We start from the raw sequence: 57,671 nt of genomic DNA, 5'->3' as shown, positions 1-57,671 counted from the left end.
CGTGCATCTTGCGGTACGTCTTGGCGCGGTTGTTGTTCCAGCTCCGGAAGACCGCGACGATCGCGCCTTCGAGTTGCGCCCACGGATCGTCGGGGAACGGCGATCCCGTCTCCTCCTTCACGATGCGGCGCTGCTCTTTCACGAGGGAGCGCAGCGTCTCCTCGTCGAACATCGAGTCGGGCAGCTTTCGCTGGAGCTCGGCCACCGTGAGCCTTTGGGCCTCGACCATCCCGCGCGCAGCGGCGGCCTTGCGCCGGGCGATCTCCAGCGCGTCGTCGAAGCGCTTCCGATGCAACCCGAGCACGACGTCCGCGTACGTCACGATGAACCGGCGGTAGGCGTCGAGGGCGAAGCGGGGATTTTGGGTGCGAGCGCCGAGCCCGGCCACGATCGCCTCGTTCAGGCCGAGGTTCAGGATGGTGTCCATCATGCCGGGCATCGAGGCGCGGGCGCCGGAGCGGACGCTCACGAGCAGCGGGTTTTCCGGGTCGCCGAAGCGGGTGCCGACGATCTCCTCCACCCGACGGATGGCCGCGCGAGCCTCGTCGAGGAGGCCTTCCGGGATCTGCTCCCCGGAGGCGAAGAAGGCCGTGCAGACCTCGGTGGTGATCGTGAAGCCAGGCGGCACGGGGATGCCGAGCCGGGTCATTTCGTGGAGACCTGCGCCCTTGCCGCCGAGGAGCGGCTTCTGGGTTCCGTCGCCGTCGGCCTGACCGCCGCCGAAGAAATAGATGCGCTTCGCCATGGCGGCTTCCTTCCATGTTTGGGGTGACGGGCGCAAGAAAAGTTTTCGAAACACGCAACCGCTGGCGGCTTCCGGAAGATGTACGTGCATGGAAAACCAGCCAGAGGTAGGCTCGGACGCTCCCATGTCCTCCACCTTCAAACGCCGCTAGCGTGCGACCGTCGCCGACCTGCTCGCGATCCCGCCTGAGGAGCGAGTTCACGAGATCATCGACGGCGAGCTCGTCCACAAGGCGGCTCCCACGGGCGAGCACGGCGACGCGCAATCTGCGGTCGTCGCGCGTCTCAAAGGACCGTTCCAGCGCCGTCCTTCCGGCGGCGCGTTTCCTGGCGGATGGTGATCTACACCGAAGTCGAGGTGGAGTTCGCCTAAACGCAGGTCTCCTCGTGATCGCGGCCGGCCGTGACGCGTGCGTGCGGGCCGAGCCTTTCGAGGCCGTCGAGCTCTCGGTCGGCGCGTTGTTCGGCGGCGACGACGACGACGCCGTGGAAGGGTTCCCCGGCGAGCGATAACGTCCCTCGAAATCGGGGCCGAAGACCCACCGTTTTCGCTCCGAGGGCTGGCCGACGCTCCGCCCTTGGGGCGAAAACGTGCGCTTTACATTATTTAACCCACTGTCCCTCGGGTCGTGAGATGTAGCGGACCGGCGATGAAACGCGCGTCCTTGAAGCCCCCCCTTATCTTCTCGGCCTTCCTTCTTCTTGCCGCCCCCCCTGCGCGCGCCGACGAACCCCCGAAGCCCGCGCCCGCTCCACCTGCCGCAGCTCCCCCTGCGGCGCCCGTCCTCGTCCCGCCTCGTCCGCTCGCTGCGCTCGAGGCCGCTTATCCGACGGAGCCGGGCCTCACGGGCGAGGCGGACGTCGTGCTCGACGTCACCGTCGCCGCGGATGGCAGCGTCAAGGAGGCGCGTATCGTCTCCGGGGACGCGCCTTTCACCGACGCCGCGTCCGGCGCCGCGCCCGACTGGCGTTTCGAGCCGGCCACGCGCAACGGCAAGCCCATCCCCGCGCGCATCCGCGTCCTCGTCCACTTCACGCCCCCGGCGCCGCCTGCCGAGGAGGAGACCCCTCCCGCGGCCGAGGAGGGCGCTCACCCGAAGGACGGCACCCCCGGCAAAAAGCCGACCGCGACGCCGAAGCCGGCGGGCCCTGCGCCCATCGAGGTCCTTGCTCTCGGCGAGCGCCGCGCCGCCGGGACCTCCTCGCTCGGCCGCGCCGAGGTCCGCGTCTTGCCGGGCGCGTTCGGCGATCCTTTCCGTGCGATTGAATCGCTCCCCGGCGTCACGCCCATTTTCTCGGGTTTGCCCTTCTTCTACATTCGCGGCGCACCTCCCGGCAACGTCGGGTATTTTCTCGACAACGTCCGCGTCCCTTATCTGTATCACCTCGCCCTCGGCCCTTCGGTCGTCAATCCGGCGATCGTGGACCGGGTCGACCTCTATCCCGGCGGTTACCCTGCGCAATTCGGTCGTTTTGCCGGCGGCATCGTCTCCGGCGAGACGACCAAGCCGAAGGGCGAGCTCCACGGCGAGGCGAACATTCGCGTGTTCGACGCCGGCGCCATGGTCGAGGCCCCGATCGGCGACCGCGCCACCGTCATGGCGGGTGGCCGATTCTCGTACACCGCGGCCGCGCTCTCCCTGCTCGCGCCCGACACCACGCTCAATTATTGGGACTATCAGGCCCGCGCGACCTTCGACGTCACGCCCACGGATCGGCTGACCCTCTTCGCCTTTGGCGCCCACGATTACCTCGGCGCCAAGGTCGACGACGTCGAGCAGGGCCTCTTCGACGTGCAGTTCCACCGGATTGACCTCCGTTACGACAAGGACGTCAGCTCGCGCACGCGCTTGCGCCAGGCCGTCTCGTTCGGCTACGACCGGACGGCCATCGGCGGGCAGGAGGGCATTTTCGCGCGTGATTTCCTCCTTTCAGCCCGGACCCAGATCCTCCACCGCCGGAACGAATCCATGCTCTTCCGGGCCGGCGTCGACGCGAATTTCGATTATTACGATCTCATCGTGGGGGGCGACGCGAACGAAGAAGAAGCCGAGACCCAGCAGTCGTTCCTCGACCAGTTTTTTCCGCCGCGCCAGGACATCGCGGTCGGATTTTACGCGGACGCCGTCCTCGACGCGGGCCGCGGCGTCGAATTCACCCCCGGCGCGCGCGTCGACTTATGGGGCTCGGGCGGCGTCACTGCGATCAGCGCCGACGTTCGGCTCGCCATGAAGGTCCCCATCGTGCCCCGGTTGAAGCTCGTCTCCGCCATGGGCCTCGCCCACCAGCCGCCCGGGTTCGTCTTGCCCGTCCCTGGCCTCTCCATTGGCAAGCTCGCCGGTGGCCTTCAGCGCAGCGTCCAGACGAGCACCGGCCTCGACGTCAAATTGCCGTTCGGCTTCGAGGCCACGGGTACGTTTTTCCTCAATGGATTCTTCAACATGTCCGACGCGCTCGATTCGGTCGGCCGCACGGTCAACGGAGGCGGTCCGGGGGGGCCGGGCGGAGGCCCCGGCGGCCCGGGGGGCCCGGGCGGCGCGCCGCCCCAGGACGACGACGACGGATCGAGTGTGATCAGCGATCGATCGCTCGGCACCGCGGTGGGGCTCGAGATCTACATCCGCCGCAAGCTCACCGAGCGGCTCGGCGGATATATTTCGTACACGCTCTCCCGATCGTCGAGGAGCATCGGTTTTTCCTCGGGCCCAGCGCAATTCGATCGAACCCACGTCCTGAATGGCGCGGTCTCCTGGGAAGCCGGCAAGGGATGGCGCCTCGGCTCGCGCGTCGTCTTCTACACGGGTTTGCCCATCGCGGCCGCGGATGCGGCGATATGGGGCAAGAGCCGCACCGATCCGTTCTTCCGCATCGACGCGCGCATCGAGAAGCGCTGGAACTTGAAGAAGCGTGGCTGGGTCTCGTTCGTGATCGAAATGCTCAATGCGACGCTCAGCACCGAGCAAACGGGCGTGAGCTGTGGCCCGACGGAATGCGAGCCCCAGGAAATCGGCCCCGTCACCGTGCCGAGCATCGGCGTCGAGGGCGGCCTCTAGTCACTTCACCTTGCAGCGCGCCCCCGCCCCCGCCGCGGGCCGACCATACGGGACCTTCGGCCCCTTCGGCTTGACATACACCGCGCCGCCCGGCCCGGGCCGCGGCACGACCGCCCCCGAGGCCTGCGGGCGGCCCGACGGCAGCTCCTCGATCGTCAGCACCACGTCGGCCCCGTCCTGCTCCACCGCCGCGATGCTGGGCCTTCGCGGCGCGTCCTCGGCCACCCCGGGGCAAGACACGCCCTTGCCGCTCACCGCGACCACGGCCACGTCCCCGCCGAGCTTCGGCACCTCGGCTTGCCACAGGAGGCGCGGATCCCCCGGCTCTCCGACCACGACGGCGAGGCACGAGCACGTCGCCTCGTGGGGCGAGTCCTTCGCGATCATCACGTCGTGACGCACCCGTTTTTCGGTGGGGGGCGTCGTGATCGCCCCGGTGAGCGGCGCGGGCGCCTGCTCGGGCTCGCTCAGCGTCTCCGTGCGGCGGAGCGGCTGGCCCGTGGGATCTCCGAGATCCTGGGACCAGCCGGAGTTCGCCGCCGACGTTTGTTCGCCGCCGCAGCCGATCGAAAGCGCGAGCACGACGATGGTCGAAAGGGAAAGGAGAGCCTTCCGCATACCCCTTCAGAATCGCACCCCCGACGGGGAGGCGACAAGAAAAGTTACGGCGGAGGCGACATTTCGCAGAGAAAGCCGCGTTTTTCGCCGCAGCCCCGGTCGTCGAAGAACGACGCGGTCCCGGGCGACGCCGAGAGCATCACGCAGTCCTGTTTGTTGCCCTGATCCCCGGGCAGCGCGTCCTTCCACGCCGTGAACCCCCACGGCTCCCCGTTCGACCACGAGAACGCGCCCTCTTGCTGCGCGTCCGTCCCGCCGATCCATACGTCGCCCGACACCACGCTCGCCACGTACCAGAACTCCTCGGCCGTGCTCAGCGCCGCCAGGTCGCCGCCGAGCTCCAGGCAATGCTCGCGCGCGGTGTTCCAGTCGCGCTCGTTGCCATGGTGCAGATAACACGAGCCCGTTGTCGGCGACTTCCATTGCCACGGCAGAGGACATGTGTCGTCGGGGTCGGGGCAGCTCTGGCAGGACGGCTCCCCGCCCGTCCCGCCGCTGCCGCCGTTGCCGCCGGCCGTGCCCTGGCAGCCGGTTTGATCGATACGCGTGCCGTCCTGGCAAAGCGCGAGCACCCCCTCCTCGATTCCGGCGAGTGCATTGCAGCCGAGGGTCTGGCCGAGCACGAAAAGCCCAAGCCACCAAAAGGGACGTCCGCGCGGGCGCCCCGTTTGTCGTCGAATCCTCAAAACACACCTCCGACCACGAGCCCCGCGCCTGATCCCACCGTTCCCACGCCGGCACGCGCGGGCGTGGCCTCCGGCGCCGTCAGGTACAGGACGAGCCCTCCCGCCGCTGCGAGCACGCCCGCGAGGATCGCCCCCGTCGCCGCGTCGCCGCGCGTGCGCGCCTCGCTGCGCAGGGCGACGCCGGTCGCGTCGCAGAGGTTGCCCTCGATGCAATGGGCGGCCGAGTCGCCGTTCCGCGCAATGGCCTGCATTCCGAGGACCGAGCCCGCGACGACGGACACGACGCCCGCGCCGCCCAGCGCGATCCCCGCGATCTTGTGCACCGAGGCCCTCGAATTCGAAAGGGGCTTCTCGGGCGGCGGCGGCGGCGCTTGCGGGGCGTCCATCAGCTCTGGAATGGCTGTCGTCACCCGCGTGGCTTCGCCCCCGGGCACCTCCAGCTCCACGCGGTAGGGGCGTTTGCCCTCGGCCTGGGCCTCGACCACGTGTTTTCCCGGGTCCACGGGCACGGCCGTCCCCCATAACGCGCGCCCGAGGACCTGACCGTCTTTGCGGATCTCCACGTTTTGCAATTTTTCGGCCCACGGCGCGGTGATCACGAGTCGTGTGAGCTTGGGCTCGAGGGCCGCGGCCCGCTCGCGCGCGACCGTCTCGCGCTCGACCTGCCCTTTTTCGCGCGCGGCATAGACGGCGGCCCGGAACTCGGCCCATGCGCTCGCGGTGCGCCCGATTTTTTCCAGACAATCGGCCAGGTTCAAGAGCGTCCCGACGCCCGCGTCGAGCCTCTGGCTCTCGGCGAACTTGGGGCATGCCTCTGGATAACGCCCCTCGACCATCAGCCATTTGCCCTCGTCGAACAGCGCCTCCGCCGCGGCCCTTCGGGCGGCGCGGTCCTCCATCGGGTCGAGCGGATTCGCGGCGGCTTGGCTGGAGAGCAGCACGACGGCGAGGGCGGCCGCAGGCGCGACGGCGCTCCTCCTCGGATCACGATGAGCGACGCGGAAGGTATTCGTCATGGGTGTCATTCGCGCCCGTCGAAAGGATTGGGGCGCTTCACGGACGACGGAGGTTTCTCCGGGGTCTTGTCCGTGATCGTGCTTTGCGGCCACGGCTTTGAAAAGCCCCCCTGCGGCGCCTTGTTCCTCGGCCGCGGCGCGGGACGCGCCTCTCCCATGACGGGCGGATGTGCTTTCGTCTCGGCGGCCTCGACCGACGCCGGCAGCGGTCTCACCTTCGTGAACGCCGGGCCGAGCGTCGCCTCGATTCCTCCACGCGCAAGTTCTGCGAGGACGCTCGGCGATCCGTACGCGCGCTGCAGCCGGATCCCGGCACCTCCCACAAAGACGAACGCCGCTACGATCGCGAGCAACGGCACGGGTCGCAGGATTCGTTGCCATTTCGCCCCCGCGGGATCCCGCTCGAGCAGCGAGGTCGCCGAGACCGGCGGCGTCGAATGCAACGGCGGGAGGAGCACGCGCGGATCGGTCAACGTCGGGCTCGTGCTCAGTGGCCCGCGCGTGCTCGGGGAGCGCTCCGCGGACGTACCACGCGCGAGCAGGCGCACCGCGCGCTCGCTCGACGCAATGGCCCCGGGCTTGCCGAACGGCGCGAGCGCGACCGCGAGCTCGGCGATATTCGTGTACCTATCGCCCGGGTTTTTCTGAAGGCAACGCAGGAGCGCCGCGTCGAGCTCCGGCGGCGCGTCGGGGAGACGTGCGCGGAGCGGCGTCGGCGGATCCTTCAGAATGGCCGCGCAGAGCTCGGGCAGGCTTTGCCAGGGGAAGGGGCCTTCCCCCGCGATCAGCTCGTAAAGCGTCACGCCGATGGACCAGATGTCCGAGCGGGGATCGGCGTCGCGCGTGGCACGGAGCTGCTCGGGCGACATGTACATCGGAGATCCGATGACGGCGGAGGTCGTCGTGAGCGGAGCGCCGCGCTCCGGCGAAGTATCATTGTCGACAGAGAGCTTGGAGATCCCAAAATCGAGCACCTTCACGGTGCGGGATCCGTCCGGGCGCCGGGCGAGGAAAAGGTTGTCGGGCTTGAGATCACGATGGACGATTCCGAGGGAATGGGCCTCGGCGATCGCCTCGCACGCCTCGAGCACGTACGTGACGGCGTCCTCGATGGGGAGGGGGCCGTTTCGGGCGACGTGCGCGCCGAGATCCGAGCCTTCGAGCAGCTCGAGCACCATGTAGGGCTGTCCACTCGGCAATCGCCCGATATCGAGCACGCGCGTCGCGTGCTCGTTCTGGATCATGGCTGCGGCCCTCGCTTCGCGGGCGAACCGGGCGACGACCTCCTCGTTCTGCATGGCTGATTTCAGCAGGAATTTGAGCGCGACCCGGTGCCCGAGTTCCACGTGCACCGCGGCCACGATCACGCCCATGCCGCCTTTGCCGAGGACGCGCAGGACGCGATACTTGCCATCGAGGACGTCGCCGATGGCCACGGGCAGACCCGAAGGCTCGTCCTCCCACGACGAATCCGACCTGCGCTCGACCTGCATTCGTCCCCCCCGCCCGACGATCACCCGTGCGACTGCGACCTCGCACACCATAGCGCAGCGCACTTCTCTCGCCCGTGCCTGAACGCTGGTATTCTCCCGTACGGTGCTTTTTAGAGCGGCTCGAATGTCCGCGGCGTCGCACGAGCGCGAAGGGTGTGCGGAGCGGAGGGGACGACGGTGGTTTTGGGATCAGGCCAAGACGCTCGGGCGCTGCTGGACGATCCCTTCGACCGGCGTCGGACGCAGGACATTGTCGAGCATGGGGCTCGTCCGTTCCACGGCGATTCGAATCTCTTCGAGCAACGCGGCGTCCGCGTCGGTGTCCACGTCCACGGTATAACGAAGCTGCCCGAACCCGGGCCGGACAGAAGGATCCAGCGCGAGATATCCGCGCAGGTCGAACGGCGCCTGCACCTTGATCACGAGCTTACGATACCCGATTCCGCGCAGCCGCGCCTGCGTGACCCATCCAATCGTGAGGCACGATCCGAGGGCCGCGAGCAAGAGCTCCATCGGATCGACGTGCTGGTCCTTTCCGCCGAGCGGCGTGGGCTCGTCGGTTTCGATTTGGAAGGACCTCGCCCGCGTCACGGCTTGCGCGCCTTCACGCCACTCGGTCACGGTCTCGAAGCTCCCTTTCCCTGCTTCGGGCGCCTTCTCCACTGCGTCGCGCGTGCTCCGGAACCTATCGATGTCGAGGGTGCAGCAACCACCAAGCGATTCCATGGTCATGACCTCCATCGCCGGCGCGTGCCCTCAGGAAAGGGCGCGCAAGAACGCGAGCAAGACGGCGTCGAATCGCGCCGACTCCTCGTAGTGTGGATTGTGGCCGCTGTGCTCGAAGATGTCGAGAACGCCCCGCGGCAGCGCGTCGATCGCCTCTGCCCATAACTCCACAGGGCAGACGTAATCGTACCGGCCGCAGAGGGCGAGGACGGGGCAAGTGATCTCGCCGAGGGACTCTACGAGGCTCCAGCGCTCCGCTTCGGGGCGGATGACCGATTGCATGTAAATGGCAAATCCCCTCGGAACACCGCCCCAAAGGGCGCCGGCGTCGAGCGTCGGATCGTTCCATACGAGAGGATGCAAGGCGAGGTATCGACGGAGGGTGAGCTCGTCGGGATCCATCGCGCTCGTATCGAGGGCGCCGAGCTCGGCTTGATGGCGTGCGAGGAGCTCCTTCCGTGACGCGCTCGCCTCCACCTCCCACCGCGCGATTCCCACGCTCATGGCGCGGCTGAAATCGGGCACGCTCGCCACGGAGACGACCGCGGCCGCGTGCTTCGGGTGACGGAGCCCGAATTCGAGCGCGATGCCTCCGTGGTTCGAATGACCCATGACGACGATGCGATCGAGCCCGAGCTTCTCGCGCACGGCATCCAGATCGTCGGCGAGCGTCGCATACGTCGCTCCCTCAGGGCTGCCGGTCGATGCTCCCGTGCCTCGCATCTCGACGTAGACGAACGTATGGGCATCGAGGAGCCGCCGTGAAAAGGTGCGCCGGTAGAACTCGATCCCGCCGCCCGTGGGGACGAGGATCGACGGGCCCGATCCCTCCGTGAGAACGTGGAGCTCGACGTCGTCCACGCGAATCCGCTTGCTCGTGGCTTCGATCATGATTGGGTTGTCCGGAAAGACGAATTTCAGAACGTGCCGACGCAGCCCACGCCGCCGCCTTTGCCGCCCACGTGGGGGCCACACTGGAGGGTCAAGGCCGGCGCGCGGCCCACCTTCGGGCATTCGAGATCGGGCGCCGATCGCGTCACGGCGAACACCACGATCCCCGTGGTGAGCGCAGCGGTTCCGAGGATGTACCCCACGACCTGGAGCCCGGTCGTCACCTTGATCCCGGATTCGATGGAGGGGCATTCCGGGCTCGCGCCCGAGCCGCCGCAGAGGTTCGCGTCGAAATTGTCGAGCCTGCCCGAATGCACGACAGAGGCCGCAATCGCGCCGCCCATCACCGCGAGCCCGCCGACGCCCACCACGATGGGCCAAACCGGCGCGGTCGCCGCGGCAACGGGCGCCGCGATCGTGCCGACGGGCGCCGTCACTGCGCCAACGGGCGCCGAGAGATTCGGCGCCCCGAGGTTGGGATTCGGCGCCTCGATTCCAGGATTCGGCGCCGTGAGTCCTCCCACCGGCGCGGTGAGTCCACCGACGGGCGCGGTGAGCCCACCGACCGCCCCCGTGAGTCCTCCCGTGGGTCTGCCGAGCCCACCCGTGAGCCCGCCCGCGAGCCCTCCGACCGTTCCGGTGAGACCTCCGGCCGCCACGCCAATGCCAGGTGTATCCAGGTTCGCGCTCGCGCGGGCGACCGCGCCCACGGCGACACGCGCGCGGACCGTCAGGTCGGGTTTTCCAGGCGGACGGACCACGACCGAGACGTCCCCCGGCGCGAGGTAAATCGGTGACGTCATTGGCAATTTTGCCGCGATTTGTCCCCGCACGAGCACGAGGGCGCCCGGCACCCCGCCTTCCACCACGAGTCCACCGAGCTTCGCCGAAAGCTCGCCGAGCGCCGCGTCGATTTTCGCGCGCATTGGCTCGTACGCCACGCGCGCCTCCGCGCGGAATCGATGCAACGCGAGCCACGCCTCGTCGAGCCGCCCGGCCGCTTGCAGCGCGAGGCCGAGGTCCCCGAGGATCGTCACATCCCCCGAGAGTTCGAAAGCGCGCTCCAGATCTGGCAAGGCTTCCCGCAAGCGACCCGCATCGATATTCACCTTGGCGCGAGCGCGCAGCTCGGCGGCCTCGCGGAGCTGCGCCTCGGTCCGCGGCGGCTCGACATTCGCGTTCGCGTTTGCCCTCGCGTCGGCCGCAGCATCCACGCGCGCGCCCGCCATTCCGCTGACACCCGCGTCCACGCGGGGCGCTTGTGCCGCGACATCTCCGGAGATCGCGGGGCGACAATTTTCCGTGGTCGATCCGCAGCCCAGCGAGCCGGCGGCGAAACACATCGTAAGGAGCAACGGGGCGACGGGAAAGGAGCGGCGCGTCGAGGCCATCATCCTTCGAGCTATTATCACAAGTGACGTTGCACCATCAATGCAAAGCAACGATACAGCGGCACGATGGAGCGGTACGACGCGATTGTGCGTTGCAGCAATGGCGCGGCATCTCGGCCGGCTTACTTGTTGACGCCAAACACGCCAAAGAGCCCGCCGATCGGCGCGGCCACATGGGACGGAACGAAGAGCGCGCGTGCGTCGATCCCTGCGTGAAGAGCCCCGAAATGAAAGAGGATATCGACGCCGGGACCGAACGTGAACCTTGGCTCGATCCCCTGGCGCATCGCCCCGCCGAGCTGCGCTTCGTCCACAATGAAGAAAGAACCGAGGATGAACCTCGGCCTTACGAGCAGTCGTCCGGCCAGCGTCGTTCGATCGTAACCGGCTGCGGCGTGCACGAACACGGACCGTCGGCGCGACCAGTAGACGAGCGTATCGTTCGCGGCCGATTCGATGCTGCCGACGTGATACGCCGCGCCGACCTCGACATGAATCGGCACGCGGAGCGTCAGGCCACCGATGAGCCCGGTCGCCGGCCCGAGGTACGACTGCCCGGTGGTCCACGCCGTGGCATATCCGAGGCGGGCATCGACGCTCCACCGAAGCCGCGCCGGCGGCGCCTCCCCGCGTGCGACCGGCGCGACCAGGGTGGTCACGAGCGAGACCAGGAAGGTGCACGTCAATCGTGACATGGCGCCTCGCCCTCGTCGGTGAACGAGCCGCCCGAGACCGGTACGAATCGCCAAGTGTATCCTTCGGATCGGAGCTCGAGCCGAAGCACGCCCAGCGTATCTATATTCCGTACCTCGCTCCCGTTGTGAACTTCGTCGACGGCGTGCAGCGGCACCTTGCCTCCGGTGCCGACGACGAACCCGCGCATTCCCCGCACGACGTCGATCTGGCCGTCGGCATTCATGGGCGCGAAACGCTCGTACAGGTGCGCGTGGCCGGCGAGGACGACGTCGACGCCGGCGTCCTGCAAAATCCGCCACGAATCCCGCATGGAATCGGCGCTCCCGTGCTCGCCGGAGGTGAACCGCGCGTGGTGCCACATCGCGAGCGTGCAGCGTGACGGGTGCGCCGCGAGATCTTCCTTGAGCCAGCGTGCCTGCGGGGAGTCCGGCCCGCAACCGCCGAAATCGTCGGGGACCGAGGAGGGGACGTCGAGGTCGCCGCCACAATTGGAGTTCAGCATCACGACGTGCCAAGCCCCGATGTCGAAGCTCGCGCGCCCCTCGAAGGACGCCCCTGCGCCGCCGCAGAAATAAGCGAAGAACGGCCCGGCGCGCAGGGCGTGATACTCGTGGTTGCCCACGACCGCGCGTGTGATCGATCGAAACTTGCCCCAGCTCGGGTGATAACAATCGAGGAATTCGTCGAGCTCGCCGTTGGGATACGTCGTGTCGCCGAGCGTGAACACCGCGTCCGGCCCGATTTGCTCGACGAGCGCCGCCGTCTCTTCCTGCCGACCTCCGGGACACTCGGCGATATCGCCCGCCGCGACGATCACGGCGGCGGCGGGATCCTTCGGCGCCACGGGGAGCGCGGGGGATTCGTCGCACGGCGGGAGCTCTCGGGGGCGCGTGCACGTGGAAAGGCAACCCGCCGCGAGGGCGAGCGCGCCGAGGGCACGAGCCGATGCGCTCCCGTTCATTCGATCACGTGCTCCCCCGGCTCCTCATTCCTTCCAGCGCTCGGCGAGCTCCGGCAGCACCGTCACGGACATTTGCACGAGGTGCGCCATGTGCTGATCGGGTGTTTGTCCCGAATAACCACGCACGTGCAAACCTCCTTTTCGCCCTTCCGTCGTCTGCTCGAGCCTCGTCTCCTGCGCCCCTTTGTTGAACGCGGCGAGCGCCGTTTTCGTGGTCACGCGCGGCGGCGTCGCCTGTGCCGGGGCTCGCTCGGCGCCCGCCTCGCGCAGGAGCGCGTCCGCGCTCTCCGACGAGCTCGCGTACTCTGTGCCGCCGATGTTCGAGTGCGTGATCGTGAAGAGCCGCTTTCCCTCGGACGCGAGCTTCGCGAATCGCAAGAACGGCGAGAGCCGGACCGGGTCGACCGTCTTTGCTTTCGGGTCGACGTATGCGGCGTGGATCCCGTCGAGCACCAGCACCGAATCGATCCGCTCGACGTTCTTCGTGACGTCGAGGAGCTTCGCGAGCGCGCCATACCCCGCGCTCCACGAGCCGAGAGCCACGCGCCGCACCCTGGCGTCGCGCAGGCCTTGTTTTTTCGCCGTATCTTGGATCTTGTCGATCGTCTGATCGAGCACGCCCACGACCGAGAATTTGTCCTCGTACGGCCCCGAACCATTGCCCAGGTTCACGGTGTACACGAGCGCGTTCAGCCCGGCCGAGGTGGCGCCCTCCTCGACGAGGTTCGTGTTGCCGTGGAAATGCATGTACAGGTCGAACGCGCCGTCGTCCGATCGGAATTTCGGCGGGACGTGCAGGAGCCCGCCGTTCACGAAGACGTGGCCCTCGCGCTTCAGCTTGAAATCGGCGCGCTGCTCGGGCGGCAGCTCCGGCTTGGGCGGGAGGTTCGGCGGCGGCAGGTGTTTGGCGCGGAGCAACTCGCCTGGACCTCCGGTCGCCGCGGCCACGATGCCCGTGATTGCGGAGCCGAGCGCGAGCGAGCCGACCACGCCTCCGATCAGGGCGAAGCGCGCTCGTGGCGAAAGGGCGGGCGGAGCGGAGGCGTCCTTCCGCGATCGGACGAGCCAGAAAGCCGCGCCCGCGAGCAGCGCCGCCGCGAGCGTGATCGACCCCAAAAAAACGCCGATCCCCCGCAACGCCCCCACGTTCGTGACCACGAGCAGCACGATCGAGAGGACGGCCGCGAGGGCCGCGGCGAGGGCTACGTGCCGAATCCGAGCGCCTTCGAGCCGCCCACCTTCACAGCCCCGAGGAGCGTCGCCGCGCGCGCGGCGAGCTCCGCGGGAATCGCGCTTTCTGTGGATGCCGGTTTCGGGGGCGGCGGCGGGATTGCGGCCGGGGCCTCGGGCTCGGCGGTCACCGTCGCGGCCAATCCGTCGGAGGCCACTTGCGGAAGATCCTCGGGCGCGGTGGGCGCCGTGGTTTCGACCGCTGGAGCCGCGGGTACGGTCACTTCGAGGGGTTTGGGCGCGACGGCCGGAGGCTCGGCGGCCGGAGGGTCCACCGGGACGGTCGCTGCGAGCGCGTCGGCCTTTCCCGGTGCATTCGCGGCGGGCTCCGGCGGTGCGGCGCGGATCAACGTCGGCCCGTCGAGGACCGGCGGCGACGTGGGGGCCGGCAAAGGGTTCGTCGCGGCGATCGGCGCGGGCTCCTTCGAGGACGGCTCCGGCGCGGCAGGCCGCTGCGCGGAGGTGACGATCGGCAGCGGGCCTCCATTCGGCGGCAGCAGGATCGTATCCACTTGCCCGGCGAGCGAACCGGGCTTCTTCGCAGGCATTTTCGCCTCGACGGGCGGGGGCGGCGCTTCGGCGTCGAGCACGCCGGAGACCTTGATCGCGGGCAAGGTCTGGTCGCGCGGAATCGCGTCGATCGGCACGAAGCTCTTTGCGCAACGCGGGCACGTCGTCTGCGCGCGTAATGCTTCCGCCTCGATGGTTAACTTCTGGCCGCAGGAGGGGCAGTACAGTTGGATCGCTGCCATGTCGTCCGACGACCGAGGTTATCCGAAGAGCCCGTCGGGCAAAAGCGGGGAATCGATGCTTGGATCGTGCGACACCAAACGATCGTGGTGGGTTTTTCCGATGGCTACGTAACGCTCGTCGGGATTCGCCCGACCCGCTGATCTCGGGAAAGAACTCCAGCACGACCCCGCGCGTCTCCTCCGTGCCGGGGTGGGGCGCCGCGTGGGGCTCCCACCCCGGCGCGGACGCCGAGCACCCATTTCGCAGGACCTCCCCGAAGACGAAGACCGGAATCTATCGCTACCAGAAAATGACGGGTATATCAAGCCTCTTGCCATAACTTTCGATATGGGAAGCGTTGTGAGCGCGGGCGCGCACGTTCGAACGGTCTTCTCCCATGTCTGCCTCGCCTTCCGAAGGGCATCGCCGTAGAATGCCCGCGCCCTGCATCACGCAGGAACTTTCTTACCCACGAGGTCGTCCATGACTGCTCCGCATGACTTCCGCCGGAACCTCGCGCGCCGGCTGGTCGCGCTCGTCGCCGCCGCGCTCCCCGCCACGATGGGGATGGGCGTACTCCCGGGCTGCGTCGTTCAAGAGTCCTCCGGCGGCCCTTGCGGGGATGCGACCGAGAGGCGGGCATGTTTTGATTGGCCCGAGGCGTCGCAAGGGACCGGCGGAAGCGGAGGCGCGGGCGGCATCGGCGGTGCAGGAGGCGTCGGCGGCGTGGGTGGCGACGCCCCCGTGATGTGCCCTTCGCAGCCCGAGGCCAAGGCCATCCTCGATGGATCTTTTGGTATGCACACCATGAAATCGGAGGGCACCTTCGAGAATGGCCGATGCTGTTACGATACGGTGTTCCAGCCCCTTTGCCTCGGCGGTCGTCCCTTCCTCGTGAACGAGTCCCCCCGCACGGCCGCGCCCGTCCGCGGCGCCTTTGCTTCTGGCGCTCGCTGTCCGGAGGCGATGGCTCCGAACATCGACGATCTCTCCGCGGACGAGCGCGCGCTGCTCGCGGCCGCGTGGACGCGGGACGGGCTCTTCGAGCACGCCTCCGTGGCCTCCTTCGGACGGTTTGCCCTGGAACTGCTCGCCGTGGGCGCCCCGGCGGACCTCGTGACGCGAGCGCATCAGGCCGCGCAGGACGAGGTGCGCCACGCGGAGCTCTGTTTTGCGCTCGCCTCGAATTATGCGGGCGAGGCCATGGCCCCGGGGCCGTTTCCTTTCGAGGGGCGGATCGAAATCAGCGCCGACCTCGCCTCGGTCGCCGCCCGCGCCGCACGGGAGGGTTGTATTGGAGAGACAATCACCGCGGCCGTCGCGGCCGAGCAGCTCGCGTCCGCCACGGATCCGGCCGTGCACGCGGTCCTCAGGCTCATCGTCGAGGACGAGGCGCGTCACGCCGAGCTCGCATGGCGCACGGTGGCCTGGGCCGTTCGCGTGGGTGGTGAGGCCGTGCGCGCGGCCGTCGTCGAGGTCTTCGCGGCGCTCGGGCAAGGCGCAGCCGGGGAGCGGACACCCAGCGATCCACGCCTCGCCGCGCACGGACGGCTCGGCGAGGCCGAGGCGAAGGAGGCCGCTCGGCGCGCGACGGTCGAGGTCGTGTTGCCCGCGGCGCGGCTCTTCCTGGAGCGGCTCGGGGGCGGTGAAATTCGCGCGGAGGCTTGACGGAGCGCGACAAGCGCTCGAAAAGAGGGCGAATGGCTCCCGCCGATCGTCCTGCCGAACCCCCGCTCGCGCCGCCGGAGAGCCGCGTGAAGGTCGTCCTCCGCGTCGTGCTCGCCCTGGCCATGATGGGCGTGGGCCTCCTGCATTTCGTGTCCCCCGAGCCGTTCGTGCGAATCGTCCCTGCGGTCCTGCCCGCGCCGCTCGCGCTCGTGTACGTGAGCGGGGTGGCCGAGATCGCCGGCGGCGTGGGCCTGCTCATCCCGCGGCTTCGGCGCGCGGTGGGCATCGGCCTCATCGCGCTCTACGTCGCAGTGTTCCCCGCGAACATCAACATGGCGATCCACGAAATCCAGGTCGGCGACGACCCTGTGCCCGTATGGGCGTTATGGGCGCGGCTCCCGTTTCAGCTCGTCTTCATCGCCTGGGCGTACTGGGTCGGCGTTCGTTCGCGCCCAGGCCGCGTCTAGCGCTCAGCGCTTCCCGAGCCCGAGCTTTTTGCGCAGCCGCGGCGTCTCGCGCTCTCGCACGGCAATACACTGATTCGCCTGCTCTTCGAGCGCCTGAAGCTTCCGCGGGTTCACGAAAGCCGTCTCGAAGATCGCCTTGAAGACCTTGAGCGCGTCGTCCCGCGTCACCGGATCACACGCCTCGCCCACGGCGCTCGAGAGTTCGAGCAAGAGCCCTCCGCCGAACCGCGGGGCGAGCTCGGGGCCCCGCGCGCGGATCCACCCGAGCGACGTGGACAAAGTCTCCGGCGCGCGTGTCGATTCGTGGAACGCACGGGCAAACTCGTGCGCCCGAAGCTCTCCGGCCCGCGCGATGTCGAGGCCCCGACCGAGCTCCGCCGGATCGCCGATCCTCCCGATCGCCCGCGCCGCGATGACCCGCTCCTCCGGCGTCGCCGCCAGCCGCACCGCGTCCCGCAGCGCTTGCAGCCTCTCGTCGCCACCGGTCCGCGCGGCGACGAGCAACGCGACCGCCGTCGTGTCCGCGTCGATCGCGCGTGGATCGTCGAGGTACGCCGTCGCGCGCGAGGCCGCTTGCCGCAGCGTCCACGGGTCCTCCGCGAGCACGCCGAGCGCTTCGAGCACGGCCACACGCGCGAGGCGCGTCGCGTCGTCGTCCTGCTTGCGCGTCGCCCACCCGAGCTCCTTGCCGAGCGGCAGGAACAGCGCGCCGACGAAGCGGCCGAGCGCCTCGCGGGCCCCCGAGTCCGGCAGCACCACGCGGAGCCAGCGCAGGCTCTCTGTCATCTCGGCGAGCACCGCGGGGTGCCGCTCGCCGCGGAGCGACGAGAGAAGCTCGAGCAGCGCATCTGCCCCGAGCTCTCCGCTGCGCACGAGCGCGAGCGCGTTCGCCACGAGGCCCACGCGCTCCGTCGGCGAGAGCTTCTTCGCGACCTTCGCGAGCGCGTCCCACGAGGCGCGCGGCAGCGTGAACCGGTAGTAGCCGCGTTCGTCCGCGTTCGGATGAATCCACGCCGGGCAGCCGCGCCGCGGGAGTTCCAGCGCCAGGCGATCGGAGAGCAGCCCGCACACGGGCGCGGCCCCGCCCTCGTACGCGACGCACGCGGGCACGACGAACGCCTGCGCCGGCTCGCCGCCTGCGCCCGCCCGCGAGGCCGGCGACGTGAGCGCGAGCGACACGCGGGGCGGCTTGTCTGCCTCGCAGGTGAGCTCCGCGCGCACGAAGGGCACGCCCGTGCGTTCGAGGAACGGGCGTGCCACGGCTGCGACGTCCTTGCCCGACGCCTCGGCGAGCGCCGCGAGCAGGACGTCCGTCGAGGCCGTGCCGTGCGCGTGCGCGGACGTGTGCGCCGCGAGGCCCTTCCGCATCACGTCTTCCCCGAGCCATCCTTCGAGCATCCGGACGAGGCTCGCGCCCTTTTCGTAGGTGATGGCGTCGAAGATCTCCTCGGCGTCCCCCGTGCTCACCACGGGCGCGCGCACGGCCCGCGACGAGGGCAGCTCGTCGAGCTTCATCGCGAGGTGCTTGTCGCGCACGCCGAACGCGGCGGCGCTCGTGTCCTTCGTGATCGTGTCGACGACCTTCGCCGTCATCCACGTCGCGAGGCCCTCGTTGAGCCAGAGATCGTCCCACCACGGCGGTCCGACGAGGTTGCCGAACCACTGGTGCGCAAGCTCGTGCGCCACGATCGACGCCATCTCCTGCTTGCCTTGCGCCGACGCCGCATCCGGATCGAGCAGCGCCAGGTCCTCACGGAACGTCACGAGCCCCGGGTGCTCCATCGCCGCGGCCATGAGGTCCGGCACGGCCACGAGATCGAGCTTCTTGTACGGATACGCTCGGCCGAAGAAGCCCGCGAGCACCGCGAGCTCGCGCGCCGCCGTGTCGAGCACGAGCGCGCCGAGCTTCGACTTGCCGCGCGTCGTGACGAGGCGAAGCTCGATCGGATCCTTTGGGCCCCCAACGGTCGACTTCGCCTCGCGGATCTCGAACGGCCCCACGGCGAGCGCGACGAGGTACGTCGGCAGCGGCTCCGTCGTGGCGAACGTGAACGTCTCGTGCGCGGCATCCGGCGAGGCCGTTCGGCTCGTCTCCGGCGCGTTCGACAGCGCGAGCTGGCCCTTCGGCACCGTCACCTTCACGTCGAACGGCACCTTGAAGCCGGGCTCGTCGAAGCACGGGAAGACCCGCCGCGCGTCGACGGGTTCGAACTGCGAGAACACGTACGACGCCCCTGCGTCCTCGACGCGGAACAGGCCCGCCGTGCCCTCGCCGAAGGGCGCGACGTAGGTGATCTCGATCGACGCGCGCCCCGCGGGCAGCGGCCGATCGAACGAGAGCACGAGCTCGTCCGGCGTCTTCTGCCCCGCGCTCGGCCGCGTCGAGATCTGCGCGGGGCGGCGTTCGCCTCGGACGATTCCTTGCGCTCGCCGGAGGTCGATCTCCGTCGCGTGCAGCACCACGTGCGACGTCGGTCGCGGGAGCTCCACGTCGATCGTCACCTCGCCCGTGAAGCGCGGCTCCTTCGGATTCACCCACAACGAGAGCGCGTATCGAAGCGGCCGCGCCGTGTCCGGCAGCCGGCCGTTCGCGAGCGGCGCCGGGGCCTTGGGCGCCTCTGCGGTGGGCTCGCGGGTCGGCTCGACGCGGAGCACCGGCGCGTTCGGGATGCAGCCCGCGAGGGCGACGACGACGAGGGGAAACACGAGCCTCGCTCCGCGGGACCAAGCAAGCATCGATCGAACGTTCGCCGCGCGGCGTGGCCCGGTCAAGCGGCAGGCTCCGGCGCGCCCCGGAACCCGAGCGCCCGCGCTTGCGCCGGGCCCGTGTCCTTGCGGCGCCAGAGCACCGCGTCGAGCACGTAATGCGTGGCCTGCGGCAGCGCGAGCAGCGGCACGACGAGCGCCCGCGCCGAAGGGCCGAGCAGCGGCGCCTCGCGCATCCCGCCGAAGATCGATGGTTTGTCGTGCCAGATCAGCCGATCCCAGAGCGCCTCTTCGGCGAACGCGAGCGCGAGCGCCGCCGCGGCGAACGCGAGCACGCCGCCCGTCACGATCCGCGCGACGAGCCCCGTGGGCGCTTCCCGCGCCCTCTCCCGCGCGAACGCCCAGAGCAGCGCCATGTACGGGATCCCGTGCACGAGGACGTTCGTCACGGTGAACTGGAAGTCCGAGTTCGTCGCGACGATCCCCGAGAACCACGTGATCGCCGTCGTCGCCACGACGAGGTGTTTGCCCGGGTTCCGCGGCCCGCCTCGCCACGCCACGAGCGCGGCGCGCGCCGCGTACGCGACGAGCAGCGCGGCCCAGACGATCCCCGCGGGCACGACGAGCGCCGCGAGCCACGGCAGGGTCACGAAGTCGTCCTCGACGAACCACCGGAACGCGCGGGGCAGATGCGCGTGCCAGTAGAGCAGCGGGAAGCAGGTCGACGCGTAGATCGTGGCGTCGTCGAGCACGCGACCGAGCCGCGAGCGTTCGCCGGCGCGCGCCCGGTAGATCGCCACCCAGCCCGCTTGTTGCCGCACGAAGTGCAGCACCGCCACGTACGCGAGCACGCGCCAGAAGAGCCGCTCGGACGTGGCGTGGAGGCATGCGCCTGCAGCCCAGCACGCGAGCGGCGTGGCGATGTAGAGCGCGCGGCGCTTCCGGAGCTCCTCGCGATCGAAGTACGTCCGGAAGAACGTCGTGTGGACGTGCGCGACGTCGACCGCGAGCACGAACGTGATCCATCCCCAGAGCGGCAGCGCGCCCTCGTCGCTCAGCGCGGGCGCGAGCGCGGCGAGCACGAGCGCGAGCGCCGCGGACCCTCCGAAGACGGCCACGTCGACGCGCGCGCCCCAGATCCAGGGCCCGTTCACAGGCGCTCGGGACTTCTCTCTCGGTCCTCCCGCTAGCCGTGGATCGCCGCGGCGATGATCCAGGATAGGCCGAGGATCACCGAGCCGATCACGATCGCGAGCGCGGTGTTCTGGTCCTCCTCGATCTCCTTGCGGATCGAGAACGGCGTCACCTTCGTGATGATGATGAACGCCACGGCGAAGACGACGAGCCCGATCGCGACGAAGATCAGCGTGGCGATGGAGGCTTTGAGCAACTGCGAAATGTCGAGCATCGATGCTCTCCCGAGGGCCCGGACGGGCCGTGCCGGCAGGGTACGGGAAGATGGGCCCGGCTGGGAAGCCTCGACGTCACGGGCGGAAGCGGCTACGTCCTCGGGCCACCATGGGCATCGCGCGGATCGGCGACGTCGACATCCATTACGACATCTTCGGCGAGAGCGGCCCGGCCGTGCTACTCGTGATGGGCCTCGGCTCGCGGGGGGACAACTGGACGCCGATTTCGCGGGCCCTCGCCGGACGCGGCTTCCGCGCGATCCAGTTTGACAACCGCGACGTCGGCCGCTCCTCGCGTGTCTCCGGCGGGAGCTACGAGATCGCGGACATGGCCGCCGACGCCGTGGGGCTCCTCGATCACCTCGGGATCCCCGAGGCGCGGCTCGTCGGCATTTCGATGGGCGGTATGATCGCGCAGGAGATCGCCGTGCGTTACCCCGAACGGCTCTCGCGCCTCGTGCTCCTCGCGACCTCGGCGGGCGGTGACCTCGCGCGGAAGCCCGAAGGCGCGATCCTCTCCGAGCTCACGGCGCTCGCCCGCGGCGGGGATCCCGCGGCGGCCGAGACGCGCCTCGCCGCGTTTTATCGCGCCATCACGGGGCCGGCGTTCGTCCAGAAGTACCCCGAGCTCCTCGACATGGCCATCACCTCCACGCTCGAAGGCGCGCCCGAGGTCGACGGGCTCCTGCGGCAAATTCAGGCGATCAGCAGGTTCTCCGTGTGGGATCGCCTCGGCGACGTCCGCGCGCCGACGCTCGTCCTGCACGGCGATGCCGATCCGCTGATTCCGCACGAAAATGGCGAGCTCCTCGCGCGGCGGATTCCGGGCGCGCGGCTCCGCACGCTCCCCGGCGTCGGGCACCTCGTCCCGCTGGAGGCGCCGCTCGAGACCTACGGGGCGCTGCTCGATTTTCTAGCCTGACGTGGCTCGGCTCGGCCGGGCGGATCGCTGGTCCGTCCCATGCAACGCCGGCCTCGCATGGTAGATACACGCACGGACGGGATGTCGGGGCTGGCGTGGGCGGCGATGATCCTCGTGATCGTCGGCGCCCTCAACTGGGCGCTCGTGGGCCTCTTCCAGTGGAACCTCGTGTCGGCCCTTTTCGGCGTGGACTCGGCACTCACGCGCATCGTGTACGTGCTCGTGGGCGTGGCGGGTCTGTATTTGATTTTCCTCTCGACGCGGCTCGTGCAACGGCCAAGAGCTTGACGCAACGCTGCAGCCCGAATCTCGCGTGATCCTTTACGAAAAACTCTGGACAAGCAGGGGCTGTCCAGGTTCCGATGCCCGACGTTTGCGCGCTGCACGAGGCAGCCCGTGAGGAGGTCGGAGCATGCGTGGTGGGATTCGGGCGATCAGCGGGATCTTGCTCCTCGGGGCGATATCGGTGGCAGCCGCGGGCTGCAGCAGCGACCCATCGATGCCCACGACGGGGGGCGCGGGCCAAGGCGGCAGCGCGGGCCAGGGCGGGGAGGGCGGCCAAGGCGGCCAGGGCGGTGACGCGGGGCAGGGCGGTGACGGCGGCCAGGGCGGCCAGGGCGGCCAAGGCGGTCAGGGTGGGGTGGGGGGCCAAGGCGGCGCGGGCGGCAGCAGCGCCGTCTGCGGCGATGGCGCGGTCGAAGGCAGCGAGGGGTGTGACGACGGCAATACGGCCGATGCGGACGGCTGCTCGGCGGCGTGCGCCGTCGAAGAAGGATGGAGCTGTGCCGGGGAGCCGAGCAAGTGCACGACGGGCTGCGGCGACGGGCTGATCGCCGGCATGGAGGCCTGCGACGACGGCAATACGGCCGGTGCGGACGGCTGCTCGGCGGCTTGCACGCTCGAGTCCGGCTGGGAGTGCGCGGGGGAGCCGACAGCGTGCACGGACGTGGACGAGTGCGCGCTGAATACGGACAACTGCCACGCGAATGCGAGCTGCACCAACACGCCGGGCTCGTTCGTCTGCGCCTGCAACATGGGATATGCGGGCGACGGCGTTGCGTGCACGGAGGTGGACGAATGCGCGCTGAATACCGATAACTGCGACGCGAACGCGTCCTGCATGAATTCGCCCGGCTCGTTCACCTGCGCTTGCAACATGGGCTACGTGGGCGACGGCGTCGTGTGCATGGACGTGGACGAGTGCGCGCTGAATACGGACAACTGCCACGCAAATGCGGCGTGCACGAACCTGCCCGGCTCGTTCTCGTGCGCGTGCAACACGGGATACACCGGCGACGGCATCCAGTGCACGGACGTGGACGAGTGTGCGCTGAATACGGACAACTGCCACGCGAATGCGGCGTGCACGAACCAGCTCGGCTCGTTCTCTTGCACGTGCAACACGGGATACACGGGCAATGGCGTCCAGTGCACGGACGTGGACGAGTGTGCTACCAACACGGACGATTGTGATCCGAACGCGGCGTGCACGAACCAGCCCGGCTCGTTCTCCTGCGCCTGCATGCCGGGTTTTACCGGCAATGGCAAGACGTGCACGGCGGTCTGCGGCGACGGCCTCGTGGTCGCGGGCGAGACGTGCGACGACGCGGGTACGGTCGCGGGCGACGGTTGCTCGGCGACCTGCAAGGTCGAGAGCGGCTACACCTGCACCGGCATGCCGAGCGTGTGCACGCCCCTCTGCGGCGATGGGATCCTCTTGCCCGGCGAGAAATGCGACGACGGGGACGCCATGGGCGGCGACGGTTGCTCGGCGATCTGCAAGGTCGAGCCGTACTTCCGGTGCAAGGGCACCCCGAGCACCTGCGCGCGCATCCGGATCGCGTATGCCCCGTCGATCGCCGACGCCGCGTCGTATCGCACTGCCATCGCGGCGATCACCGGCGGCACGGTGACCTATGTCGATCCCCGCATGTCCACGCCCTCGCTCGCGACCTTGAACACCTACGATTGCGTGCACACCTGGGTCAACGAGGGGTACGCCAACGCGACCAACTTCGGCAACAACCTCGGCGATTTCGTGGACGCGGGCGGCAACGTGGTCCTCGGCGCCTTCTCGACGTACACGAGCAACATCTCGCTCGCGGGCAAGATCATGACCGCGGCATATTCGCCCGTCGTGTCGCCGACCGGGGACAACCTCTACACCTCGTCGAGTTATTCGGGCAATGGCACGACGTTCCTGCACAGCGGCGTCTCGGCGTACGCCTCGCCCTACCGCGATTACCTCATCCTCCAGGGCGCCGGGATCATCGACGGCACGTACACCGACGGCGAGATCGCGCATGCGTACCGTCCCGACTTCAAGGTCGTTTATTCGAACGGCACCGGTCACCCGGGGATGCAGGGCACCGGCGACTGGGCGCGGCTCGTGGCGAACGGCTGCGCGGCCGGCTTCCTCCAGTAAAATGCATTGATTTCGCCTGAGGCCGGGGAGACGATGATCGTCATGGCGACGATCGTTCGTGGGCTCCTCCTCCTCGGCCTCGTTTCAGGCTGTGGTGCGCGCACCGAGCTTCCCGTCTGCCAGGTGGAGGGGCAAACCCGGGAATGCGAGACCATCTGCGGCAAGGGCGTGGAGACGTGCGTCTTCGGGCGATGGGAGGGCTGCACGGCGCCCCAGCCGTCCTCCACGCTCCCCCTCGGCGTCACGATCCGCGATTTCAGCGCCGCGCACCCTGATTTCGAGGAGGCTTCGATCGGCCTCGATCTCGGGATCGTCCAGACGAACCTCGGCAGCGACGGCAAACCCGTCTACGCCGGCAGCCCCACGACCCCCACGACGAGCGGCAAGGCGAGCTTCGATGAATGGTACCGCGACGTCCCCGGGGTCAATGCCTCGACGTCGTTCGTCCTCGACCTCGCGTCGAGCCCGGGTACGCCGGACGTGTATCGCTTCCACGCGCCCGACTTCTTTCCGATCGACGGACAGCTCCTCGGCAACGAGGGAAATCCGCACAATTTTCATTTCACGCTGGAGATGCAGATCCCGTTCCGGTACGTCGGCGGCGAGTCGCTCACGTTCCGCGGGGACGACGATCTATGGGTCTTCATCAACGACCGGCTCGCCATCGACCTCGGGGGCGTGCACGCGACCGAGAGCCGGACGATCCTCCTCGACGAAGCGGCCGAGACCCTCGGGATCACGAAAGGCGAGGTGTTCCCCTTCGCGCTCTTCTTCGCCGAGCGGCACACGTCGGGCTCGAATTTTTATCTCGAAACGACGATTGCCGAGTTCGACATCTGCCCGAAGTGAACCTCAGGCCGTCGCCTCGTCCTCGGTCGACTTCTTTTTGCGTTGTCTCATTTTTGGCGCTGTGGTCTTCTCGGGTTCGTCCGGGCGAACCTCGGGAGGCGGGGCTTCGCCGCTCAGGATTTGACGCACGATGCGCGTCGCCTCCGCGGCGTGGGATTCGGGGACCATCACCTCGATGGGGACGAAGGGGTGGAGGAAACGCGCCATCGTCCGGTACTGGATGCCGCGCAGCAGGACCGGGATCCCCTCGCTGCGAAGGACGGCGGCGACCATGTCCGCGGCGAAGACGCGTTGCTCCGGCCAAACCGAGACGAGCTCGCCCTCGATGTGCGAGCGCGCGCGGATCTCGGCGACGAGGTCGAGGACGAGCACGGTCAGGAGCGGCAGGAAAGAGGAGCTCGACCCCGGGCCCGCGTCGACGAGCAGCGGCAAGATCACGAAGACGCAGAGCGGAAGGACGCTCTTGCGGAGCGCCGCGAGGACCTCGGCGTTCCCCTCGTCGAGGGGGCGGCTCGCGGGCGAGAACTGGCGCACGCGGTGCCAGAGGGCCTGGCGCGCGGTCGGCGTCTGGAATTGCCATCCGAAGACGAGGACGAGCGCTGCCGTGAGGACGAGGAGGACGGCGACCGGACCGCCGTCACGGTTGAGATACCACGCAATGCCGTCGAAGGGGATCAGGCCAAAGGCCGCCGATATCCTCAGCAACATCCGCAGCAGCGCGTCCACGGACGCGACCACGAGCACCGGCGCGAGACCCGAGGCCGGCAGCCGGAGCGGCGGCGGATTCGCCCCCTCCGCGTCGGCGCCTCGGCGATAAGGCTCCGCGCCGGCTGCTCTCGTGCGCACGCGTTCGTCCCGCCAAGCCGGCCAGCGCGAGCACGCGACCGTCGTGGCCACGAGCAGCACCGGAATGCCGAGCATGGGGGCGATCTCGACGGCCGTGGGCGGCTCGCCCGTGATCATGCCCGTGAGGATCTCGTAGAGGCGCTCGCCCTCGGCGACGAGCTCCGGGACCAAAAAGAGCAAGGCATACCCGCTGCCGAGGCCTCGTCTCGTCACCCACGCCGCGAGCAGCACGAGCAAGCTCATCCCGGCGAGCAGGCTGCCTATCACGACGACGCTAGGATACGTGCCGATTTCCGCCAAGTACATCCATGTCGAAATGGCGTAGGCCTGCGCGAGCGCGAGGCCCATGGCGACGAAGATCATGGCGCGCCCGAGTTTTTCGCGCCCCGCGGGCCCCGCGTGCCGGAGCGGGCGCAGGGGCGGGACGAGCCAGGCGACAAATTCGACGAGCAGCGCCGCGGCGAAGATCGGCCGCAGGCCGAGCGCGAACACGCTCACGTTGACCAGCGACGTGCTGGGCGGCAAGACGTTCGTATCGACGCCGGGCAGGGGGACGAGCCTCGGACCTGCGATCGCGACGGCGAGCGCGACGGCCGTCACCACGATGCGCGATACGAATCCGGGCGGAAGCGGGCGCGCCGCGGCCTCCGCCGCGGGAGCGGCGTAGTAAGCCGGCCCGTCCGCGAGCTCCGCGCCGCAATCGGCGCAGTCCGGTCGATCCACGTCATATTCGGCCGGCGTGCCGGTGTGCTGTCGATGCGGACATGCGACGTTCGGGCAAAACTTCATGACGCCCTCGGCCCGAGCATCCGCGCCCGCGGTCGCGACGTCAAGCCCTTGTGAACGGCGCCGCATGCGCGTAGCCTGGACCTTGCGAGGGAGAGCGATGCAACGACGAATGCTTCCGGAGGCGCTCTTGGTTTGTCTTTTCACGGGTGGGATGTCCGGCTGCGGGGGCGACCCCGCGCCGGCGCCGGTCGATCCCAAGACGAACCCGGCCGAGGGCCCCTCCGCGGGAAACCCGGACGGTGCTTGCGCCGTGCCGGCCGAGACCCAGGCGGCGGATACGTCGAATCCGACCCAGGTCGTCGGCAATGGCACGAAAGAGAGCTGCACCTCGGACGCATTCGTCGATGCCGTGGCAAAGGGCGGCATCATCACGTTCGATTGCGGCCCGGAGCCGGTGGTCATCACGCTCGATCGCACGGCGAAGATTTTCAACGATACCGGCCCCGAGATCGTGATCGACGGCGGCGGGAAGGTCACGCTGAGCGGCGGGGGCGCGCGGCGTATCCTTTACATGAACACCTGCGACGAGGCGCAGCACTGGACCACGCCGATGTGCCAGAACCAGGACCACCCGCGGCTCACGGTGCAAAACCTGACGTTCGTCGACGGCAATGCAAAAGGCGAGGATCCGGACGGCGGCGGCGCGATCTTCGTGCGCGGAGGCCGCTTCAAGGTGGTGAACAGCCGCTTCTTCAACAACGTCTGCGACGATGTCGGGCCGGACGTCGGTGGCGGCGCGATCCGCGTGCTCAGCCAATACGAGGGGCTGCCCGTGTACGTCGTGAGCAGCACGTTCGGCGGGAGCGAGAAGCTCGGCAACGTCTGCTCGAACGGCGGCGCGCTGAGCAGCATCGGCGTCTCGTACACGGTCCTGAACAGCCTGATGTCCCACCAGCGCGCGATTGGCAACGGCGCGAACCCGGCGAAGGACGGAACCCCGGGCGGCGGCAGCGGCGGCGCCATTTACAACGACGGCAATACCTTCACGCTCACCGTCTGCGGGACGAAGATCACGGAGAACCACGCGAACGAAGGGGGCGGCGCTATCTTCTTCGTCAGCAACGATCGCACGGGCACGCTCGTCATCCAGGACTCGGTGCTCTCGAAGAACCCGAGCCTCGGCTTCGAGACGCCGGGGTATCCCGGCATCTTCGTGCTCGCGAACGGGGACCCGCAAGTCACGAACTCGACCCTGGAGTGACAGAGCCATGGCCACCATTCACATTTCCGCAGCGCCCGGCGATTTCGCCGACGTGGTCCTGATGCCGGGGGATCCCCTTCGCGCCCGCTACATCGCCGAGCGTTTCCTGGAGCAGCCGCGCGAGGTGACGGCGGTGCGCAACATGCTCGGGTTCACCGGCCAGTATCAGGGGCAACGCGTGTCGGTCATGGGGCACGGGATGGGCATCCCGTCGGTCTCCATTTATGCGACCGAGCTCATTCGCCATTACGGCGTTCGTGTCCTCATCCGCGTCGGGAGCTGCGGCGCGCTGCGGCCGGAGGTCGATCTGAAGGACGTGATCGTCGCCCTCGCCGCGGGCACGGATTCTCGGGTCAATCGCCATCGGTTCCTCGACCACGACTTCCCGGCGGTCGCGGATTTCGACCTGGCGCGGAAAGCAATGGAGTTCGCCGCGCGCCGGGGCCAGGCGGTCCGGGCCGGCTCTGTGTTCAGCTCCGACCTGTTTTATACGCCGGATGCCGCGCTGCTCCACGCGACGCTCGTGCGCATGGGTATGCTCGCGATCGAAATGGAGGTAGCGGGCCTTTATGGCGTGGCCGCCGAGGAGGGCGCGCGGGCGCTCGCGCTCCTCTCGGTCGCGGACAACCTGCCGGCGGGCACCGCGCTCTCCTCCGCGGAGCGCGAGACAAGCTTCGACGCGATGATCGGGCTCGCGCTGGAGCTCGCGGCCGCCGAGGTCGCGGCCCTCGCGCCGCGATAGGATGCGCCGTCAGCGGCCCGGTCGGCGGGCGAGCCGCGTCGACGATATTATCCGGGCGGCCGCGCAATGAGGGTGTAAAGCACGGAGAGGTCGTTCCGAAGGTCCATCGCGTCCTCCCCCTGATCCCAGCCGAGGACACGTCCGATCGTCCGGATCGCCTCGGTGTCGTCCCGATCGAAGACACGCACCTCGAAGCCCGCCGCCGTGAAAGCCTCCCGCGGGAATGGGGAGCGGCCGTCGGACCAGGGCACGAAGGGTTTGTCCGATGGCGTCGGGGCCGGGCAGATGTTGTAGATGAGGAAAAACCCCCCGGGGCGCAACCGCTCGAAGACCGCGCCGAGGAACGTCGCGTCGTCCACGCCGAGCCGGATGAGCTTGCTCTCGTCCGTGGGTCGGTCCGGATGGATGTATCCCTTCTTGAGGACGTTTTTCGAGACAATCACGTCGAATGGCCCGGCCGAGGCCGCGCGGACCTCGGGATCGTCGGGAAAACTCCCGTGGAGGAGGCGCAGCGAGCCCGGCGCGTTCGAGAGGCCGGGGATCACGCCTTGATCGCTGGGCGCGCCGTAGAGCACGGGGAGGAGCGGGTCGACGTCCACGCCGACCGCATGCACGCCGAGGCCCGCGAGCATCCGGAGGTGCCCGGCGCCGCCATACCCGAAATCGAAAAATCGGGAGCCAGGCGGCAACGTGGCCCCCGCGTCGCCGAGCACCTCGAGCGCGCGGGTATACGCGAGCGGCGAGCCATACCGCGTGTTGTAATAAAACTCCTCGTCGACGGGCAGCGGCTTGAATGCGTCGCGATCCGGGATCCGCGACCAACTCTCCGCATCGAGGACACGTTTCTTGTCTGCGTCCCGGTACAACGTGCGGGGCGCGACGGCCGGGAGCGACGGCGCCGCCGAAAGGAATCGGCGGGCTAGCTCGGAACGGACGAGCGGGGCGAGTTTTTCGGCGTCGGCGCGGATGCGCGCCACACCCTGCGAGGCGTCCACGGGCGCAGCGGGCGCGGGGGCGACGGCGCGGGCCGGCTCGCGTGGCGCGGCGCCGCCGCAGGCCGGAAGGGCGAGGGGGACCACGAGGAGGACGGCGAAGGAGAGCCCGAGGCGCGTCGACATGAATCCCGCGTAGCAGGAGTGCTCCGACGAATCAATGGCGGAGGCGCAGAACGCCCGGGCGCGGGAGGCGTCCCGGCCGGAGCCCCGCGGATTGCCACTTTTTCCGGACGCGCCGTCCCGACGAGGCGCGCCGGGACAACGTGGCAATCGACGAAGGCGCTGGAATCTCGCGCCCGCGGGCTCGTTTCTCCCCGCGTGAAAAAACTCGAAGGGTTGCTGGCGCGCGCCGTCGAGGCGTCGGTTTCGGTCGTCGAGAGGATGATCCACCTCGCGCTCACCGTCGTCCTGATCCCCGTCATCATGGCGGCCCTCGTCGCGCCGGGGATCGGCGTCATTTACGTTTGCACGCAGTGGGTCCTCTCCGTCCCTGGGGGTTTGGCGTGGTACCCGACGGCCTTCGGAGGCCTCTTCCTCGGGGGGTACATGTTCCCCATTTCCCTCCTGAGCGGCACGTTCGGCCGGCACCTCTCCGAGCGTGTCGCGCGTTTGCGTGAGGTCCGCGTGGCCGAGGCGTTGCCCGATCAGTTCGTGGCGATCGACGCCGTGGTCGTGGGAGGTCGCCCGGTCGCCCGTGACCGTGGGCCGGTGTACGCCGCGGACGACGCATGGGTTGCCTATCCCCTCGTCCTCCAGGACGCGGCCGGCGACGTGGTCCATGTCGAGCGCTCGGACGGCGCGGATACGCCGGTCGACGTGGCCGCGATCCCTTATGCTGTGGTCCGCGTGGGGCATCGCGTCGTGGCCATCGGCGAGGTCCGGCGTGATGAGCCAGGCGGGGGCCCGTACCGCGTCCGCGCCTGCGGCGCTCGGCTCGTGCGCGGCAAGGCGCCCTTCTTCACGGTCCGTGAAGGAGACCTCGCTTCCGTGGCCGCCACGCTCCACCGCGGAGAGACCCCGCGCGGCTGGGGTATCTTTTCCCTCGCAGCGCTCGCCCTCGGCCTCGGCTCCCTGATCGGCGCCCAGTCCGCAGCGCCGACGTGGTTTCCATGAAGGGGCGGCTGCGAAGCAATTTGCGCACCGTACCTTCGTGACGGGATCGCGTAATGGGTTTTGACGCGGCGCCCCGGACGGATGTACCATCCCGCGCCGTGCCGCCGCTTCGTTACTTCGTACCCAATGGGTTCACCGGGCTTTCGCTTCTCCTCGGCCTCGGCTCCGTCGTGATGAGCGCCGAGGGCGATTTCCGCCTCGCGGCGTGGATGATCCTCTGGGGCGTCCTGCTCGACAAGCTCGACGGCAGCGCCGCGCGCCTGCTCAACGCCACGAGCAAGTTCGGCGTCGAGTTCGACAGCTTCGCCGACTTCGTGGTCTTCGGCATCGCCCCGGCGGCGCTCGTGTACTACCGGCTGCTGCCGCTCGGGCCGACCCTCGGCTGGGGGAAACACGCGCTCCTCGCGACGTCGGGCCTCTACGCGCTCGCGCTCGCCGTGCGCCTCGCGCGCTTCAACGTGACGACGGGCGGCGAGGGCATCTTCTACGGCCTGCCGGGCACGTTGATGGGCGCAACCATCGCCTCGGCGTACCTCACCTGGGACAAGTACGGTTTGCCCGAGCGTTCGCTCATCGCGAGCCCCGCCGTGCTGGTGGTCGCCGCGGGCCTCATGGTCAGCACGGTCCGCCTGCCGAAGCTGAAGCTCGGCAAGAACAAGGTCCTCAAAGCCTTCACGGTGTGCAATGTCGTCGGGGCGTATCTGTGCGGCCCGCTGCGGATCCTACCCGAGTACCTGTTCGGCATCGCCCTGATCTACACCGTGGGCGGGGTCGTGTATTGCCTGATGAACCCGAGCGCCGGCCTCGACGCCGAGCCCGAGTCAGCTCCCGAGCCCGCCACCACCGAGCGCCTCGCCTGACTTTCCCGCGTTTTCGTGCATGCACGGCTCGCGCGAGGCCCACGCCGCGTGCCCTCTTCGTCACGAAAGCGCAGCCGGATCGCCCACGCCGTCACCCTCCGATGCCCTGGGCGCGGCGCGTCTGACACCATCACCATTGCCATCAGCCGGGACGCGACGGAGTAGCTCCGGGCGCACTGCGCTGTGATGTGTCTCACTTTTTGGTGGTCGCGCGAGTTCTCCCCGCTATCCTCCTGATAAGCCGCGTGCGTGGCCCTGGCGTGTCGCCGGGGCGAAAGCTCCGGCGATTGCTTGGCTCGCGGGTGCTTCACGCCTCGCGATTCAGGGAGGGGCTACATGAGGGCCATCGGTGCTCCGACGGACCGCTTACGATCATTTCACCGTGCGATCCCCGCGCATCTCTCGATCCTCTTGCTGCTCGGCGTAGGCGCCTGCGGGCCTTCAGAGGAGTCCGTACACGAGAACGCGGAGGCGATCGGAGGGAAGCCGGCTGGGCAGTCGCCGTTGATCAACATCGACCGCTCGTTGATGATCACGGATCTGCCGACACTCGAAGCCAAAGATTCGAAGGGAAAATTTCTCTTCTCGCTGGAACGAGTGCTCGGCCAGATTGCGTCCACCAGCGGGTCGAACCCGGGGGGCCTCGACGCCATCAAGCTCTACCAGCGCCTCTTCGACACGAACAACACGAAGGCCGGGGGCTTCATCTCCGACGGGCAACACTGCGACGACGAGAAAGACGCCAATGGCAGGCCGGTGCTGAACGGCTTCCCGATCGAGTGTCCACGGCAGGAGGGCGCGCTGGCGGATCTGTCGAAGCACCACCCGTTCTGCGACGGCCCGGGCTGCGATCCCTACACGCCGATCGCCATCGCCAACCGATTCGATCTGGCCCCAGCCAATGGGCAAAACTGCGGCCAGTACCGCATCATCTTCGCCAAGGGGGTGCAGCAGTCTCCCCTGGCGACCGCCGGCAACCAGATCCTCCTGAACCGCAACCTCCTCATTTTCGAGGCGATTCTGCCGAACCCGAAGCCTGCGTCCGGCCTCAAGGGGTGCGCGAAGGTGGCAGAGCTCTGGGCCGGGTTCTCGAGCATGGACAATGCGGCGCAGCGGGCCGAGGAGCTCGAGCGCTTTTTCTTCAAGGGCGCCTCGGGCTTCCCGGCGGCCTTGCGGTGGGAGCATTTCACGGGCGGGTTCGATCCCCTGACCTACGAGGCGCTCAGCGGCCAGATTCGTAGCAATCAGTTCTTGAACGACACCGCCGCCGGCGGGCTCGGGCAGCCGTGGCAGCTCCGCGAGTACAACCTCCGTCGTTCCTGCAATGGCAATTCGAAAAAGCAGAATTGCAAGCCCGAGGTCCGGATGGTCCCGACCCAGGTGAACCCAGAGGCGAGTCTGTTCGACGACAACAATACGAGCCCGCGGGCGATCTCGTTCCGAAACCCGAACAACACCAAGGGTTTCATCAGCCAGGTGCCCGCCCTCGCGCTGGAAGACCCGAACCTCTTCAACATGAATAAATTGGGCAAGGACTTCAACAGCGGGCAGAGCACGTCGCAACCGGCGGTCGTGCCGGGCGGCCCGCCGGTGGTCAACGACACGAACTACAACTTCGTGTTCAATGCCTCCGGGGCCTTTGCTGCGAAGATCCAGGCCAAGCTCAACGCGATCGGGAGTTCGCGCACGCCCACCGACATCGTGCGTCGAGCCCAGTCGCAGGCCTGCGGAGGGTGCCACGAGCTCGCCACGTCGACGGCGCCGATCTTCGGCGGCGTGGTCAACGCAGAGCAACTCGGCGGCGGCATCGTCTGGCCCAACGTGGCGCCGGGGCCCGAGGTCGCGCCGGGCGTGCGGCCCCTTGCGTTCACGCAGGTCTCCGATTCGCTCCTCGTGCCGATCGCCACCGGGGTCACCTGCAATACGGCATGCACCGCAGAGCCCGCCTCCTGCCTGTGCGCGTGGGCCGTCTCGCCGGCCTTGGCCACCGCCTTCCTGCCGTTCCGGCGGGACTACCTGACGAATTACTTGCAGGGTCTGCCTGGCAAAGGCGGCCCGCAGGGGCGGGGCGACGACGACGGGGACCACGAGCTCTTCTGAGCGCATGCGCCGGGTCGCCGGCCTGATTTTTCCGCGATTTCCCTCCCGCCTACGCTATCATGGGTTCGCCCATGAAGCGCCGCGCCCTGCCCTCGATCACGACGATCGTGCTCACGTTCGTCCTGCTCCTCGCCGCGTCCCCCGCATGGGCCAAGGGCAAGAAGCCACCGCCTCCGCCGCCGCTCGACGGCAAGACGATCGATTACGCGTGGGACGGCAAGGACGTCGGGCACCCGGAGCGCGCCTGGCTCGGGCGGGCGTTCGTGCATCCAACGGCCCTCGCGGACGCGAACGCCAAGCGTCCGCTCCTGGTCTTCATCCACGGCCTGAACACCGAGCGCATCAAGTATCGGTGGATGGGCGGCGGAAACGAGGGCGACGTGCGGCGCATCGTGGCCGGGCTCGTCGAGGCTGGGAAGATTCCGCCGGTGATCGTGGCCGCGCCGAGCTCGATCGTGCCCTCGGCCGTGACGAACGCCGTGACGAGCTGGCCCGCCTTTGATCTCGATCGGTTCGTCGACGAGACCGGGAAAGCGCTGGGCGGCACAGCGAGCATCGATTCGAGCCGCATCCTCGTCGCCGCGCACTCGGGCGGCGGGTGCAACGTGCGCGGCGGCATCGCGACCGCGATCCGGGGGAAAACGAAGGTGCACGCGGCGCTGTCGATCGACACGTGCATGCTGCCCGATATGGCCAAGGTGCTGGCGAGCGGCCGATCTGACATGCACGTGATCGTCTCGTGGCAGACGCTCTCGTGGGCGAAACGTCCATTCAGCGATTTTCGCGCGCTCTTCACGAAAGGCGTGGCCGAGAACCCCGCCGCATCCGGGTTTCTGCGGGAGCTCGAGCACGTGCAGCCGCGTGAGCCCATGCCACACGATGCGATGGTGGGCTTGACGCTCGGTCGGTGGCTTCCGATTCTTCTTCCCACAGGGAACGGGCGTCCCCCGACCCCGTCGCCCTGATCCTTCGCGGAACGCTCGTCGCAGGCCTCCCGCTTGCAAGCGTTGCCCTCATGGCGCGCGCCTGCCCGCAAGGACCCCTCCTCAGAAGCTGGTACGGTCTCGCCGGGGTGGCGCTCGGGATGGTCCTCGGCGCGTTCGGGCTCGGATGCTCGACGAACGGCGCGCCGCGCGTCGACACGCGATGCACGCTCGTCCCTGGAGGAAGCTCAGGGCCCGCCGGCGGCGCCGCCCTGAAAGCGGAGACTGTAGCGGACGGGCTCGAAGTGCCCTGGGGAATCGCCTTCCTGCCGAACGACGATATGCTCGTGACCGAGCGGCCCGGCCGCGTCCGGCTCGTGCATCAAGGCGGGCTCACGCCGCCCCTCCTCGTGCTGCCCGTGGTGCAGGAAGGGGAAGGCGGGCTCCTCGGTGTCGCCGTTGATCCGAAATTCGCAGAGAATCGGTATTTTTACATTTACGTGACGGTGCGCGGGCCGGACGGGCCCGAGAATCAAATCGAGCGATATCGGCTCGCCGACGACGGCGCGAGCGCGACGCGCGACAAGGTGCTCGTCGCGGGGATCCCCGCGGGGCGTTTCCACAATGGCGGGCGGCTGCGTTTCGGGCCCGACGGGATGCTGTATGCAGGGACGGGCGACGCGCAGCACCCGGATCTCGCGCGGGACCCGAGGAGCCTCGCCGGGAAGCTCTTGCGAATGACGCGCGACGGGGAGGTGCCCGGGGACAATCCATTCCGCAAGAGCCTCGTGTACCTGAGCGGCGTGCGCAACGTGCAGGCCTTTGCGTTCGCGCCGGGCGGCGAGGTGATCGTGGCGGATCACGGGCCGAGCGGGGAGATGGGCCGGGAGGGGCACGACGAGATCACGCGGGCCCGGGCCGGCGACGATCTCGGGTGGCCCACGTATTACGGATGCGAAGTGGCGCTCGGCGTGACGGCGCCGTCCTTGGTGTTCGAGCAAGCGACGCCGCCGGGCGGGGCCGTGCTTTATCAGGGGGACGCGATTCGCGAATGGAGAGGGAGCCTGCTCGTGGCGACGCTCGGCTCGCAGCACCTGCACCGCGTGACGTTCGACAGGGAAGACCCGAAACGCGTCGAGCACCACGAGGTGTATTTTCAGGGCGAGGGGCCGACGGGGCTCGGGCGGCTCCGCGACGTGGTGACGGGGCCCGACGGAGCGCTCTACGTGACAACGAGCAATTGCGACGGCCGCGGCGATTGCCCTCGCGACAAGGACAAGATTTACCGGATTACCCGCTGGTCCCCGCGGCCCGCCCTGCCGCCTTCGCCCGAGGGCTGACGTCTTTTTCCTTCCGTGGTGGGAGCGGGCGGGCACTTTTGCTAGGGTCCCGGGGCCGCCGTGTGGATCGCTCGCCCGCCTTTCGCCGTGCTCCTCGCCGTTTCGTTGCTCGGCTGCGTGCAGCGCCCTCCCGGCCCGCCGCTCTGCGCCGCGGACGTGCCCTGCGCGGCCGAGGGGGACGCCTGCGTCGTCGGTCGCTGTCGGCCCAAAAAAGACTTGGTCGTGGCCGCGCTGGACGCGCGGCGCCTCGTGCTCTTCCCGGACGCCGTCGCGGTCGTCTCGTCGAAGGGGCCGAGCGGCGGTGGAGGCGCGCTTCCGGAGGCCGTCGCGCTCGGGCGAAGCGCGACGGGGGATACGTCGCTCCTGCTCCACTTCGAGGTGCCCGTCGTCGAGGTCGGTGAGGTGTCGTCGGCGTTCCTCGTGCTGGAGACGGCGACCGCGTCCGAACCGCCGACCCAGCCGGTGTCGCTCTCGATCGCGCGGATCCTCGATCCCTGGCGCGCCGATTTCGTCTCCTGGGGGCGGAGCCCGCGCCTCGACCTGGCCGAGACGGCGGGCTCCGTGGGCGTGACGTCGCCGAGCCCGGTGCGCTTCGACGTGACGCACGTGGTGCAGCGATGGGCGAAGCGGACCGGCGAGGAGCACGGGCTCGCGGTGATGGCCGATCCGAACGATCCGCGCGGGGTCACGTTTTCCCTCGGCGTGGTGGAGAAGCGGGGGCCGCGCCTCGAGGTCTACGTCCGGTGACGAGCCCGCCGCTGCTCTCGGTCCGCGATCTCGCTGTCTCGTTCGCGACCGCCGAGGGGACAAGCGTGAAGGCGCTCGACGGCGTCTCGTTCGACGTGCCGCAAGGCAAGACCGTGGGGCTCGTGGGCGAGTCGGGCTGCGGGAAGACCGTGACGGCGCTGTCGATCCTGCGGCTCTTGTCGACGCCGAGCGCGCGTATCGATCGCGGCGCGATCGTGTTTCAGGGCGAGGACCTGCTCACGCTGCCGGAGCGCGCGATGCGGCAGGTGCGCGGCGGCAAGATCGGGATGGTGTTCCAGGAGCCGCTGACGGCGCTCACGCCGGTCTACTCGGTGGGCGCGCAGATCATGGAGGCGATCCGCCTGCACGAGCGCATGTCCCGCAAGGAGGCGCGGGCCCGCGCGCTCGCGCTGCTCCACCGCGTGGGGTTTCCCCGGCCCGACGAGCGCTTCGACAGCTACCCGCACGAGCTCAGCGGAGGCATGCGGCAACGCGTGCTGCTCGCGATGGCGCTCGCCGCGCCGCCGCGCCTGCTCGTCGCGGACGAACCCACGAGCGCGCTCGACATGGCCTTGCGAGCGCAGATCATGGCGCTGCTCGCCGATCAAGCGCGCGAGCTCGGGATGAGCTTGCTCGTGATCACCCACGATCTGCCGTTCGTCGCGGAGATCGCGCACGAGCTCGTGGTGCTCTACGCGGGGAAGGTGGTGGAGACGGGGCCACCTTCGCGGGTGCTCGCGTCGCCGCGGCACCCGTACACGCAGGCGCTCGTGCGCAGCGTGCCGCCCGCGGGCTCGTTCCGGACGCGCGGGGAGAAACGGAAGGCGCTGCCGACGCTCGAAGGCTCGCTGCCGGATCCGCGGCGTTCGCCGGGCGGATGCGCGTTCGCGCCGCGTTGCCCCGAGGTGATGGATCGGTGCCGCGAGGAGGCGCCGCCGCTCTTCGAGGCCGAGGGCGGACGCGACGTGGTCCGGTGTTTCCTGCAAGGAGGCGCGGCATGAGCGGCGGACCGGACAAACCTCGCTCGGGCAAACCGCTGCTCCAGGTCGAGAAGCTCTCGGTGCTCTACCCCGTGCGGCAGGGGTTCTTCCGCGCGCCGAAGTTCTTGCACGCGGTCGACGGCGTGAGCTTCTACATCCGGCCGGGCGAGACGTTGGGGCTCGTCGGCGAGTCGGGTTGCGGCAAGAGCACGCTCGGGCGCACGGTGCTGCGCCTCGTCGAGCCCACGCTCGGGCGCATCGTGTTCGACGGGCAAGACATCACGCGCCTCTCCGAGCGAGCGATCCGGCCGTTGCGCCGGCGCATGCAAATCGTCTTTCAAGACCCGTACTCGTCGCTGAACCCGCGCATGACGGTGCGCGAGATCGTCGGCGAAGGGATCGCGGCGCTTCGGCTCGCAAAGACCTCACGCGAGGCGAGCGAGACCGTGGAGGAGATGGTCGCGAAGGTGGGGCTCGGCCCCGAGGCGCTCGATCGGTACCCGAACGAGTTCTCGGGCGGGCAGCGGCAGCGCATCGCGATCGCGCGGGCTCTCGCGGTGCGGCCCGACTTCGTGGTCTGCGACGAGCCCACGAGCGCGCTCGACGTGTCAGTGCAGGCGCAGATCCTGAACCTGCTCGAGCGGCTGCAGGACGAGCTGTCCGTGAGCTACCTGTTCATCTCGCACGACCTGCGCGTGGTCGGCTACATGAGCCATCGCATCGCGGTGATGTACCTCGGCCGCATCGTGGAGATGGGGCCGGCGCGCGAGGTCGCCGAGCGGCGGCTGCATCCGTACACGCGGGCGCTCTTCGGAGCGCTGCCGCGCGAGGACGGCGATCCGCGGCCGCGGCGCGTGCTCTGGGGCGAACCGCCCGGCCCGCTCGAACCGCCGCGCGGGTGCGTGTTCCAGTCGCGTTGCCAGAAAGCCGAGAAGGGGCGTTGCGACGTCGAAGCGCCGGACCTCACGGAGATCGTGCCCGGCAGCCACCACCGCGTGGCGTGTTTCCACCCGGAAGCGAGCGAGCTGCTGGCGCCGCGACCGAGCGCGCGACCCTCGATCCCCGCGAGCCCGCCGAGCGAGGGCTGAACCTCAGGCGCCGACGTGCTCCGACGACTCGGCGTCCTCGATGCGGATGTCGGGCGAGGGCAGCTCGAGCTCTTCACAGGCGAGCACCGCTTCGAGCTTGATCGGGTTTGCGATCGTGGGGGTTTGTCCGACCGTGAGGGCCTCGACGACGGCACTGAGGGTCCAGCGGCCGAGCGACGAGAGGCGCACCTGGTCGCCGTGGACTTGCAGCGTGTCGCGCAGGTCCTCGTGCTGCTGGAGGAGCTCGTCGGCCTCGGGGCCGAGCACCATGCGGGCCGTGCGGACGACGCGGCGGAGCACGCTGTTCCAGGCCGTGAGCGTCTCCTCGTCGGCGACGTCGTCGAGGATGTCGAGGCCGACGGGCAGGCGCGCGAGGCGCTCGATGTAGCGGTGGAGCAGCGGGCCGCGCAGCAGGCGGCCGTGCTGCGGGGCGATGATCTCGACGGGCGGATCGAGGGCGCGGATGGTGTCCATCGCGCGGGTGAGGACGCGGTTCGTCGGCATGTACGTCTGGTGGAAGGCGCGGATGCCGGCCCAGTCGCTCTCGTCGGCCCAGAGCCCGCGCGCCTCGATCGGCGTGAGCCCGCCGAAGAGATCCCCCGTGAAGAGCACGCGCGTCTCCGGATCGTAGAGCATCACGGCACCGCGGAAGTGGCAGAACGGGCTCGGGACGGGGAGCATCATGTGGCCCGTGGGCACGTCGAAGCCGCGGGGAAAACGGGCCGTGTCGACGTAACGCTCGGGCGGCAGGTTGAAGTGCACGATGAGGCGCCACGTCGCCTCGGAGCAGACGATCGAGGCGCCGGGCGCGTAACGGGCCGAGATCACCGCGGCGCTCGATCCGACGTCCGGATCCTGGTGGTTGATGAACAACGCGGAGAGCTTGTTCATCCCGCCGATGAGCGTGCCGATCTTGGCCGAGACAACGGCGAAGTCGGAGCTCGATCCGGGGTCGACGAGCAGGTGGAACGGGCCTGCCTGTTCGAAGCCGGGCTTCGGGCGGAAGATGCGCAGGTAGGGGTTCGCGTGGAAGATGCTCTTCGGGTCGCGCTTGCCGACCCAGAACGTGTCCTTCGCGATCTCGATGGGCGAGACCACCTCGGGCCGATCGGTCTGCTGGGGCGGCGTGGGGCGCTGCGCGGCCGGGGGGCGCACGGCGGGCGAGAGGGGGCCGCTCGTGCCACGCGAGGGCGTGAGCTGGCCGAGGGAAGCCTCAGGCGCCAGCGGGGCGCGGGGCGCGAGGGCCGACGCCGAGTCCGGCGGCGTGGGCAACGTGGGCGGCAGCGGGCGCTTCGCGCCGGCGATGGCGACGGTGGCTGGCTCGGAGTTCGTGCCGACCCTTGGCTCCATCAGCGCTTTGCCGTGCAGGCGATGGGGTTCGGGCGTGTTCCCGGGCGAGACACGTGTCGTGGGCTGCATCGCGTCGGTGACGGCGGCGCGCATCGCGGCGGCGTCCTGGAAGCGGTTCGCCTTGTCGAACTGGAGGGACCGATCGACGAGCTCGATCACGGCGCGGGGGAGGGAGGGCGCGACGAGCGCGAGCGAGCCGACGGGCTTCGTGGCGGCCATGATCAGGCTGCCGGTGAGGTTGCCGGCCTCGTGCACGAGGCAGCCGGAGAGGAGCGTGTACAGAGTCGCGCCGACGGCCCACAGGTCGCTCGTCGCGTCGACCTCGTTCCAGTCGCCGCGCGCCTGCTCGGGCGGCATGAAGCCCGGCGTGCCCATGGTCGTGCCGAAGCTCGTCATGATGCGGCCTTGCTCGACAGCGGCCTCGAGCGCGCGCGCGAGGCCAAAATCGAGGACCTTGATGGTGCCGGTCAGCGTGAGGAAGATGTTCTCGGGCTTGAGATCGCGGTGCAGGATGCGCTTTTCGTGGGCGGCGACGAGCACGTCGAGCACGGCGAGCGCGAGCGTGAGCACCTCGGGCGTGGGGAGCCTGCCGCCGCAGCGCTGGGCGATGCGGTCGTAGGTCTCGCCTTCGAGCAGCTCCATCACGAGGAAGGCGAGGCCATCGTCGGTCTCGTCGTCGTCGAGGATCCGGACGACGCAGGGGTGGCCGACGGCGTTCGCGGCATACCCCTCGTGGTGAAAACGGGCGCGGATCGCGGGCTCGGCGGCGAGGTCCGGGTGGAGGACTTTGACGGCCGCGCGGTTCTTGTTGCGGTGCGTGGCCGCGTAGACGGCTGCCATGCCGCCCACGCCGAGCAGCATATCGAGCCGCCACTTGCCCTTCAGAAGCGTGCCGATGCGGGCCTCGGCGCGCTCTCGATTCGCCCGTTCCACGGCGATCATGCGCTCGTTTCCACCAAGGGACCCTCCGCGTCCGGCATTGCGGAAAGCACCGGAGTCCAGTGAAAGCTAGGGTAGCACGGGCGTACGCGCCGGGCGAAACGATAACGAACGCAATGGCACGTCACACCATTGACGTTTTCTCGTCAATGAGGAGCGCACGTATTGCGTCGAAGGGAGGACGACCCGGGGGCGCGTGTCGTCGGACCATGGATGGCAAACGCGCCCACCCCGTGACCGGAGGTGGGCGCGCGCGTGAGGGGTCCGATCAGGCCTGGGCCACCGTCTCGTCGTCTTCGCTCTCGTCGGCGGCGTCATCCGCGCTCGGCACGACGCCCGTCCCGAGCTGCGACAGGATCTGCGTGCGCCACGAGATCAACGTCTGCGCGCGGCGGCCCGCGGTCGAATCCGAGAGCCCGCTGAGCTTCACGATCTGCTTCGTGATCGCGTCCTGCGTGGGCGGCTTGTCGGAGAGGATCCCGGGGGCGATCGCGCCGATGATCTCGCTGTCCTGGATCGACTTGCGGAACGCCTCGCGTTCCTCGGCGCTCCCGGCCGCGGCATTGCCGAGCGCCTTGCCGAGCTCGGTGGTCCCGAACCCGCCGCCCTCTTCCTCCGCGAGGAACCCGAGCACCCGAGCGGTGTGGAGTCCGTAGAGCACGTGGCGGGGGTTGATCCCGGTGCGGTCGGAGACGTCAGCCTTCGTTTTCGAGCCATCGGCGACCGCATCGATGATGCGGCGGACGTTTTCGAGGCTGTCTGCTTGCGGAATGTCTTTGCTTTCGAGGCGACGACGAGCGGTCGGCATGTTGAGGGGACGGAGTCTACATGCAGACCGTCGACCTTTCCGCCAAAAATTTGCCCGAACGTGTCGAGCGCGCGCGAAAGGGCCCCCGAGCCCCTGGAACCCCGTGACGAGCCTGCCTCCACGGGGGCATGATCGAAGTTTTTTGGCGTAGTTGACGTGGCTTGGATTACGTCTGTCGCGGGGAAGCGAGGTCAGCGGACGGCCGCATGGCGTCCGCGCACCCACGAGCAGACGAGAAGGGGCGAGACGCGCTGCAGCACCGTACGGACGAGCCCATCGAGGCCTCGTCGTGGGGTCGAGGTTGTCCTGTTGGAACCGCCGGCCCCACGAACCCGAGCGCGTGTCGATGCATCGCTTGGAGGACCAAGGGGTCCGCGTCGGCGGGCGCGACGACCTCTTCCGCATGCGACTGCTCGCCGGAGCGAGCGCTCGTGGAAGCGCTTCACAACACGAGCGCACCGTTCGTCCGCGTGATCGACTCGCCGCTGGAGAGGCGCAGGTCCCGCACGAACACTGCGTCCGTGTCCGCCGCGTCTTGCCCGAGCACCACCGTCGTGCCCGTCTCCGTTCGCACGACGACTTGATCGAGCGGCGCGAGGAAGCTCCGCGCCTCGCTCGCCGAGACCACGCGCAGCCACGGCGCCGTGTCAGCCCCGCGCTTCGCGATCCACGCCGCGATCGGCGTCGCGGGGAGATCCGCCGGCAGGGCCGTGTAGACCCACGGCGCGTCGGCCGGCACGCGGAAGCTCGTCTCGGTAGAGCCCGACACGATCCGCACGAGCCCCTCCGAAGGCGCGAGCCGCATCCGCACCGGCGGCTCGTTCGGCGTGCTGCTCGTCGCCGTGATCTCCGCGGCCACGATGCGACCCCGCGCGTCGAGCGTCACGTCCTCGATCACCTGCCGTTCGGCCCCGCTCGCCAGCATGAGGCGCGTCTCGCCGTGCAGCTTCTCGGTGCCGTCCGGTCCGACCGAACGTGACGCTTGGCCCGTCGAACCACGCTTGCCGGCGAAGACGAACGTCGCCTCCGCGGCGCCGCGGGAGGGGCCCTTCGTGTCCCCCGCGCCCCCGGGTGCGTCGCATGCGGTCGTGAAGAGCGAAGCCGAGACGACGATCGACACGGCGGCAAACAGCATCTGCGAAATGCGCATCAGAAAGGCCCTCCGTCGGTCCGTTCATGGGGATCGACGTAGAGCCCAGGCGCGCGTGACGAAAAAAGTTCAGCGTGTACAGCCGAGCCGTGTCGACCGCTCGCGCGCCTCGTCCGCCGTGACGCTCCGGGGCCGCGCGCGCCCCCATCGATCGAGCACCGTCCGGTACGACGCACACGCGCGGAGCGTGTCCCCCGACGCTTCGAGCGCTTGCCCGAGCCACAGATGCGCCCGCGTGTGCGCCATCGGAAAACTCAGCGCGGAGCAGCTCCCGGCCGCCTGCATCAGCCAGCGCTTCGCTTCGTCGAGCCGGCCGCCGAGCAGAAACGTCACGCCCGCCGACGCGCCCACCAGCGTGCCCGGTACATACGGCGGCAGCGGTCCGTGCTCCGCGAGCGCCGTGAGCGCGTCGCGCGCGTCCTCTGCCAGGATCGTCGTCGCCGCCCAGCCGTGCAGCCACAGATAACTGCGCGCAGCCGGCGTCACGCGGGCCGACCACTCCGCGAGCCACGCGCGCCGCCGCGACGCGAGGCCCTCGCGCGTGATCGCCCCGGCCCGCCGCGCCGTCACGAGCAACGCGGGCGTCGCATCGTTCGAAAGGGCCGAGTCCTCTGCGTTCGGATCGGGCTCCCACGCGCCTTGACGATCGAGATACCCGATCGCGACCGCCCCGGCCTCCGCGTGTTTCCCCGACTCGATCAAGAGCTCCGCGACCGCGCGCGCCGCGATCCCGTGATCGTTGCGCCGCGCGCTCCCCTCCGCCTTCCGCCCGAGGGCCTGCGCATGTTCGAGCGCCTCCTCGAAGTCGCCATAGAGCGCGGCCTTGCGCATCGCGCCCACGACGAGCACGCGGTTCCGCACGAGCTCCGCCGTTCCTTTGGGCAGCTCGTCCACTTGCTTGCCCGCGTGCCGCAGAGCTTCCTCCACCGTCGCGCTCGGCTCGCCCCGCGACGCGAGCGCGTCGGCGAGCAGCGGGTACGAGACGTGCGCTTGTGCGCCTCGGGCGATCATCTGCCGCGCGGTCGACTCCATCGCGGCGCATCGGCCCGCGTACCCTTCGAGCCGCGCGCGGTACGACAGGCACGCCATCGCGTCCGGCGCGACCTGCAGGCATCGATCGATGGCCTTCTGCGCCTCGTCGAAGCGACCGCGGTACGCCTCGAAGACGGCCAGCGAGCTGAGCGCGCGGGTGAACTGCGGATCGAGCTCGATCGCGCGCTGGAGGTGCTGGATGGCGGCCTGGAAGTCGTCGAAGTTGCCGCGGCCGAGCGCGAGGAAGTACCAGAGCTGCGCGTCGCCCGGATGGTCCTTGATCATCGCCCCGAGCCTGCGGCTCGCCTCGGCCCAGTCGGCGGGCTCGCGCTGCACGACCGGCTCGATCGCGTCGAGCAGCGCGCGGTCCCGCGGCGAGAGCGCGTCGCTCTTCGCCCGCGCTTGCCGAAAGCTCTCGCGCACGCCGTCGAGGTGCTGCGCCATCCCGATCGCCGCGTACTGCACGTGCGCCGAAGCGAGCCCCGGATCGAGCGTGATCGCGCGCTGAAAATCCGGCCCCCACGAGCCGCCGGCCCGGAACGCTTCGAGCCCCGCGCGGTACGCGGCGCGTGCCTCCTCGCTCCGTGACGACGAGCTCGGCAGATCCGTCGCGACCACGGGCGCATGCGCGTTCGTCGCGGCGAGAGCCGTGCTCGCCGGAGGTTGCGCCGAAGGCTCCGCGGTTCGCTCGGCGCCGCGGAGCCTCGCTGCACCGATCGCCGCCCCGAGCATCAAGAGCAGCACCCCGAGCGCCGCCGGGGCTAGGAAACGCTTCCTTCCCGGCTTCCCTTGCGCCTCGTGATCGAGCTCCCGCGCGATCGCCCCGGCGCTCTCGTACCGCGCGTGCGGCTCCTTTTGCAGGCACCGCAGCGCCACGCGCTCGAGATCGGGATCGACGCCTGCGCGGATCGTCGACGGCGGCGTCGGCTCCGACCCTTCGATCGACGCGAGCACGGCGGCCGCGTTTTTTCCGACGAAGGGCCGCTTCCCCGTCAGCATCTCGTAGAGCATCACGCCGAACGAGAAGACGTCGCTCCGTGCGTCGACCGGCTTTCCCCCCGCTTGCTCGGGCGACATGTAGCTCGGCGTGCCGATGATCGCGCCGTCGGCCGTGGCCACCGAGACCAGATCGATCTCCACGTGGGTCGCCTTCGCCAGCCCGAAATCGAGCAAGGTCAGCCGTCCGTCGCCCTCGATCATCACGTTCTCGGGCTTGAGGTCGCGGTGCACGAGGCCGCGCCCGTGCGCCTTCGCGAGCGCGCGGGCGAGGTCTTTCGCGACGCGCCGCGCCTCGTCCGGCGGCAGCGACGGCGTGTCCTTTGGCCTCGCGTCGAGCCGCTCGCGGAGCGTCGATCCGCGCAGCCGCTCCATCGCGATGAACGCCCGGCCGCAATCCTCGCCGACGTCGTAGATCGCCACGACCCCCGCGTGCCCGAGCGCCGCGGCCGCGCGCGCCTCGCGCAAGAGCCGCCGCTTGCGCTCCTCGTCCTCCGACAAGAGCACCTTCAGCGCGACCTCGCGGCCGAGCGTGGGATCTGTCGCGGCGAACACGACGCCCATCCCGCCGCGGCCGATCTCCTCGCGCACCACGAAGCGCCCTACGCGCTCGCCGGGGCGCGGCAACGTCGCCGGCGTGCGCGGAGCTTCGCGGGAAGGGATGCGCGCGATCTTCGCCAGGAAGGGATCGGGCGTGATCGGCCCCTCGCCGTCCTCGGACGAGGACGACAGGGCTGCGTCGTCGTCTTCGTCGTCGACGTCCCGTCGCACGTCGCCCGTGCGTCCGGACAAGGGCTCGCCTGGCATGGACCGCCGCGAGCATACCATCCGGCAGCGCCGTTTCGCGCGGGAGAGCACTTCCCAAGCGACGGCCCCACGGGCAAGATGGATCGCCCGCGCAGAGCCCTCCGGGCTCGCGCCTCACCACGCATGGACGCGGACAAAAGGCGCACGATCGACGCAGACATCCGCCGCCTCGCCGAGGGCGGGGACATCGGCGCCGCCACGTCCGTCGCCCTGCGCGCCTACGGCCCCGAGATCTTCGAGTTCGTCGCGGCGCTCCACCGCAACGAGACCGACGCCTCCGAGGTATTCTCCCTTTTCGCCGAGAAGCTCTGGAAGAGCCTGCCGAGCTTTCGCTGGGACGCCTCCTTCCGCACCTGGGCGTACGCCGTGGCGCGCACGTCCTCCCTCGATTTCCGACGCGCGGAGAAGCGCCGCGCCGCGCGGGTCGTGCCCTTGCCGGAGGGCTCCTCGCTCTCGGCGATCGAGGCCGAGGTCCGCACCGTCACGCGCTCCTACCTTCGCACCGAACGCCGCGATCGTTTCGCCGAGCTCCGGGCGCGCTTGCCGCCCGAGGAGCAAGAGCTCCTCATGCTCCGCGTCGATCGGCAGCTCTCGTGGGACGACCTCGCGGTCGTGCTCCACGGCGAGGACGCGCCGCCGCTCGGGGCGGACGAGCGGAAACGAGCGGCCGCGCGCCTGCGCAAGCGCTTCCAGCACCTCAAGGAAAAGCTCTACGAGATGGGGCGGCGCGAGGGGCTCGTCGGGGACGAGAACTAGCAACAACAAAGGTCTTTCGCGGCGCGTCGTGGCCTGCTATCGCACGCGGCGAGATGAGCCGCATCTACCGCACCCTTCCTCCGTCGGGCACCGCGCTCGGCATTGCGTTCTCCGGGGGCCTCGACACGCGCACGGCCGTGGCCTGGCTCTCGCGCCAGGGCCTTCGCGTCCATTGTTATACCGCCGATCTCGGCCAGCCGGACGAGAAGACCCCGGCGGACATCCCGCCCGTCGCGATCTCGCACGGCGCTGAAAAGGCCCGGCTCGTCGATTGCCGCGAGTCCATGGCGCGCGAGGGCATCATCGCCCTCCAGTGCGGCGCGTTCCACCTCTCGACCGCGGGCCGCAAATACTTCAATACGACGCCCCTCGGCCGCGCCGTCACCTCGACGGCCATCGTTCGGGCCATGCGCGAGGAGGGCGTGCACGTCTTCGGCGACGGCAGCACGCACAAGGGCAACGACATCCAGCGGTTTTACCGTTATGGCGTGCTCGTCGATCCCGAGCTCAAAATCTACAAGCCCTGGCTCGACCAGAAGTTCGTCGACGCCTTCGGCGGCCGCACCGAGATGGCGCAGTACCTCGATTCGATCGGCATGCCGTACCCCATGGGCACCGAGAAGGCGTACAGCACCGACGCGAACGTCCTCGGCGCGACGCACGAAGCGAAGGACCTCGAGTTCCTCGACAAGGGCATGACGATCGTGAACCCGATCATGGGCGTGCCTTTCTGGCGCTCGGACGTGGCGATCGCCGAGGAGGAGATCACGGTCGAATACGCCGAGGGCGTGCCCGTCGCGCTGAACGGCGCTCGATTCTCGTCGTTGTTCGCGCTCATCGTCGCGGCGAACGAGATCGGCGGCCGGCATGGGCTCGGGATGAGTGATCAGATCGAGAATCGTGTCATCGGCGCGAAGAGCCGCGGCATTTACGAGGCGCCCGGCATGGCGCTGCTCCACATCGCCTACGAGCGCCTGCTCTCGGCCACGCACAACGAGGACACGACCGACCTCTACTGCACGCTCGGCCGCCGTCTCGGCCGCCTCCTTTACGAGGGCAAGTGGTACGACCCCGAGGCGATGATGCTGAAGGAGTCGCTCGCCCGCTGGGTCGCGACGCCGATCAGCGGCATCGTGCGCCTCTCGCTCCGCCGCGGCGACGATTACACGATCCTCGAGACCCGCGCCGAGAAGAGCGCGTATGCGCCCGAAAAACTCTCCATGGAGAAGACCGAGGCCGCGTTCACTCCCGAAGATCGTATCGGCGCTTTGGAGATCCAGAACCTCGCCGTCTCGGACAACCGCACGCTGCTGCTCCATTATGCCGAGCGTCTCGGCCGCCTGGCGGGCCCTTCGGCGTCGTCCTTCGGCGACGTCCTCGGCGAGGGCGAGGTCGAGCCGAAGCGCCTCTCCTGAGAGGCCACGGCGATCGCTTGTCGCCGCGCGGGGGCGTTGGTAGCGTCACCTGTCCGCCATGTTGCTCCCACGCCCCGCGCTCCTCCCCCCGGATACCATTTTTCACGGCCGTTATCGGGTGATCCGGGCGATCAAGTCCGGCGGCATGGGCACGGTCTACGAGGTCGTCGACGAGAGGACCTCGAGCCGGCGCGCCCTCAAGGTCATGCTCCCGAATCTCGTGACGAGCGAGCAGGGCCGCAAGCGCTTCGAGCTCGAAGCGCGGGCGACGGGCGCGATCGAGAGTGATCACATCGTCCGGATCCTCGACGTCGGCATCGATCCCGGCACCGAGCTGCCTTTCCTCGTGATGGAGCTGCTCCGCGGCCGTGACCTCGGCGCGCTCCTCGACCAGGGCGTTCGAATCGCCCTCGAAGACGTGCTCCGTTATCTCACCCAGACCGCGGTCGCCCTCGACAAGCTCCACGCCGCGGGCGTCGTCCACCGCGACCTCAAGCCGGAGAACATCTTCCTCTCGTGGCGCGACGACGGCACGCCCTGTATCAAGGTCCTCGATTTCGGGGTCGTGAAGACGGTGGATCCCGTCGTCGACGGCATCACGACCCGCGGCATCCTCGGCACGCCGCTTTACATGGCGCCCGAGCAGGTCGAGGCTGCGCAGGACGTGGGCCCGGCCGCCGATATTTATGCGCTCGGCCAGCTCGCCTATGAATTGCTCGTCGGCGAGCCGTACTGGGCCGAGGAGCTCGAGCGCGACGGCTCGCCGATCCTGCTCGCGGCCGACATCTCCGACGGGCCGCTAGAATCGCCGGAGGCGCGGGCGAAGCGCCGCAAGCGCGTCGATCTCCCTCCCGGGTTCGATGTCTGGTTCGCCGGCGTGACAGCGAAATCAGTGGCGGCGCGTTATCCGCGGGCGACGGTGGCCATCGCGGCGCTCACGGACCTCGTGCGCGAGAGCGTGCGTGCGTCGCAGGAGCAAGTTTCATCCGCCAAACCCAAGGCGCCGGCTTCCGTTTCGCAGCCGGCTTCGCGCCCACAGCCGACTCCGCCCCCGGTGCGGGAGGTCGCGAAAAAGGGGTTTTTGGTCACGGTCGATTGCGCGACGAACGTGGTCCGCGTCGACGTGTGGGGGTTCTGGGACGTCGAGGACGGCAAGGGGTACTGGGAAGAGTTCGAGCGCAAGACGAAGCCGCTCCTCGGCAACCCTTGGTACGTCCTGGCAAACATCTCGAATTTCCCGCCGCAGAAGCCCGATGTGAGCGCGTTCGTCGAGAAGACGATGACCCACGCGCGGGAGAACGGCCTCGTGCGCGCGGCGAACCTCGTCAGCAGCGCGCTCGGGCGTATGCAGATTCAGAGGCTCTCGGTCGAGACGGGGTTGCCGCTGTATTCGTTTTTCACGACGGAGGCCGAGGCGTTGCGGTGGCTCCTCACGGGAAAATGAGCGTCGGGTCCTGACATTTCCGTGCAGCCCTCACGCGGCCTTCGTGTGCATCTCTTCGAGCCAGGCGCGTGCCTTGGCCTGTGTCTCGAAGAAGCGGTGGGCGATCTTCGCGCCCGTGAGGGAGCTCGTGGCGCGAATGACGAGATCGAGCACCACGCGAACGGGGGCAGGCGCGCCCACGTACGCGACGAAATGCGGAGGGAGCTTTCGAGGCCGATCCCGCAGCTCGTGCCGTGATCCGTGGCTGAACCCGCCCGCGTCGGAGATGTCGCACAGGACGAAGAGCCGACCCCGCGCGAGCAATCGTTCGTCCGTCAAACGCGCGAGGGCCGCCATCTCGCCGGGCAGGATCGGCCCGTGGAACTCCATCACGAGGAGATCACCAGGCTCGAATCGAACGTAGTGCCTGCCCACCCACGTCTCCTCGACGCTCATGGGCCGAGCGTGCCCGAACGTGGACGGGACGTCCAGTCAGGCTTTCGTCAGGAGGGGACGAAATGCTCCTCGTCTCGGCCCTCGAACCTCGCCCCCACCTCACCGGCCGCGCGCTCGCCCGATTCGAGCGCCCCCTCCATGTAGCCCGTCCATTCCGTCGCCGTCTCGGTGCCCGCCCAGTGGATTCGCCCCACCGGCTCGCGCAGCGCGCGCCCCACGCCGGTCATCGTGCCGGGCCCCATCACCCCGACGGGACAGCCGCGCGACCATGGCTCCGTCGACCAGTCGAATTCGACGTATTCGCTCGGCCGGAGCGCCCGCTCGCCGAACATGCGGCCGAGGCTCCCGAGCACCACCGCGCGCCGCTCCTCCAAGGGCCTCTCCGAGAAGACGCGCGCCTTTTGCCCCACGACGAATCCGAGGAGCGAATGCACCACCCCGTCGTGCGAGCCATTGTCGAACACGACCGACATCGGCCCCGTGCTCGTCACGGCCTCCCCCGAGAGCCCCGCCTCGCGCCAGAAAGGCCGATCGTAGACCGCGATGCATTTCACCGTGGAGCCCATCGGCATCCGTTGCGTGAGCTGGTCGCGCACGACGGGCAGGAGCGGGCGAACTTCGATGCGACCCGCGAGCGCCGGAGGGACGGCCACGATCACGTACGGCGCCCGCACCACGACTTCGTCCGAGGTCACGACCACGCCGCGCCCGTCCTGCTCGATGCGCCGCGCCGGCGCGGCGAGCACGACCGCGTCCCCGAGCCGCGCTGCGAGCCGGATCGAGAGCTCCTGCGCGCTGCCCACGAAACGCCGCTCCTGCGCCCCGCCCTCGATTTCCACGAGGCGCATGAGGCCGCCGCCCGCGCGCAGGTACGCGAGGAAATACAGCATTGAAATCTCGCGCGGCTCCGCGCCGAAGACCACCCGCACCGCCGCGTCGAAGAGCTCGCGCACGTCGGCGCGCGGGAGAAGCTCGCGGGCGGCGGTTTCGAGCGTTGTTTCGTCCCACGCCGAAGCTTCGGCTGCGGCGAGCGGCCTTCCTTTGGGCAGCCGCGCCGCGAGCGCGTCGAGCTTGCGCAGCGCGAGGTGCAGCGCGACGAGCCCCGGCACGGGCAGCGAGGGAATGGTCCCCGCATACGTCGAGACGCGCCCGTCCCGCACCAGGATTTTTTGTCCGGAATGGTACGTTGGAAACGTCGCGACGCCGAGCTCGGCGGCGAGGCGCCCGAGGCGGCGTTGCCCCGCGCCGAGCCATTGCCCTCCGAGGTCGAGGACACGGCCCCCGATCTCCCGGCCCAGCGTGCGCCCGCCGACGCGATCCCGCGCTTCGAGCACGACGACGCGTTTTCCCATGCGGGTCAGCGCGTCCGCCGCCGAGAGGCCCGCGAGGCCCGCGCCGACGATGACGACGTCGGCCTCGCGTTCTTGGTTGAATGGGGCCATGGCCTCGCCGCTCCTCCCGTTCAGATTCGTTCGAGGACGACCGCGATTCCTTGCCCGCCGCCGATGCAAGCGCTGCCCACGGCGATCTGCTTGCCCGTGCGGCGCAGCGTGTGGACGAGGTTCGCCGTGATGCGCGCGCCCGAGGCGCCGAGCGGGTGGCCGAGCGCGATGGCCCCGCCATTCAGGTTCGCCTTGTCGAGCGGGATCTTCAGCTCCTTCTGCACGGCGAGCCATTGCGGCGCGAACGCCTCGTTCACGTCGAAGAGGTCGACCGCGTCGAACGAGACGCCCGCGCGCTCGAGGGCCTTGGGAATGGCGGCTGCCGGGCCGATGCCCATGATCGAGGGGTCGACGCCCGCCGACGCCCATTGCAGGAGCCGCGCGAGCGGCGTCCAGCCCTTCTCGCGCGCCTTCTCGGCCGTGGTCACGACGAGCATGGCCGCGCCGTCGCAGATGCCGCTCGCGTTGCCGGCCGTGACCGTGCCGTCTTTCTTGAACACCGGCGCGAGCTTGGCGAGCGCCTCGGGCGTCGATTGCGGCCTCGCGTGCTCGTCCACCGCGAACGAGACCGGCGGCGCCCCGCGCTTGCCCGGCAGTTCGATCGGCGCGATCTCGTCCTTGAACGCGCCCGCCTCGTTCGCCGCGGCCCAGAGCTTCTGGCTGCGGAGCGCGTATTCGTCGCATTCGGCGCGCGAGATGCCGTACTTCGTGGCCAGGTTCTCGGCCGTGATGGCCATCGGCGAATTCACGTAGCTATCGGTGAGCGCGCTCCAGAGCGAATCTTCGAGCGCCGGGGCCTTGCCGAACGCGAAGCCCTCGCGCCCGCCGCGCAGCACGTGCGGCGCCTGCGACATGTTCTCGGTCCCGCCCGCGAGCACGACATCGGCCTCGTCGAGCAGGAGGAGCTGGGCCGCCTGCACGATCGCCTCGAAGCCCGAGCCGCAAAGCCGGTTCACCGTGAGCGCCGGGACCTCGATGGGCACGCCTGCCTTGAGGCCCACGTGGCGCGCGCAGTAGATCGCGTCGGAACTCGTCTGCATGACGTTGCCGACGACGACGTGCCCGACGTCGCCCGGCGCCGCGCCGGCCTGCGCGAGGGCTGCCTTCGCGGCGTGGGCCGCGAGATCGTTCGCCGAGACACCCTTGAGCGCGCCATTCATCGTCCCGAACGCGGTGCGCTTCGCGCCCACGATGACGATGTCCTTGCTGAGCTTGGCCATGTTTTCTCCGTGCATGTCCTGTTGAGGGCCGGGAGCATGCGACGGACCGTCGTGCCAAGCAAGCCCCCAGGCCCGACAACCGCCCGAACGCGAGCCATCTCTCCTTCGGGACCCGCGCCGTGACGGAGCGCAGCGAAGGAATGGGTCGCCACGATTGAGAGAGGCACTCCCGGAGCGCGAGGGTACGTCCCACATGGATCGAGATCGACCGATTCTCGCCGTCCATGCGCAGGTTTTCTACGCATTGCCTGATGGACGCGGGCGGATTTCCGTGAGACGTTGTGTCCAGGGGGCAAGCATGGACGCGATGCTTACGAACAATCGCCGCATCCTCGTGGTGGATGACAGCGATGCCATTCACCGCGACTTCCTGGAAATTTTGAAGCCTCGGAGGAGCTCATTCGAGCTCGATGCCATGGAGGCATCGATCTTCGGCGTGCGCGCCGCCGCGCCGCCCGCGCTGGATTTCGAGCTCACCTTTGCCTCGCAGGGCGCCGAGGCGCTGGAGAAGGTGCAGCAAGCCCGCGGCGGCGCCGCCCCTTATGCGCTCGCCTTCGTCGATATGCGTATGCCCCCGGGGTGGGACGGGCTGGAGACGCTGACGCATCTATGGGCCGCGGATCCGACCTTGCAGGCCGTCATTTGCTCGGCGTATTCGGACCATTCCTGGGCCGAGATCACGGAGAAGCTCGGCGTGACCGACCGCTTCTTGATCTTGAAAAAGCCCTTCGATCCGGTGGAGGTCCGTCAGATCGCCTGTGCGCTCACCGAGAAATGGAACCAGGCCGAGCGCTCCTCCCGCGCCGAGGTCGATCTGCGGCGGAGCGAGGCGAAGAACCGCGGCATCCTCACAGCCCTGCCCGACGCGCTGCTCGTCGTGGCGCGGGACGGCCTGTGCCGCGATTTCAAGCCCGCCCGCGGCGCCGCCGCGCCGACCCTCGTGTTCCGGCCGGGCGAGTCCATCTCCGCGGCGCTCGGGGACGCGCTCGGCGTGCAGATGGGAAGGTATGTGGAGCTCGCCATCGACACCGGGAACGCGCAGAGTTTCGAACTTCGGCAAGGGGAAAAGGGCGGGACACGCCATTTCGAGGCGCGCGTCGCAGGCATCGACGCCGACGAGGCGCTCGTGCTCCTGCGCGACGTCACCGAGGAGCGGCAGCGCGACGAGGCCATCGAACAGCAGCGCGCGCGGGAGGACGCCATGCGCGCGCAGAACGAGACGCTGCTCTCGATCTCCACGCCGCTCATCCCCATCACCGACGATATCGTGGTCATGCCCCTCGTCGGCGAGCTGGAGGCGTCGCGGTTGCAACAGGCGCAGGAGACGCTTTTGCAGGGGATCGTGGCGCGCGGAGCGCGTGTCGCCATTTTGGACGTGACGGGCGTGCCGCGCGTCACGCCCGTGGTCGCCGATGAGATCGTGCGTATGGCGCAGGGCGCGCGCCTGCTCGGCGCGGAGATCATGCTCACGGGGATCCGGCCCGAGGTGGCGCAGACGCTCGTGGCCTTGGGGCAGGGGTTTTCCGGGTTATCGACGCAACGGACGCTGCAGAGCGGCATTGCATTCGCCATGGGGCGCCGCCCGGGCGGGAGGGACGCGTCATGCGAGCGTACCTGAAATCGCTGGGCGTCTGGGGCTTTCTGGGGGCGCTCGTCGGGGCCACGGCGATCGGCGTCTTTTTGATCGAGCCCACGGACGCGCGCACACCCGAGCGCCCGGGCCTTGTGGTCGGAGCTGCGCCTGCGAAGGACGCGCGCCCGATGCGCATGGTGATGAGCGGGGCGTTCGTGTCGGAGTCCGGCGTCAACCTCTACGACGAGATCGCGCAATATCTGGCCCGGAAAAACGGGATCACGATCGAGGTCACGACGGGCCTCGCCTACAGCACCATCAACAGCATGCTGCAGACGGGCGCCGTGGAGCTCGGCTTCATCTGTGGATTTCCCTATACCATGCTGCGCGACGAGCCCACCCCGCGCGCCGAGCTTGTTGGCGCGCCCATCATGACGTACCCTCGTTATGGGGGGCGGCCCGTGTACTTCGCGGATCTCGTGGTGCGGAACGAGAGCCCCTACCATTCGCTGGACGATCTCCGGGGCCGCACCTTGGTGTACAATGACGAGCGATCGCACACCGGGTACAACGCGCCCCGTCATCGCCTGATCGAGCGCGGCTTCGCGAGCGGCTTTTTCAGCAAGATCGTGCGCTCCGGCTCGCACGAGGAGTCGATCCGCATGGTGGCCGCGGGCGAGGCGGACGCGAGCTGGGTGGACAGCCTGGTGCTCGATTACGATCGCGAAAAGCGCATCGGCCGCGCGGGCGAGGTGCGGGTCCTCGAGAGCCTGGGTCCCATGACCGTGAGCCCGGTTGTGGTCTCGCCGGATCTGCCGGCGGAGCTCCGCGCCGCGCTCCAGCGGACGCTCCTCGGCATGCACCAGGAGCCGGAGGGGAAGCGGCTGCTCGACGCGGCATTCATTGCGCGGTTCGTGAAGGTCGAGGACGCCGCGTACGATGACCACCGCTTGATGAAGACCACCGCCGAGAAGGCGGGGATCGTGGCGATCCGATGAGCTCGCCGCCTCGCGCGAGCATGCCCAGCCTCGTCCGGTCCTTCGTGGTGCTCGTCGCCGTGAGCGTGGCCTTGCAGCTCGCCTCGCTGATAGCGGTGCACGAGATCGGCCGCCGCACCGAGCAAAGCCGCCTCTTGCTTTCGGCCTCCGACGCCACGCGGGATCTCCTGGATCGTTACGCGAGCACGACGTACCTCGCGGTCGTGGGGCTCTCCACGTCCGACTGGGAGCTTTTGCTCCGGCAGCGAAAGCTGGCAAAGGAATTTGAAGCGCAGCTCTCGAAGAATTTCGCGGCGCTGCGGCAGGGGGGAAAGGCGCATATCGGCGGCGCGGAGGTCTCTCTCGTCGCCGAGGACGATCCGGCGACGAAGGAGCGGCTCGCCGCCATGGAGCCTTTATGGGCCGAGGTGCGGACGAGCGCCGTGCGTGTGCTCCGCTCGGACAACCAATCGCTCAGGAACAACCCCGATATCGAGCGATTCCAGACGGCGTCGCAGCGACTCGCGGAGGCGCTCGTCACGCTCGACGCGGATATCCGCCAGCGCGCCGGGCCCGATCTGCGCTGGCTCGGGCAGGCGCAACGGGCGTTGCCGGTGGGGACCGTGGCCCTGATGCTCTTGCTCGGCGCCTTTGTCTACCGGCGTATTCTCCTGCCCTTCGACGCGTCCATGAACGACCTCGCGCAGAGCGAGGGCGCATTGCGCGTGGCGCGCGACGAGCTCGAACGGCGGGTGGAGGAGCGCACGGCGGAGCTCTTGGCGGCGAACGCCGAGCTCGAACGGCAGGAGCAAGCGCTCCGGCGGTCCAACGAGGAGCTCGAACGGCGGGTGGAGGAGCGCACGGCGGAGCTCCGCGAGGCGCAGCAGCGCTCGCTCGAACTCGCGCGGCAGGCGGGCATGACGGAGATCGCCTCCAATGTTCTGCACAATGTGGGCAATGTGCTGAACAACCTGAACACCGCGAGCGCGATGCTCGCGGAGCGGCTGCGGGCGCTGCGGGTCGATCCCCTTCTCAAGGCGGCCGAGATGCTGGAGGCGCAGAAGGCGGACCTGGCCGGGTTTTTCTCGAATGACGAGCGCGGGCGCAGGCTGCCGGAGTATTTCGGGAAGCTCGGCCAGAACCTCGCGGCCGAGCGGACGGAGCTGCTCTCCTTGGTGGGCGCGCTCGAGGGGCACGTGGCGCATATCCGCGCGGTCGTCGATTTCCAGCAGAGTTATGCCACGGTGACGAACCTGGACGAGTCGGTGGATCTCGCGGCGGTCCTGGAGGACGCGCTGCGCATGGCCGTACCGAGCAGCGGGCGCAGCGGAGTGATCATCGATCGGGGGCTCTCGCCTTTGCCACGGGCGCTCTGCGACAAGCACAAGGTGCTGCAGATCGTCCTGAACCTCCTCGGCAATGCAAAATGGGCGCTCGGCGAGCGCGGGGGCGAGGACAAGCGCCTCGGGGTGCGGCTCGCGCGGCCGGCGGAGGATCGGGTGCGCATTCAGATCATCGACAATGGCGTGGGGATCGACGCCGCCTTGCTCACGAGGATCTTCCAGCACGGGTTCACGACGCGGAGAGGCGGCCACGGCTTCGGGCTGCACGCCTCGGCGCTCGTGGCCCGCGCCATGGGCGGGACCCTCGTCGCGGAGAGCGAGGGTCCGGGCCGCGGGGCGACGTTCACGCTGGAGTTTCCATTTCGACCTGCGGAGGCGTGACGTCGGCTTCGACGAGGTGGGGGGCGGGAGCCCCCCACGGGTCGAGATTCAGGGCCGCTCGACCTTGAACGACGGCGACGTCCAGGTCTCCCAGTGCGCCGGGTTGTTCGCGTCGCCGAGCGCCTTCAGCACGCTCATCTTCATCACGTAATTGCCATTCGGCACCGTGACCACTTTCTTGCCGACCGTGGTGGTCCCATTCCAGGCGAACGAATACGTGCCTGTCGGATCCGCATTGCGGCCGACGTACGTGTACGTGTAGGCGGTGCCCCAGGGCTTCTGGAGGCCCGCGGCCTCGACGATGTCGACCTTCACCGACGTCACCTGGTGCTCGAGGTGCACCGTGACGTTCGGCACGTTGGTCGATCCCGACATCGTGAAGACGGCGCCCCCATTTTCCTTGTTGTAGGTCGGCGGATTGGTCGAATTGTTCTGTCGCGACAACCAGGGGAAGCCCTGCGCCGTCGGGACGAGCGCGACGATCGATTGGTAGTCCCCCTTGAGGCCGATGTACGGCACGCGCAGCGTCGCATTGCCGCCCGTCTGCGCGAACTGGACGAAGCCGCCGAACACGCCCCGGTCGGCGAGGTTCGGGTTTGGCGTGATCGTCACGTCCACCGTCGCCGTGCCGTGCGCCGGGACCGTCACGCTTTGCGCGCTCAACGTCGCGCTCGGCGGCACGGTCGGCTGCGAGAGCGCCTGCGGCGTGCCGTACGTGCCCACCGTGGAGACGCCCGGCTGGTGCGAGACGTCGTACGTGATGGGCTCGTTGGTGTCGTTCTTCAGCGTGATCGTGTGCGTCGTGGGCTCCGTCGTCTCACCGATCGCAATGCGGCTCGGCCACACGCTGGACTTCGTGAGCGCGGCCTGGTCGACGCGGATGAGGCCCGCGCCCTGCCGATGCGCGCTGTCGAGGATGCCCTGCGTCGGATCGATGCCCCAGAGGAGCGGCTGCGCCGTGTTCTGGAGCCGGGCGCGAATCGCCTCGAAATTCGTCTCGCCCGTCGCCTCGATGAGCAGCGCAATCGAGCCCGCCGTGTGCGGCGAGGCCATCGACGTGCCGCTCTGCGAGGTGAACCCGCCGAGCTCCAGCGGATACGTCGAATAAATCGACCCGCCCGGCGACGTGAGGTCGGGCTTGAACGAGAGATCCGGGCCCGCGCCCCACGAGCTGAACGACGAAATGCGCCCGCCGA

General features: G+C 69.1%; 49 protein-coding genes (2 of these 49 only partly in view). 24 read left to right on the top strand and 25 right to left on the bottom strand.

Translation table 11 applies throughout. The features are described 5' to 3' along the window. Positions 1-745: the beginning of a pyruvate, phosphate dikinase gene (gene ppdK, locus QHF89_RS05615; RefSeq protein WP_136967151.1), read on the bottom strand. The gene continues 2,015 nt to the left of window position 1, outside the view; only the first 745 of its 2,760 coding nucleotides appear in the window; its start codon is at positions 743-745; its stop codon lies beyond the left edge, outside the window. Between the two features lie 386 nt (positions 746-1,131). On the opposite strand from ppdK, the gene QHF89_RS05610 reads away from it, so the two are divergent. Beyond that, positions 1,132-1,257 (top strand): hypothetical protein, encoded by a 126-nt coding sequence (locus QHF89_RS05610; protein WP_284720112.1) that lies wholly within the window; start codon positions 1,132-1,134, stop codon positions 1,255-1,257. A gap of 152 nt (positions 1,258-1,409) precedes the next feature. Continuing rightward, complete coding sequence (locus tag QHF89_RS05605) at positions 1,410-3,797, top strand: TonB family protein (RefSeq protein WP_136967152.1); 2,388 nt, start codon at positions 1,410-1,412, stop codon at positions 3,795-3,797. On the opposite strand, the gene QHF89_RS05600 is transcribed toward QHF89_RS05605, so the two are convergent. The 11 genes from QHF89_RS05600 to QHF89_RS05550 form a co-directional block, all read right to left on the bottom strand. Further along, positions 3,798-4,415, bottom strand: a complete 618-nt coding sequence (locus QHF89_RS05600) for a hypothetical protein (protein WP_136967153.1) — start codon at positions 4,413-4,415, stop codon at positions 3,798-3,800. Positions 4,416-4,459: 44 nt separating this feature from the next. Continuing rightward, a complete protein-coding gene (locus tag QHF89_RS05595; protein WP_284720111.1) occupies positions 4,460-5,038 on the bottom strand; it encodes a C-type lectin domain-containing protein in 579 nt (192 codons plus the stop codon). 59 nt (positions 5,039-5,097) lie between these two features. After that, the gene (locus QHF89_RS05590) at positions 5,098-6,117 is read right to left on the bottom strand and encodes a hypothetical protein (RefSeq protein ID WP_284720110.1); all 1,020 of its coding nucleotides are present in this window, start codon (positions 6,115-6,117) and stop codon (positions 5,098-5,100) included. Between the two features lie 5 nt (positions 6,118-6,122). Next, the gene (locus QHF89_RS05585; protein ID WP_284720109.1) at positions 6,123-7,610 is read right to left on the bottom strand and encodes a serine/threonine protein kinase; all 1,488 of its coding nucleotides are present in this window, start codon (positions 7,608-7,610) and stop codon (positions 6,123-6,125) included. Between the two features lie 189 nt (positions 7,611-7,799). Next, positions 7,800-8,336, bottom strand: coding sequence for an OsmC family protein (locus QHF89_RS05580; RefSeq protein WP_284720108.1), 537 nt, complete (start codon positions 8,334-8,336; stop codon positions 7,800-7,802). A gap of 30 nt (positions 8,337-8,366) precedes the next feature. After that, the gene (locus tag QHF89_RS05575) at positions 8,367-9,227 is read right to left on the bottom strand and encodes an alpha/beta fold hydrolase (RefSeq protein ID WP_284720107.1); all 861 of its coding nucleotides are present in this window, start codon (positions 9,225-9,227) and stop codon (positions 8,367-8,369) included. A 26-nt stretch (positions 9,228-9,253) separates the two neighbouring features. Further along, entirely contained in the window at positions 9,254-10,477 is a 1,224-nt protein-coding gene (locus QHF89_RS05570) for a hypothetical protein (RefSeq protein ID WP_284720106.1), read from the bottom strand. Between the two features lie 263 nt (positions 10,478-10,740). Continuing rightward, positions 10,741-11,313: a hypothetical protein gene (locus tag QHF89_RS05565; RefSeq protein WP_136967157.1), complete on the bottom strand. Its 573-nt coding sequence runs from the start codon at positions 11,311-11,313 to the stop codon at positions 10,741-10,743. Next, positions 11,301-12,275, bottom strand: coding sequence for a metallophosphoesterase family protein (locus QHF89_RS05560; RefSeq protein ID WP_136967158.1), 975 nt, complete (start codon positions 12,273-12,275; stop codon positions 11,301-11,303). Before QHF89_RS05560 ends, QHF89_RS05565 begins: the two co-directional genes overlap by 13 nt. A gap of 24 nt (positions 12,276-12,299) precedes the next feature. Then, positions 12,300-13,442, bottom strand: coding sequence for a hypothetical protein (locus tag QHF89_RS05555; RefSeq protein WP_136967159.1), 1,143 nt, complete (start codon positions 13,440-13,442; stop codon positions 12,300-12,302). A 35-nt stretch (positions 13,443-13,477) separates the two neighbouring features. Then, the gene (locus QHF89_RS05550) at positions 13,478-14,257 is read right to left on the bottom strand and encodes a hypothetical protein (protein WP_136967160.1); all 780 of its coding nucleotides are present in this window, start codon (positions 14,255-14,257) and stop codon (positions 13,478-13,480) included. Between the two features lie 463 nt (positions 14,258-14,720). Here QHF89_RS05550 and QHF89_RS05545 point away from each other — a divergent pair, with 463 nt between their 5' ends. Both QHF89_RS05545 and QHF89_RS05540 read left to right on the top strand, forming a co-directional pair. Then, positions 14,721-15,905, top strand: coding sequence for a ferritin-like domain-containing protein (locus tag QHF89_RS05545; RefSeq protein ID WP_136928545.1), 1,185 nt, complete (start codon positions 14,721-14,723; stop codon positions 15,903-15,905). A gap of 32 nt (positions 15,906-15,937) precedes the next feature. Next, positions 15,938-16,372 carry a DoxX family protein gene (locus tag QHF89_RS05540; protein ID WP_136967161.1) on the top strand — a complete coding sequence of 145 codons (435 nt, stop codon included), beginning with the start codon at positions 15,938-15,940 and terminating at the stop codon, positions 16,370-16,372. Between the two features lie 3 nt (positions 16,373-16,375). Here the strand turns inward: QHF89_RS05540 and QHF89_RS05535 are convergent, their stop codons facing one another. The 3 genes from QHF89_RS05535 to QHF89_RS05525 are packed head-to-tail and all read right to left on the bottom strand — an operon-like array spanning position 16,376 to position 20,486. Continuing rightward, entirely contained in the window at positions 16,376-19,108 is a 2,733-nt protein-coding gene (locus QHF89_RS05535; RefSeq protein WP_284720105.1) for a M1 family metallopeptidase, read from the bottom strand. Between the two features lie 32 nt (positions 19,109-19,140). After that, on the bottom strand, positions 19,141-20,232 hold the full coding sequence (locus tag QHF89_RS05530) for a hypothetical protein (protein ID WP_284720104.1): 1,092 nt from the start codon (positions 20,230-20,232) through the stop codon (positions 19,141-19,143). 32 nt (positions 20,233-20,264) lie between these two features. Then, positions 20,265-20,486, bottom strand: a complete 222-nt coding sequence (locus QHF89_RS05525; RefSeq protein ID WP_136928541.1) for a DUF350 domain-containing protein — start codon at positions 20,484-20,486, stop codon at positions 20,265-20,267. Positions 20,487-20,596: 110 nt separating this feature from the next. On the opposite strand from QHF89_RS05525, the gene QHF89_RS05520 reads away from it, so the two are divergent. The 4 genes from QHF89_RS05520 (at position 20,597) to QHF89_RS05505 (ending at position 24,683) form a co-directional block, all read left to right on the top strand. Continuing rightward, the gene (locus QHF89_RS05520) at positions 20,597-21,409 is read left to right on the top strand and encodes an alpha/beta fold hydrolase (RefSeq protein ID WP_284720103.1); all 813 of its coding nucleotides are present in this window, start codon (positions 20,597-20,599) and stop codon (positions 21,407-21,409) included. Positions 21,410-21,448: 39 nt separating this feature from the next. Further along, positions 21,449-21,697 (top strand): DUF378 domain-containing protein, encoded by a 249-nt coding sequence (locus QHF89_RS05515; protein WP_284720102.1) that lies wholly within the window; start codon positions 21,449-21,451, stop codon positions 21,695-21,697. Between the two features lie 124 nt (positions 21,698-21,821). Continuing rightward, the gene (locus tag QHF89_RS05510) at positions 21,822-23,834 is read left to right on the top strand and encodes an EGF domain-containing protein (protein WP_136967164.1); all 2,013 of its coding nucleotides are present in this window, start codon (positions 21,822-21,824) and stop codon (positions 23,832-23,834) included. 42 nt (positions 23,835-23,876) lie between these two features. Continuing rightward, complete coding sequence (locus tag QHF89_RS05505) at positions 23,877-24,683, top strand: fibro-slime domain-containing protein (RefSeq protein ID WP_284720101.1); 807 nt, start codon at positions 23,877-23,879, stop codon at positions 24,681-24,683. Between the two features lie 3 nt (positions 24,684-24,686). Here the strand turns inward: QHF89_RS05505 and QHF89_RS05500 are convergent, their stop codons facing one another. Then, entirely contained in the window at positions 24,687-26,318 is a 1,632-nt protein-coding gene (locus QHF89_RS05500) for a putative signal transducing protein (protein WP_284720100.1), read from the bottom strand. A gap of 97 nt (positions 26,319-26,415) precedes the next feature. On the opposite strand from QHF89_RS05500, the gene QHF89_RS05495 reads away from it, so the two are divergent. Continuing rightward, positions 26,416-27,519, top strand: coding sequence for a hypothetical protein (locus QHF89_RS05495; RefSeq protein ID WP_284720099.1), 1,104 nt, complete (start codon positions 26,416-26,418; stop codon positions 27,517-27,519). A 7-nt stretch (positions 27,520-27,526) separates the two neighbouring features. Beyond that, on the top strand, positions 27,527-28,261 hold the full coding sequence (deoD, locus tag QHF89_RS05490; protein WP_136967167.1) for a purine-nucleoside phosphorylase: 735 nt from the start codon (positions 27,527-27,529) through the stop codon (positions 28,259-28,261). Between the two features lie 47 nt (positions 28,262-28,308). On the opposite strand, the gene QHF89_RS05485 is transcribed toward deoD, so the two are convergent. Then, entirely contained in the window at positions 28,309-29,379 is a 1,071-nt protein-coding gene (locus QHF89_RS05485) for a class I SAM-dependent methyltransferase (protein ID WP_136967168.1), read from the bottom strand. A 195-nt stretch (positions 29,380-29,574) separates the two neighbouring features. Between QHF89_RS05485 and QHF89_RS05480 the strand changes: the two genes are divergently transcribed. The 8 genes from QHF89_RS05480 to QHF89_RS05445 all read left to right on the top strand — a co-directional run bounded on the left by QHF89_RS05480 (position 29,575) and on the right by QHF89_RS05445 (position 38,407). Next, a complete protein-coding gene (locus QHF89_RS05480; RefSeq protein WP_136967169.1) occupies positions 29,575-30,369 on the top strand; it encodes a hypothetical protein in 795 nt (264 codons plus the stop codon). A 98-nt stretch (positions 30,370-30,467) separates the two neighbouring features. Continuing rightward, positions 30,468-31,229 carry a CDP-alcohol phosphatidyltransferase family protein gene (locus tag QHF89_RS05475; protein ID WP_170228977.1) on the top strand — a complete coding sequence of 254 codons (762 nt, stop codon included), beginning with the start codon at positions 30,468-30,470 and terminating at the stop codon, positions 31,227-31,229. Positions 31,230-31,733: 504 nt separating this feature from the next. Further along, positions 31,734-33,329, top strand: coding sequence for a hypothetical protein (locus QHF89_RS05470; RefSeq protein ID WP_136967171.1), 1,596 nt, complete (start codon positions 31,734-31,736; stop codon positions 33,327-33,329). Positions 33,330-33,400: 71 nt separating this feature from the next. After that, positions 33,401-34,294, top strand: coding sequence for an alpha/beta hydrolase (locus QHF89_RS05465; protein WP_136967172.1), 894 nt, complete (start codon positions 33,401-33,403; stop codon positions 34,292-34,294). Between the two features lie 107 nt (positions 34,295-34,401). After that, positions 34,402-35,592: a PQQ-dependent sugar dehydrogenase gene (locus QHF89_RS05460; protein ID WP_284720098.1), complete on the top strand. Its 1,191-nt coding sequence runs from the start codon at positions 34,402-34,404 to the stop codon at positions 35,590-35,592. A 60-nt stretch (positions 35,593-35,652) separates the two neighbouring features. Further along, entirely contained in the window at positions 35,653-36,339 is a 687-nt protein-coding gene (locus QHF89_RS05455; protein ID WP_136967174.1) for a DNRLRE domain-containing protein, read from the top strand. Further along, positions 36,336-37,340 carry an ABC transporter ATP-binding protein gene (locus tag QHF89_RS05450; RefSeq protein WP_284720097.1) on the top strand — a complete coding sequence of 335 codons (1,005 nt, stop codon included), beginning with the start codon at positions 36,336-36,338 and terminating at the stop codon, positions 37,338-37,340. The genes QHF89_RS05455 and QHF89_RS05450 overlap by 4 nt, the downstream gene beginning before the upstream one ends. Next, positions 37,337-38,407, top strand: a complete 1,071-nt coding sequence (locus QHF89_RS05445; RefSeq protein WP_136928527.1) for an ABC transporter ATP-binding protein — start codon at positions 37,337-37,339, stop codon at positions 38,405-38,407. Before QHF89_RS05450 ends, QHF89_RS05445 begins: the two co-directional genes overlap by 4 nt. A 3-nt stretch (positions 38,408-38,410) precedes the next feature. On the opposite strand, the gene QHF89_RS05440 is transcribed toward QHF89_RS05445, so the two are convergent. The 4 genes from QHF89_RS05440 to QHF89_RS05425 all read right to left on the bottom strand — a co-directional run bounded on the left by QHF89_RS05440 (position 38,411) and on the right by QHF89_RS05425 (position 45,453). After that, on the bottom strand, positions 38,411-40,699 hold the full coding sequence (locus tag QHF89_RS05440; RefSeq protein WP_136967176.1) for an oxygen-binding di-iron domain-containing protein: 2,289 nt from the start codon (positions 40,697-40,699) through the stop codon (positions 38,411-38,413). Positions 40,700-40,964: 265 nt separating this feature from the next. Beyond that, positions 40,965-41,504, bottom strand: a complete 540-nt coding sequence (locus QHF89_RS05435) for a hypothetical protein (RefSeq protein ID WP_136967177.1) — start codon at positions 41,502-41,504, stop codon at positions 40,965-40,967. A gap of 442 nt (positions 41,505-41,946) precedes the next feature. Next, positions 41,947-42,654 carry a hypothetical protein gene (locus tag QHF89_RS05430; RefSeq protein ID WP_136967178.1) on the bottom strand — a complete coding sequence of 236 codons (708 nt, stop codon included), beginning with the start codon at positions 42,652-42,654 and terminating at the stop codon, positions 41,947-41,949. 69 nt (positions 42,655-42,723) lie between these two features. Further along, on the bottom strand, positions 42,724-45,453 hold the full coding sequence (locus QHF89_RS05425) for a protein kinase domain-containing protein (protein WP_284720096.1): 2,730 nt from the start codon (positions 45,451-45,453) through the stop codon (positions 42,724-42,726). Between the two features lie 159 nt (positions 45,454-45,612). Between QHF89_RS05425 and QHF89_RS05420 the strand changes: the two genes are divergently transcribed. From QHF89_RS05420 to QHF89_RS05410, 3 genes are read left to right on the top strand one after another with little or no spacing between them, the layout of a single operon-like run. Continuing rightward, entirely contained in the window at positions 45,613-46,245 is a 633-nt protein-coding gene (locus QHF89_RS05420) for an RNA polymerase sigma factor (protein ID WP_284720095.1), read from the top strand. A 53-nt stretch (positions 46,246-46,298) separates the two neighbouring features. Next, complete coding sequence (gene argG, locus QHF89_RS05415; protein WP_136967181.1) at positions 46,299-47,660, top strand: argininosuccinate synthase; 1,362 nt, start codon at positions 46,299-46,301, stop codon at positions 47,658-47,660. Between the two features lie 58 nt (positions 47,661-47,718). Continuing rightward, the gene (locus QHF89_RS05410) at positions 47,719-49,104 is read left to right on the top strand and encodes a serine/threonine protein kinase (RefSeq protein WP_136967182.1); all 1,386 of its coding nucleotides are present in this window, start codon (positions 47,719-47,721) and stop codon (positions 49,102-49,104) included. 30 nt (positions 49,105-49,134) lie between these two features. Here QHF89_RS05410 and QHF89_RS05405 read toward each other — a convergent pair whose 3' ends face one another. From QHF89_RS05405 to QHF89_RS05395, 3 genes are read right to left on the bottom strand one after another with little or no spacing between them, the layout of a single operon-like run. Continuing rightward, positions 49,135-49,539 (bottom strand): SpoIIAA family protein, encoded by a 405-nt coding sequence (locus QHF89_RS05405; protein WP_136967183.1) that lies wholly within the window; start codon positions 49,537-49,539, stop codon positions 49,135-49,137. A 47-nt stretch (positions 49,540-49,586) separates the two neighbouring features. Beyond that, a complete protein-coding gene (locus tag QHF89_RS05400; RefSeq protein ID WP_136967184.1) occupies positions 49,587-50,981 on the bottom strand; it encodes a flavin monoamine oxidase family protein in 1,395 nt (464 codons plus the stop codon). A gap of 20 nt (positions 50,982-51,001) precedes the next feature. After that, positions 51,002-52,201: an acetyl-CoA C-acetyltransferase gene (locus tag QHF89_RS05395; protein WP_136967185.1), complete on the bottom strand. Its 1,200-nt coding sequence runs from the start codon at positions 52,199-52,201 to the stop codon at positions 51,002-51,004. 307 nt (positions 52,202-52,508) lie between these two features. On the opposite strand from QHF89_RS05395, the gene QHF89_RS05390 reads away from it, so the two are divergent. Genes QHF89_RS05390 through QHF89_RS05380 form a run of 3 tightly spaced genes read left to right on the top strand, consistent with a single transcriptional unit; the run spans position 52,509 to position 56,475 of the window. After that, a complete protein-coding gene (locus QHF89_RS05390) occupies positions 52,509-53,819 on the top strand; it encodes a response regulator (protein WP_284720094.1) in 1,311 nt (436 codons plus the stop codon). Beyond that, on the top strand, positions 53,804-54,772 hold the full coding sequence (locus QHF89_RS05385) for a PhnD/SsuA/transferrin family substrate-binding protein (protein ID WP_136967187.1): 969 nt from the start codon (positions 53,804-53,806) through the stop codon (positions 54,770-54,772). The genes QHF89_RS05390 and QHF89_RS05385 overlap by 16 nt, the downstream gene beginning before the upstream one ends. Then, positions 54,769-56,475, top strand: a complete 1,707-nt coding sequence (locus tag QHF89_RS05380) for a sensor histidine kinase (RefSeq protein WP_136967188.1) — start codon at positions 54,769-54,771, stop codon at positions 56,473-56,475. Before QHF89_RS05385 ends, QHF89_RS05380 begins: the two co-directional genes overlap by 4 nt. A 48-nt stretch (positions 56,476-56,523) precedes the next feature. On the opposite strand, the gene QHF89_RS05375 is transcribed toward QHF89_RS05380, so the two are convergent. Then, on the bottom strand, positions 56,524-57,671 hold the end of the coding sequence (locus QHF89_RS05375) for a S8 family serine peptidase (RefSeq protein WP_136967189.1). Its footprint extends 1,489 nt past the window's final position; 1,148 of the gene's 2,637 nt are visible here — the last part of the coding sequence; its start codon lies beyond the right edge, outside the window; its stop codon occupies positions 56,524-56,526.

The sequence above is a fragment of the Polyangium sorediatum genome (assembly GCF_029946465.1).
Lineage (GTDB): Bacteria > Myxococcota_A > Polyangia > Polyangiales > Polyangiaceae > Polyangium > Polyangium fumosum.
The sequence above is the reverse complement of the archived record's forward strand: the minus strand, read 5'-3'. Positions and strand labels throughout refer to the sequence as shown.

Bases quoted from the DNA above. Each gene is read 5' to 3' on its own strand.
- QHF89_RS05405 (WP_136967183.1), bottom strand. From the start codon at position 49,539: ATGAGCGTCGAGGAGACGTGGGTGGGCAGGCACTACGTTCGATTCGAG.
- QHF89_RS05590 (WP_284720110.1), bottom strand. From the start codon at position 6,117: ATGACGAATACCTTCCGCGTCGCTCATCGTGATCCGAGGAGGAGCGCC.
- QHF89_RS05510 (WP_136967164.1), top strand. From the start codon at position 21,822: ATGCGTGGTGGGATTCGGGCGATCAGCGGGATCTTGCTCCTCGGGGCG.
- QHF89_RS05420 (WP_284720095.1), top strand. From the start codon at position 45,613: ATGGACGCGGACAAAAGGCGCACGATCGACGCAGACATCCGCCGCCTC.
- QHF89_RS05485 (WP_136967168.1), bottom strand. From the start codon at position 29,379: ATGTCGACGCGCCTCGGGCTCTCCTTCGCCGTCCTCCTCGTGGTCCCC.
- QHF89_RS05410 (WP_136967182.1), top strand. From the start codon at position 47,719: ATGTTGCTCCCACGCCCCGCGCTCCTCCCCCCGGATACCATTTTTCAC.
- QHF89_RS05445 (WP_136928527.1), top strand. From the start codon at position 37,337: ATGAGCGGCGGACCGGACAAACCTCGCTCGGGCAAACCGCTGCTCCAG.
- QHF89_RS05395 (WP_136967185.1), bottom strand. From the start codon at position 52,201: ATGGCCAAGCTCAGCAAGGACATCGTCATCGTGGGCGCGAAGCGCACC.
- QHF89_RS05565 (WP_136967157.1), bottom strand. From the start codon at position 11,313: ATGTCACGATTGACGTGCACCTTCCTGGTCTCGCTCGTGACCACCCTG.
- QHF89_RS05500 (WP_284720100.1), bottom strand. From the start codon at position 26,318: ATGAAGTTTTGCCCGAACGTCGCATGTCCGCATCGACAGCACACCGGC.
- QHF89_RS05390 (WP_284720094.1), top strand. From the start codon at position 52,509: ATGCTTACGAACAATCGCCGCATCCTCGTGGTGGATGACAGCGATGCC.
- QHF89_RS05385 (WP_136967187.1), top strand. From the start codon at position 53,804: ATGCGAGCGTACCTGAAATCGCTGGGCGTCTGGGGCTTTCTGGGGGCG.
- QHF89_RS05465 (WP_136967172.1), top strand. From the start codon at position 33,401: ATGAAGCGCCGCGCCCTGCCCTCGATCACGACGATCGTGCTCACGTTC.
- QHF89_RS05525 (WP_136928541.1), bottom strand. From the start codon at position 20,486: ATGCTCGACATTTCGCAGTTGCTCAAAGCCTCCATCGCCACGCTGATC.
- QHF89_RS05495 (WP_284720099.1), top strand. From the start codon at position 26,416: ATGCAACGACGAATGCTTCCGGAGGCGCTCTTGGTTTGTCTTTTCACG.
- QHF89_RS05540 (WP_136967161.1), top strand. From the start codon at position 15,938: ATGGCTCCCGCCGATCGTCCTGCCGAACCCCCGCTCGCGCCGCCGGAG.
- QHF89_RS05545 (WP_136928545.1), top strand. From the start codon at position 14,721: ATGACTGCTCCGCATGACTTCCGCCGGAACCTCGCGCGCCGGCTGGTC.
- QHF89_RS05600 (WP_136967153.1), bottom strand. From the start codon at position 4,415: ATGCGGAAGGCTCTCCTTTCCCTTTCGACCATCGTCGTGCTCGCGCTT.
- QHF89_RS05520 (WP_284720103.1), top strand. From the start codon at position 20,597: ATGGGCATCGCGCGGATCGGCGACGTCGACATCCATTACGACATCTTC.
- QHF89_RS05585 (WP_284720109.1), bottom strand. From the start codon at position 7,610: ATGCAGGTCGAGCGCAGGTCGGATTCGTCGTGGGAGGACGAGCCTTCG.
- QHF89_RS05550 (WP_136967160.1), bottom strand. From the start codon at position 14,257: ATGGCAGCGATCCAACTGTACTGCCCCTCCTGCGGCCAGAAGTTAACC.
- QHF89_RS05575 (WP_284720107.1), bottom strand. From the start codon at position 9,227: ATGATCGAAGCCACGAGCAAGCGGATTCGCGTGGACGACGTCGAGCTC.
- QHF89_RS05580 (WP_284720108.1), bottom strand. From the start codon at position 8,336: ATGGAATCGCTTGGTGGTTGCTGCACCCTCGACATCGATAGGTTCCGG.
- QHF89_RS05535 (WP_284720105.1), bottom strand. From the start codon at position 19,108: ATGCTTGCTTGGTCCCGCGGAGCGAGGCTCGTGTTTCCCCTCGTCGTC.
- QHF89_RS05430 (WP_136967178.1), bottom strand. From the start codon at position 42,654: ATGCGCATTTCGCAGATGCTGTTTGCCGCCGTGTCGATCGTCGTCTCG.
- QHF89_RS05505 (WP_284720101.1), top strand. From the start codon at position 23,877: ATGGCGACGATCGTTCGTGGGCTCCTCCTCCTCGGCCTCGTTTCAGGC.
- QHF89_RS05440 (WP_136967176.1), bottom strand. From the start codon at position 40,699: ATGATCGCCGTGGAACGGGCGAATCGAGAGCGCGCCGAGGCCCGCATC.
- QHF89_RS05435 (WP_136967177.1), bottom strand. From the start codon at position 41,504: ATGCCGACCGCTCGTCGTCGCCTCGAAAGCAAAGACATTCCGCAAGCA.
- QHF89_RS05515 (WP_284720102.1), top strand. From the start codon at position 21,449: ATGCAACGCCGGCCTCGCATGGTAGATACACGCACGGACGGGATGTCG.
- QHF89_RS05400 (WP_136967184.1), bottom strand. From the start codon at position 50,981: ATGGCCCCATTCAACCAAGAACGCGAGGCCGACGTCGTCATCGTCGGC.
- QHF89_RS05560 (WP_136967158.1), bottom strand. From the start codon at position 12,275: ATGAACGGGAGCGCATCGGCTCGTGCCCTCGGCGCGCTCGCCCTCGCG.
- QHF89_RS05380 (WP_136967188.1), top strand. From the start codon at position 54,769: ATGAGCTCGCCGCCTCGCGCGAGCATGCCCAGCCTCGTCCGGTCCTTC.
- deoD (WP_136967167.1), top strand. From the start codon at position 27,527: ATGGCCACCATTCACATTTCCGCAGCGCCCGGCGATTTCGCCGACGTG.
- argG (WP_136967181.1), top strand. From the start codon at position 46,299: ATGAGCCGCATCTACCGCACCCTTCCTCCGTCGGGCACCGCGCTCGGC.